Here is a 55,006-nt window from a genome sequence, read left to right as displayed (position 1 = left end):
CTCGATAGCTCTGTTTTGAATGAATACTTGACCCGCTTGGATGATCCGGGTAGGCAGCTCTCGCCGACGCTGCACCTTGGCGAGGTCTGAGGTGGTCAGTCGACCAGCGCGCAGCGGAGCGCACAGGATGTTCGCCGCGGCCACCGCATCGGCAACGGCGAGGTTGATCCCGATGCCGCCGATCGGTGACATCGCGTGAGCGGCATCGCCGATGCATAGCAGTCCCGGACGCCACCACGTCTTGAGCCGGTCCACCCGGACGTCGAGATGGCTCGTGTCGTCCCAGGAGCGTAGGTCGTCGACGTGTTCGCGCAGCTGCGGTCGCGCTGAGACCAGGCGCTGCTTGAACGCCTCCAGCGACCCGTCGCGGGGGTTCGCCCCCTTTGGCACGGGATACGCGATCTGCCAGTAGTCGCCTCGGTAGATCATGGCCATCATCAGGCCCCTACGGATTATCGCGAACAGCTCCTGCGGATCGCCCGGGCGCCACTTCAGACGAAACCACAGCACGTCCATCGGGGAGTGCGCAGCGGCCATCGGTAGCCCGGCCGCGGCCCGCACCGCCGAACTACGCCCGTCCGCGCCGGCGACCAATTCGGCACGCACCTCGAGTTCGGGTGTCCGCACCCCAACCACCCGATCGCCGTCGAAGATGAGATCTTTGACCTCGGCATTGCGGATCAGCGTGAATTCCGGGTAGGCAGAAGATTTTTCAGCAAGGAAGTCGAGGAAGTCCCACTGCGGCATCAACGCGATGTAGGGCTGCCTGAAGCCCAGCCGTTTGAGCGCACCGAAGTTGCCGACGGTACGAATGGCGCCGTCGGGGTCGACGGCGACACGGGTGACCTTGGTGTGCGGTAGGCGCAGAAACTCGTCGATGAGACCCAGCTCGTCGATGACCCGCATAGTGCTCGGATGCACGGTGTCGCCGCGGAAATCGCGCAGGAAGTCGCCGTGCTTCTCCAGGACCACAACCTGGATGCCAGCGCGAGCGAGCAGCAGGGCGTGAACGAGGCCCGCGGGCCCGCCACCGGCAACACACACCTGGGTCTTCAGCACCCGCGTCATGGTTCGACGCTACTAGGGATGGACCCGCCCCCGGTGCACCCCGAACACGCGTCGCAGCGCGACGAATCGCACCGAGGTCGCGACCAGGTTGGCCACCACGAGCACGGACAGTTCGAACTCCTTGCTCACCGTCGAGTCGAAGCGGTGCAGCACGAACAGTGACCCGCTGGTGATGGCCAGCCCGAACGCGAACACCAGCAGCCCGTGCACCTGATGGCGCGTGACCCCGGTTCGCCCACGCACGCCGAACGTGAACGCACGGTTGGCCGTCGTATTGGCGATGGCGGTCAGTAGCAACGCCACCAGGTTTGCGGCCTGCGCCCCCATCGTGGCGTGCAGGACGAGATACAGCAGCGCGTACGCCAGCGTGCTGACGACCCCGACGATCGCGAATCGGACCAGCTGACCCACCATGCCGGGCGGAACGCCGGGCACCAGCGGTTCACGGCCGAGGCTCGCCTGCAGTTCGCGCAGCGGTAGAGCGCCGGTGGCGAGCGCGCGGCCCACCCGCCAACAGCCCCGCAGGTCGTCGATCGCGGTGCCAATGATGTCGACGCGGGAATCGGGATCGTCGATCCAGTCGACGGGTACCTCGTGAATGCGCAGCCCGGCACGCTCGGCGATCACCAACAGCTCGGTGTCGAAGAACCACCCGGTGTCCGCCACGAACGGCAGCAGCTGGCGGGCGACGTCCGCGCGCATCGCCTTGAACCCGCACTGTGCGTCCGAGAACCGGGCCCCGAGCACGCTGCGGAGTATCAAGTTGTAACTGCGCGAGACGAATTCACGTTTGGGCCCCCGCACCACGCGCGACGACGCCGACAACCGGGACCCGATGGCGACGTCGGAGTGACCGGAGATCAGCGGCGCGACGAGGGGCATGAGCGCCGTCAGGTCGGTCGATAGGTCGACATCCATGTACGCGACCACCGTCGCCGGCGACGACGTCCACGCCGCCTGCAGTGCGCCGCCGCGCCCCTTCGCGTCCAGGTGGATGACGGCGACGTCGGGCAGTTCGTCGGCCAGCCGGCGCGCCACCTCCAGGGTGCCGTCGGTACTGGCGTTGTCGGCCACGGTGATTCGCGCGGGATAGGGCACTTCGTCGACGAGGAACTCGTGCAACCGCCGGACGCTGACCGGCAGGTCGCGTTCTTCGTTGTAGACGGGGATGACGATGTCCAGGACGTACTGGCGCGTGGAAATACCGGCCGGGCGGGAGGACGCCAGCTCGGTCATGCGTCCACCGTCGCCGAGCAAGCTGCCACACGTCTGACCCCGCACTGGGAACCTACTGAAAGCGCACGCCACCGCGGCCGCGCGGTCTGGCATGCTCGTCCGCATGGCTTCCGTGTTCACCAGGATCATCAACCGCGAACTGCCAGGGCGCTTCGTCTACGAGGACGACGACGTCGTCGCATTCCTCACCATCGAACCCATGACGCAGGGTCACACGCTGGTAGTGCCCCGCGAGGAGCTCGACAACTGGCAGGACGTCGACCCGTCCGCCTTCAACCGGGTGATGGCGGTGTCGCAGCGGATCGGCAAGGCCGTCTGCAAGGCGTTCGCAACCGAGCGGTCGGGCGTGATCATCGCCGGCCTGGAAGTGCCGCACCTGCACGTGCACGTCTTCCCCGCCCGCAACCTGGCCGACTTCGGCTTCGCCGGCGTCGACCGCAACCCGTCTGCGGAGTCGCTCGACGAGGCGCAGGCGAAGATCAAAGCGGCGCTGTCAGAACTGGATTGAGTGTCAGCCGACCGACACGGGCACGTCGGCGATGCGCGGTAAGTGAACGGAGAACCGGCAGCCCTCCCCCGGCGCCGTCGTGACGCTGACCGTGCCGCCGTGCGCGTACACGAGCGAGTCGACGATCGACAGGCCAAGGCCGGTGCCACCGCTTGCGCGCGCCCGCGACGAGTCCGCGCGGTAGAAGCGTTCGAAGACGCGGTGCGCATCGTCGAGGCTCATCCCGGGTCCCTCGTCGCACACCTCGATGATCGCCTCGTCGTCGTCGGTGCCCACCCGCACCGTGACGCCCGCGCTGTCCGGGGTGTGCTGCAACGCGTTGGCCACCAGGTTTCCCAGCACCTGCCGTAGCCGGGCCTCGTCCCCCAACACCTCCGGGGTTCCCGGCCCGTCGAACACCTCCATGGTGATCGACCGCTTCGGCGCGATGGACTGGGCGTCGTGGACGGCGTCGCTGGCCAGCGCCAGCAGGTCGACCCGGCGCTGCTCGAGCGGGCGCTGCGCGTCGAGTCGGGCCAGTAGCAGCAGGTCTTCGACGAGCAGCCCCATCCGCCTCGACTCGCTCTCGATGCGGCTCATCAGCAACTCGACGTCGCGGGCGGCGCCCTGGCGGTAGAGCTCGGCGAAGCCGCGGATGGTGGTCAGCGGCGTACGCAGTTCGTGACTGGCGTCGGTGATGAACCGCCTCATGCGGTCCTCGGAGGTGCGCGCGTGCTCCGCCGAAGCCTCGGACGAGGCTACCGCGCGCTGAATCTGCGCGAGCATTCCGTTGAGCGCCAACGAAAGTCGGCCGACCTCGGTGCGTGAGTCGCGTTGGGGTATTCGACGGTCGAGCTCGCCCGCGGCGATGGCCGCCGCCGTCTGCTCCACCTCCACGAGTGGCCGCAGGCTGCGGTGCACGACCGCGTAGCCGGCGATGCCGATCACCAACAGCACCACCGTGCCGATGCCCACCTGCGACCAGGTCAGCGCTCGCACCGTCGACGTCACGTCGGACAGGTCGATGGCAACGGTGGTGAGCTCGCCGCGCGGACCGCGCACCGTCATCGCACGCCATTGCACGGCGGAGTGATCGATCGACCCGACCGTGACGGGAACGGGCCCGACGTCGTTGTCGTCGGGCAGTGCGGGCTCGGCCTCGCGGTCGTTGACGGCCATCCAGATGCGCCCGTCCGGATCGATTCCCCGGACGTAGAAGTTCGACGGTGGTCTGGCCGGGTTGGGTCCCTCGATGGGGGTGTCGGGCATGCGTCGCGGCGCCTGGGCCCAGCCGCGCGAGGCGTCGAGCAGGGTCTGGTCAACCCGGTTGACGAGGCTGTGCTGCAGGATCGAGGTGACGGCGATACCCGAGGCCAGCAAGCCGCAGGCCACCAGGACGAGGGTCGCGGCCACCAGCCCGACCCGGAGCGGGACGCCCCGCCCGTGAAGTCTCGCCATGGCCCCTATTGTCTGCGAAAACTACCGCGGTTCGCGCAAAACGTACCCAACACCGCGCAGCGTGTGAAGCAGCCGCTTCTCTCCGGTGTCTACCTTGCGCCGCAGGTACGACACGTAGGACTCGACGACGTTGACGTCACCGCCGAAGTCGTAACGCCACACGTGGTCGAGGATCTTGGGCTTGGACAGCACCGTGCCCGCGTTGATGATGAAGTACCGCAGCAACGTGAACTCGGTGGGTGACAGCGCGACGGGCTCGCCGGCCTTCCACACCTCATGGGTGTCCTCGTCGAGTTCGATGTCGGCGAACGCCAGCCGCGCGTTGCGGGGCTCCTCCACGCCGCGCCCCGTCCGGCGCAGGATGACGCGAAGCCGCGCGACCACCTCTTCGAGGCTGAACGGCTTGGTCACGTAGTCGTCGCCACCGAGCGTGAGCCCGGTTATCTTGTCCTGCAACGTATCACGGGCGGTCAGGAACAACGCAGGAGCGTCGATGCCGTCGGCCCTCAGCCGGCGCAACACCCCGAAACCGTCCATGCCGGGCATCATCACGTCGAGGATGACGGCGTCGGGACGAATTTCGCGCGCCTTGTCCAGCGCGGCAGGGCCGTTCGAGGCGGTATGCACCTCGAAGCCCTGGAACTTCAAACTCACCGACAGGAGTTCGACGATGTTGGTCTCGTCGTCGACGACGAGGACCCTCGCCTCAGGGAGATTCTCGGGCAATGCAGCCATGGCCATGCAGTTAATGTCCTCCCACTCACTTGGAATCACCCTGCAGGGGAACTGTGAGCTTCCTGTGAGTTATTCACAGCCTGGTCTCAGCAACGCTCCAAGTAAATGTGACGGCGGCCATAGGATGTCCGCATGAATCTCGGAAAAGCCCTGGTCGACCTGGCTACCGCCCCGGCCCGCATCGGCCTGGCCGTAGCTGACGCCGGGCTGAACGTGGCCACCGGCGCCTTGGGAGTGGCCCAGCGCTCGCTCGGCGTGGCCGAGTCGAACCCAGGCGCCGGGTCCGTCGCGCAGATGCTGGGCATCGACGACGCGATCGTGCGGGCGAACAGGCTGGCCAAGCTGATGGATGAAGACCAGCCGCTGGGTCGGGCCCTGGCGCCCGACGGACCCGTCGACCGGCTGCTGCAGCCCGGAGGCCTGGTGGACAAGCTGACCATGCCGGGTGGCGTGATCGATCGGCTGACGCAGGAGAACAGCGGCCTGATGCGCGCCATCGAGCCGGGCGGCCTCGTCGACCAACTGCTGGCCGAGGACGGGTTGATCGAGCGGGTGTTGGCCGAGGACGGCGTGGCCGATCGGCTGCTGGCCGAGGGTGGCGTGATCGACACCCTCACCGCGAAGAATGGCCCGCTCGAGCAGCTCGCGACCGTGGCCGACACACTCAACCGACTGACGCCCGGGCTCGAGGCGTTGGAGCCGACGATCGAGGCGTTGCGTGAGGCAGTCATCGTGCTGAGCCAGGTGGTCAACCCGCTGAGCAACATCGCCGACCGGATCCCGTTCCCGGGCCGCCGCCCGAGGAGCCGTCCGCCATCACGGACCGTGACGTCGCAGCGCGTTATCGACGCCGACGAGTGACCCGATAAACTCGGGCCCCGCAGGCCTCCTTAGCTCAGTGGTAGAGCACCTGTCTTGTAAACAGGATGTCATCGGTTCAATCCCGATAGGGGGCTCCAACTTCCGACGCCGGCTGCTTGTCGGTGCCCGGTCGTAGCGTCGTACGCGTGAGACAGTGTCGCGGCTGTGGTTCGGAACTCTCGAAGCGCAGTCAAAAGGTCTACTGCGGCAATGCGTGTCAGGCGTCGCTCCGGCGCGACACCAGTACGAAGCGTTGGCTCGAATCCGGCGAGGCGTGGGTCGACGGCCGCCGCCGTCACTATATTTGCCAGTATCTCGCCGATGCCCAGTCGGGCTGCTGCGCGATCTGTAGCGGAGACAGCACGTGGTTGGGCCTGCCTCTCGCGTTGGTGTTGGACCACATCGATGGGAACCCGACCAACAATCGACGGGAAAACCTGCGGATGATCTGTCCGAATTGCGACTCACAGCTACCGACATATAAGGGTAGGAACCGCGGCAAACGGGCGCGCCTACCGCCGACAGCGATACGCCAACGGGCAGTCGTACTAGGCGACAGCACCGTGCACCTCATCTATCCGCCAGACAAACCCGAGGTCCGGGCAGTGGAACGCCATTTGGCCAACCCGACCCACCACCAGGCTATGGGTCCTTCAACATCGGGTCTCAGTCGTGTCCGACTCTGCTCGATCCGCCAGACAAAGACTGTCCGTAGCCTGGCTCAACGGGTGAGTGACTCCGGCAGGTTCTTGGGCCGGTAGGGATGCGCGGTGTCGCGCAGGCCTTCGATTCGGCGCAGCACGCTCGGGTGCACGACGTCGTCTGGCCGGATCGGGCGCGGGCGCCAGCCTCCCGCGAGCACCCACCACTTCGAGTTGGGTGTGATCACGCCCAGGGCTCGGTCGGGCGGCAGCTCCTCGCCGAGATCCACTCCGATCATTCGCCGGTACTTCGCCTCGTCCACGTCCATTCCAGCGGCGTGAGCTTCGGTCACCAGCCAACTGAACGGAATGTCGGGCAGCCGGTCGTCCGCTCGACTCATGCCGCCGACGTCGCCGTGCACGCCCGCGAACCACACCTCCTGGAAGTCGGGGGTGGCATCGGAGGCAGCATGAATCCGATACTCCGCGAACGGCCGTCGCCGCTCGTCGATCGCCATCCCGTGTCGCGCCGTCTGGACGTTCGCGATGTTGGCGGTGAACGGCCAGCGCGCCATCTCGATGCGCGCCTTGAGGTTCAGCCAGCCGACCGACTTGACCGTGTCCCACAGTCCCAGGAAGCGAATCTGCTTGGTGTGCTGAAAGGGGTTGGGGAAGTCGGGGTTTCCAAACGTCTTGCGGAAGTCCTCGCGAAGCCTCCAAAACTCGCGTTCGGCCTTCTTCGCGTCCACGCCCGGCGCCGTACTCGGATCGTTGGCTGGGCCGCTCTTCACGTAGAGCTTGAGCGCATAGGGAACCAGGTTGTCGGCGTCGGCATGCAACAGCCCGACCGTGCGCAACATCCCGGTGAGCGCCCGGGCGGTGTACGCCCCGCGCGAGAAGCCGAACACGAAAATGCGATCACCGCGGCGGTAGTGCTGGGCAAGCCAGGTGTACGCCTCTTCGATGTTGTCCTTGATCCCGTACCCGGCGATCATGCCGCCCGCCCGGGTCGCGGCACGCCCGAGCTGGGTCACCGCCGCCCGTGAACCCATGGTGCCGACCCCGGGGTCGTAGTACACCAACTGGCCATCGTGCTTCGCCGCAACGTCGAACAACCTCGCGACGTTGGTGACCCCGGATTCGGGCTCATTTGTCGTTCCGTCGAGACAGACGACGAGGTTTCGCCCCCGTGCGTCTGGACTGCCGTCGGTCATTGGCTCCCCCTGCCACGTGAACGGAATCCGTCGATAATCGAGGTTGTCACAACCCGATGCGATTCGCGTGAACGTCGGCCAAAGAGAACCGCCGTGCGGCAACCCGTTCTAGCGGCCCATGAGTTCGGCGATGTCGTCGTCGATGTCGACTTCCAGTGAGTTGAAGACTCGGGCCAACATGTCGTAGGCGCTGACGGTGCCGATCAGGTCGAGCACCTGCTGGGTGTCGAGCTCGGCGGTCAGCGCGTCCCAGGTCGGTCTGCTGATGCATGCGACCTCGATGAGCTCGTCGACGGCGCGCAACATCGCGGCGTCCAACCCACTCCAAAACGGCGCGTCGGGACCGTAGCCGATGCGGCTGATCTCCTCGTCGGTCAGGCCGGCGTCACGCGCCACGAACAGATGCTGCGCCCATTCGTAGCCGGACTTCCGCACCGCGGCCACCCGCATGACGATGAGCTCGCGCTGACGCTCGGACAGCGTGGTCGCCAAAAGGATGTGGCCGTTGAACGTGAAGAAGGCCTGCGCCAGCGCGGGGTGGTGGGCCAACGTGCCCAGCACGTTGAGCCCCTTCGGCCGATTCTCGGTCGGCATGCTTGGGTGGCGTTGATTGGGCGGGCGCAGAGCCGCCATCGCGGCGCGGAACTCCTTGGGCCATTCCTTGGGCGGCAGCGGCGAGATGCGTGGCATCCCTACAGTCTGCTTTCCCGGGTGGCTAACCGGCGATCTGCTCTTCGTCGGCGGTTCTGAACTCGCGACATTCGCATTGCCGGTACGGATGATCTTCGCCCGATCCGCCGCCGACGCCCTCGTCGACGTCTTCGCAGTCGCTACATCCGTGGCACACGTCGAACATCGAATGTTCGGGGTATCGATGGCCGCACAGGCATAGCTCGTCGTTTCCGTGACTCACCCGCACCCGCCCCCGTCAAACCGCATTCAGTCCCCTCACAGCTAATTGCCGCTGATGTCAATAACGAAGAATACACAAGGGTGACGCAGCTCGTTGCTCGTGTAAAGCACTTTGCCCTCGCGTGGCGCAGGCAGGCGCCAAGCTCAATTGGAAGTGGCAGATTTGGCCCGTTCGGTCCAGAGCCAAGCCTGGCGCACCCGATATGTTCGTTCGACGACCGTCCGACCAAGGAGGAAGCCGTGGCCGAAGCTGGGCTCTGGGTGGCATGGGGAATTCCGACCCGCGGACGCGAACGCCAAGCGCTCGAGATGCTCAAGCACACGATCACGGGCTACCTCGACGAGCTAGTGCGGAGCGACAGGATCGAGCGGTTCGACACGGCAATCCTCAAGCCACAGAGCACTGAACTCGGTGGCTTCATCCTGATTCAGGGCACCCGCGATCAACTCGCGTCGTTGCGTGGTGACCACGAGTTCGAGCGCTGGGCGACTCAGGTTCAACTCGTCGCCGACAAGGTCGGACTGGTGGATGCCTGGGTCGGTGACGGGATCTCCGACGCGTTCGAGCTGTACGAGGAAGCCCTGCGCAAGCTGGACTGACGCGCAATGCCGGCGAGACGCGTGTGAAAGTTGAGGCAATTTGCGAGTTTGCTCCCGACCCCTTCGCGGATGCGATTCAATTGCTTATTGACGGGGGAGGAGAACCAGCAGCCTCAACGAGGGGGACACCATGGGAGCCTCTGCATACGTCGGTCGAGTGGGCAGACTAGCCGTCGCCCTTGGGGTCGGCACCGCGATCGTGACGGGTCACGGCATCGCCAACGCCGACGGCACCGACACCACGACCAACACGTCGACGACCTCGGACACCGCGTCCACTACAGACGCGGCGGCCAACCCGAGCCCGGCGCCGTCGACCGCCGCCGAACCCCCCGCCACCGACAACGACGAGACGACGCCGACCAAGGCCACCGAACCCGTTGCGTCGGGCGAAGTGAGTGCGCAGACCAACACCGGGACGTCGCCCGGCGCCGAGCCAACCGAACCGGCCGAACCCACCAAGCCGACTGAACCGGCCGCCGAACCCGCGACGAAGCCCAACAAACCGTCGCGCTCCGCCGAGGACAAGACGTCCCAGGAGACCAAGGCGTCCGTCTCCGCCGTCGCCGCGGCATCCGAACCGGAATCCAAGTCAGCCAAGACACAGGACACAGAACCACCGGTCGCGGCGGCCCGAGCGGCGACTGTAGCCGAGCCGGAGCCTGTGACATCGGTGGCGTCGGTGACCACCTTCGCGTTGTCGTCGGCCACCGTGCAGCGCGTCGCCGTCGACCCGGAACCGGTTGCGGCACCGGCGAATCCGCTGACGATCATGACCAACCTCGTGACGAGCATCGTCGGCATGGTGCTGGGCCCCATCGCGGGCAGCGGGCCTGCGGCGCCTGCCGAACCCCCGATGGCATGGTCGCTACTCGCATTCGCCCGCCGCGAGTTCGAGAACTTCGTGTCCGCCGTCACCGGCGGAACGACGGCAGCCCCGACACCCTCCGTTCAGACCACCAGCCTGACCTATGCCGCCGCGGCCCTCGCCGCAGTACCCGTGTTCCCCAATGCCGGTGCGCAGGTGAGCCCGTCGACCAGCGTCGTTCAATGGCTAAGCGGCAACTACCAGATTCCCGGCAAGCCGTTCATCGCCGACACCCTGGCCCGCTTCGGCGTCTCCGGCACCGACGTCGGCACCATGTGGGACAACGGGATGGTCGACGACCCGACGACGCCGTACGACGAACACCAGGTGCTCATCGCCTTCGGCGACACCTTCGGCCTGCGCACCGTGCCGGGCGAGGACTGGCGGTTCAACGTCCTGATGCGCAGTTCCGACCACGTCCTCGGTGATGGGGTCGACGTTCCGGACGGCGAATTCGGCAACGGGAACTGGTACGGCGGAATGCCCCTGTGGGCCAACCCGCGTCCGGGTGTCTACGAGCAGTACGCGCGACGCATCATCAACCCCGAGGCGCTACCACCCGGTGCGCAGCCGGGCATCACCCTGATCCCGACCGCGGGCATCTCCATCGCGACACCGGGCACGAAGTACGGAGTCACGCAATACCTCAGCTTCATGTCCGTGACGAACTGGGGGTCGGCCGGTCAGTGGACGACCAACTTCTCCGGGATCGCCTACTCCGAGGACAACGGCGAGAACTGGAAGGTCGCACCGACTTCCATTCGGTACAACCAAGCGTGGGGTGGCGGCAACCAGAACTTCCAGCAGGCGGCGTTCGTAAAGCCGGGCGACGGGTACGTCTACGCCTACGGCACGCCGAACGGACGCCAGGGCGCGGCGTATCTGTCCCGCGTCCTCGAGAAGGACATCCTCGACGTCACGAAGTACGACTACTACAGCAAGGGCTCGGCGGGCGGGTGGTTCGGAATCGGCGCGACGCCCGCAGGCTGGTACCGGAACAACCCCGGCGCGGCCACCGCCGTCTTCGGCCAGGATCAGGGCGCCTGCGGTGTCGCCAATCCCGGCAACCAGGTCAGCGAGTTGTCCGTCCAGTACAACAAGCAACTCAACAAGTACGTCACGCTCTACGGCGACCAGTTCAACAACATCGTGATGCGGACGTCGGACACGCCGCAGGGCACGTGGTCGTCGGCGAAGGTGCTGATGGGCCAGCAGTCCGGCGGCATCTACGCGCCGATGATGCATCCGTGGTCACCATCGACCATGGGCACTGGAACCGACCTTTACTGGAACTTGTCGGTGTGGTCGGAGTACAACGTGATGCTCATGAAGACCGACCTCACGAAGGTGTAGGCACTCCGAGATGTGGCGCTGGGCGGCCGCCGTGCTGTGCATTGCCGCGTTGGCTGGCTCGGCGACGGCCGCGGCGGACCCCCCTGTGCCGCAACCGGGTTCGTCTTGCGCGTCGAATCTCGTCGACGCGATGACCTGGCCGCCGGACGCCAAGGCTCCCCTGCTGTGCACCGGCGGAGGTTGGCAGCCGGTCGCGATGCCGTATCCGACCGGCGAACGATGGGTGAGCTACGGACCCGCGATGAGGCTGCACGGCGATGGGCTGCGCAACCCCGTCATCGAATCGGGGAACTGGGCCGCCACTCCCCTGACGCCCGATGACCAGTGCCGCGCCGAGCAACTGGCCGTCGTGCCCGGCGTCGGCGTCGGCCCGCCGCGAATCGACGAGGGTGGGCCCGGCCAGGTCTTGAGGCTGCAGGTCGTTCCCAAGCTGTTCTCGATCGACATGACCGGTAACTGCCTGTGGCAGAAGGTACCTCGCTAGCAGTACGGCCTTCCGTCGACGGCCCGTTGACACATTACGTTATGGCATGTAACGATTCGTCGCGTTCCCAGCGACAGGAGTACGCGTGACCGAAGTTAGTCCCCAATCCGAGCTCTCCGACGCCTTCGGCGGGCTGCTCGACGAGGTAGGCGCGGTCGAAGCCAAGATGCTCGCCGCCGACCCGCCGCTGGCCGAGGCCGACCTGCTCGACGGCTACCGACTGGCGTTCAGCCTGCTGCGGGTGGCGGTCGACGCGTTCGTCTGGAACGACAAGGACCGGCCCCGCATGGTCGACGTGATTGGCCCGTTCCTCAAGTGGGGCGGCGACAACTCCGACGCGTTCTACCAACTTTCACCCATCGACCCCGCCCGCACGTACCGCGTCACGGGGAACCGTGGTGACGCGGTGTACGTCTCGCTGACGGTCTACGGCGGACCCGACGACGGCAGGTACAGCGAGCGCATCGTCGGTACGGTCAACGATCACTCGCTGGAGTTCGACGAGGACGGCAACTTCGAACTCATGCTCAGTCCAACGCCGCAACCGGGAGCCTGGCTCAAGCTGGAACCCGACGCCGTCTTCGCGCTCACTCGGGACTACGTGACGGACCGCAAGACGGCGAGCCGACCCCACTGGACGATCAAGGCCGTCGACGCACCGCAGCGCCGCCAAGAGGATCGTGCCGACATGACTCGACGGCTCCGGACAGCCCGAACCTGGCTGCACGACCAGCTGTCGTTCCTGCCGACGAAGGTCGAGCCGCCCAACGAGATCGCCGAACCCTACCCGGTGCCCACAAAGACATTCGGCTGGGCCGCAGGCGATGCCGCGTACGCGATGGGCGCGTACGAACTCGAGCCGGACCAGGCGCTCGTCGTCACCGGCACGTCGCCCGAATGCGTGTTCTGGAACCTATGCCTATGGAACCCGTTCCTTCATACCTACGACTTCACCGACGAGCGCGTGACCATCAACGGTGCCGAGGTGACCTACGAGCCCGACGGATCGTGGGAGATCGTCGTCAGCGCAACCGATCCCGGACATCCCAACTGGGTGTCCACCGCGGGCCGGGCCAAGGGCCTCATCTGGTTGCGCTGGTTCCTTCCTGAGCAGACGCCGGCACCCATGCAATGCCGCGTCGTCGATGTCGCCGGAGTGACGAGGTGACCCGACCCGCGTCGATTCACCTGACCGACCTGTCCGCTCCGGTCTACCCCGACGCCTCGTTGCCGATGCGCGAAGGCCTGGCGGCGTACGGGGCGACGCTGAAGCTGACGCCGGAGGCGCTTTTGGCAGCGGCGGCGGACCGCACCGGGCTCGACGACTGGGGCGACCCGGCGTTTCGCGAGCGCCTCGACGTATTGTGCGCGGCCCTGACCGGGCAGTCCGGCCTGTCGAACGTCGGCATCGCGATGGCGTTCGAACAGCTGGCGGGCCATCTCGTCAACCGACTCCGGCTGGAGGCGCTCGTCAACGCCCACCCCGAGATCGAAGACGTCGCGATCGAGCGGCCGATCGTCATCTGCGGACTGCCCCGCACGGGAACGACTCACTTGCACAACCTCATCGCCGCCGATCCCGCTATCCGGTACATGCCCTATTGGGAGAGCCTCGAGCCCTTTCCCGCGCCCGGCGAGGACGAACAACCACGCCGGGACCGGTGCGCCGCAGGCCTCGAGATCGTCAACACCTCGATGCCCGAGTTCAAGCGGATGCACGAGATGACGGTCGACCACGCCCACGAAGAGATCCAACTGCTGGCCAACGACATCTCCGGAATGCTCTTCGAGACCATGCACCTGATTCCCGACTATGCCGCCCACTACAAGACTCACGACCAAACACCGTCGTACGCCTACCTCAAGCGCTCGCTGCAGGCGATGCAGTGGCTTCGGGGCGGCCAGCGGTGGGTGCTGAAGTCGCCGCAACACCTCGAGCAGTTCCCCGTGCTGTACGAGACCTTCCCCGACGCAACCTTCGTCGTCACGCACCGGGATCCCGTCGAAGTCACGCAGTCGATGGCGACGATGATCAGCTATGCGTCCCGGATGGGCTGCGACCACCCCGACCCGGCGAGGATCTCCCGCTACTGGCTCGACCGCGCCGACGACCTGCTCAACGGCTGCCTGCGTGATCGCGACGTACTACCCGCAGCGCAGAGCATCGACGTCAGGTTCGATGACTTCATGGCTGACGAAACAGCGACCGTCGCAGCGATTTACGCACTGGCGGGCCAGCCCTACGACGAGCGCGCCCGTGCGGCGATGGCCCAATTCTGCGTCGAACACCCACGCGGCCGCCACGGCGGCGTCATCTACGCATTGGACGATCTCGGCCTCGACGTCTCCGAGGTCGGGAGCAAGTTCAGCGCCTACCGGGAAAGGTTCGTCAGCTGAAGGTGACGACCACCTTGTCGGCCGCGCCGGGCGTCGACGCCAACCGCAGCGCCTCGTCGACGTCGGTGAACGGAATCGTGTGACTGACGATGAGCGCGTACTTCTCCCAGTTGGCGACGAGATCCTTTGTCACCTCGAAGATCTCGTCGGGGTAGCCCATCGACCCGACGATCGTTAGCTCGCCGCTCATGACGCTGACCAGCTCGATCGGGACGGGCTCCTTGTGCACTCCGACGATGCCGATGGTGGCGCCCTGCTTGGCCGCGGCCACTGCGATGTCGATGACGGCCTTGGCTCCAGCAGCGTCGAGGTAGATGTCGGTACCCGCCTTGCCGCCGAACCTCGATTCGCCCTCGCCGTGCAGTTCGATGAGTCGAGCGACGACGTCCTCCTCGGCGGTGTTGACCACCGCGTCGGCACCGATCTCGAGCGCCTTGTCCAGGCGGGCGGGGATGAGGTCGACCACGACGACGTGCGCCACTCCGAGTGATTTGAACGCGAGCACCGCACCGAGTCCGACCGGACCGGCACCGAATACGACGACCTTGTCCGACGCCTTCGGCCGGCACCGGTTGGCCCCGTGGCGGGCCACCGCCATGGGTTCGTTCAGCGCTGCCACTTCGAATGGAATGTGGTCGGGGATCACCTCCAGACTGACTCCCCGCACCGCGTTCTCGATGAGCAGGAAGTTGGCCAATGCGCCTGCGGCGCCGCCGTTTCCGATGATGCCGCTCGGGGCCACCATGGGATTGACGACGACGTGGTCTCCGACCGCGATCCCGGTGACGTCGGCGCCGACGTCGACGACCTCCCCCGCGGGTTCATGTCCCAGCGGAGTGCAACCCTGCCGGGGCGGGATTCCGCCGATGGTGATGTAGAACGCGTCCGAGCCGCAGATCCCACACGCCCGCATTCGGACGAGCACGTCCTTGGGTCCCGCCTCGGGTTGCGCGGCGTCGACGACCTCGGCCGTGCCGGGTCCCGTCACCATCGCGACCTTCATGCCTTCATCATCTCCAAGAACCCCGGCCAGTCGGGGAACAACGCTCGATCGACGAGCTCGATGCGGATGCCCGTCGGGTCGAGGTAATAGGCGAACGTCGTCAGCTCGGCACCGCTCGGGCGGGCCTCCAGTCGGTAACCCGCTGCCTCGAGTCCCCGTGCCGCGGAGCCAAGGTCGTCGACCCAGTACCCGAGGTGGTGCGCCGCTCCTGTTGGTGGCGCGGACCAGACGGTGCCTGGCACCTCCTGGATGACCTCGAGGTGGGGCGCCTCGATCGAGTAGACGAACTTGAACGGCACCTCGACGTCGCCGTTGGCCGTCGTCACCGACAGCACAGCCTCGACCGGTTTCGTCCATGAATACCCGCTTACGGCAGTCAAACTCGCCGTCGCGGCGTCCAGGTCGGGGACAACGAGGCCGACGTGATAGCAGTCGGTGATGACAAGCGGCGGCGCGGTCATGGGGTGCCCTCCAGTTCGATGTCGAAGGTGTCGAGATACTCGGCGAACACCGGCTTCAGTTCATCCACGGAAAGCCCGTACTGATCGAGGCTGTAGGCGTTGACTCCGTAACGGTCCTGAGGGTGTGCGGCGAGCCACTTCTGCATGCGGGCTTCGGTCTCCGGTGTCAGCGGATCGTCCGCCCACTCGTAGATTCGACGCATCATCGCCATTGGGTCACGCATCATGTCCGAGTAGTACATGTGGAAGAAGCGGTCGTCGCCGATGCGATCGCGGGCCCGCAGCGGCCGCTCGACGTGCACCTGCATCTGCGCCTTCGCGGCGCGGCCCATGGCGTGCAGGTCTATCTCCTCGGCGTGCTGCGTCATGCCCTTGGGCAGCTTCCACAGGTTGGCCAGCGATCCGGTGGCCTTGTAGGGGTCCCGGTGCGCCCAGATCAGCCGGGCGTCGGGGAACACCGCCAGCAACGCCTCGATGTGCACCGAGTGTGACGGCATCTTCAAACTCCACGTGCCAGGCGCCGTCGACTGCAGCACTTGCAGATAACGCTTCTGATACTCGTAGGTACTCGACATGTCGGTTTCGTGAAAGAGCCACTCGGTGTAGCGCTGCGTCGCCAGGAACGAGTCCCAGGACAGCCCCTTGAAGTCCTGGTTGTGAATGAACATGTCCTCAGTAGGGCCGTCGGCGTCCTCCCAGTGCGGCAGCGCCATGTTCGCCGCCGACACCATTTCGAGGATCTTCTTCTGTTCCTCCAGCAGAGCCACGCAGCGCGGGTCGGTGCGCAGCGCGTCGGTGGTGGCCGGCGGCACGGGATGCACGCACTGCCAGTGCAGCAGCGTCCGTCGGCTGCGATCCTGGTCGAGCATGTAACTGATGACCGTCGTGCCGGTGCGTGGCATTCCGAGCACGACGAGCGGCCGCTCGACGGGGGTGTCGAGCACCTCGGGATGGCTCTGGATGTAGTCGTGGATCTGCAACCGCCGACCGAGCGCATCGGCGCAGTCGGTGAGGATGCGTTCGCGGCCGAACGGCGTGAAGGCCGGCGACGAGTTCACCTCGTCGATGATGATCGCCAAACCCTCTCGCCACGAGTCGGATTCGATCTCGGTCAGCCCAGTTCGCCCGGCGGCGATCTTCAATATGTCGTCCGGTGTTGCCACGCTGTCGAATTCACTCATGTCGCCCCCTTAGACCGTCAGGTATCCGCCGTCGACGGCGACGGTCGTTCCGGTGATGTAGGACGCAGCGTCGCTGCACAGAAACAGCACTGCAGGCGAGATCTCGTCGGGCATGCCCATGCGCGCCATCGGAGTGTGGCGCATCTCGGGATCGAGCATCTCGGGAATGTCGAGCACGGGATGGGTCATCCGGGTATCGATGAGGCCAGGGGCGACCGCATTGACGCGGATCCCGTCATCGACCCAACGCCGGGACAGGTTCTTGGTGAAGGCGACCATGCCGGCCTTCGACGAGCTGTAGGCGGGTACGGCGATTGCGGAGACGAACGCGGACATCGAGACGGTCGTCACGACGCTGCTGCCGCCCGCGAGGCCGCTGGCCTTGAGGCGGTCGTGACACGCCATGGTCAGTCGCATGTGCGCGAACATGTTTACCGCCACCGAACCTGAGAAGCCTTCGGGGTCCCACTCGTCTTTCTGTGCGGCATAGGGGCCACCCGCATTGTTGACGAGGATGTCGAGGTCACCGAGTGAGTCGGCCAACGCGTCGATCGACGACGAGTCGGCCAGCTGACACTGCCGATAGGTGAACGCGGTCAGGTCGGTTTCGGGGTAGTCGGCGGCCGATGCGCGGGTACCTGACACCGTGACCGTCGCGCCCGCCTTCGCGAAGTCGCTGGCAATGGCGTAGCCGATCCCGCTGGTGCCTCCGGTAACCAGGGCGTTGGCGCCGCTGAAATCGTATGTCACGGAGTTCATTCCGCAGCCCTCAATTCGTTGATGGAGTTGTTCACCCAGGCTTTGACCCAGAAGTTGTCGGTGTCGGCCAGCAGCGCTTCGTGTGCCTCGACAGCCACCTCGCGGGCGGCCGGATAGGCGGGCTCAGCGGCCAGGATCAGGTCGGTCAGATGCAGCGCCTCGACCGGTCGTCCATCGGCCACGTGACCGCGTGCGGCTGCCACGAGTGCGTCGGGGCCCGCGGCGTTGACGACGTCGACCGCGATCGACAGCGGCGCGACGCCGTAAAGCTCGGTGGTGGAACGGTGTTGGAACCAACCGGTGTACATCTCCCAGATGGCGCGCACGTTCCACGACGTCTTGCCGTAACCCTCGCCGACGTCGAGGTGTTCGGGAACCCGAACCTCGCGCATCGCGGTGTATAGGTCCTTGCCGGCGGACATGAACTCGATTGTCTGGTCGTGCACTGCCTGCATGGCGTCGCGCATCGCGGTGACTTCCTCGGCGATGCGGTCGGCGCCCTCGATGGGGTCGAAGTGGCCCGTGATCAGGCGGCGCGGTTCGAGCTCCAGCACCGTGTTGAGTGACTCGATGTACTGGATCGGATCCCGGTACCGGTCCCCGCGGATCGTCATGAGGTTCGGGACGTGCCCGAAAAGCGGCCCGAAGAGGTTGCCGGTGAACAGGACTCGATCCTCGGGCACCCAGACCACCAGCGAGTCGGTGGTCTCACCACCCGGCGTCCAGGTCAGTTCCAGTCGTCGGCCACCGACCGTCAGCTCGTGCTGACGGTCGAACGTCGTGGTGGGCTCGGGGAACGAGAAGTCGATGGTGGCCGGATCGACGTCCTTGAGCGCCTCGACGATCGCGTCGCTGAACTTCTTGAACGCGAAGGCAGTCTTCGGCGCCCGATAGCCGCCGAGGCGGGTGTTGTCGTCTCGCCAGTAGCGGTAGTTGGCATGCATGACGACGTCGGTGTCGGGCTCGCGGAGTGCGTAGACGCCGCCGAAGTGATCGGCATGGCCCTGGGTGACGACGATCGCCCGCGTGGGTCCGGGAACGGCGGCGAAGGCCTTGTGCCGCAGCGTTCCTTCGAAGAACAGCCCGCCGTTGATGATCACGCGGCCGTCGTCGGTGGCCAACGCGTACGCGTTCGACACGCCCGGGGACATCCAGATGTCGTCGCCGAGCGCGACTGCGGGGTCACCGGTGCACGCCCCCAAGTCGGCGGCACCCGGTCGCTCGCGATGAATTCCGGCCATCAAGGCTCCTCTACGGATCTAGAGTTAGTTACTCTAGGACTGTAGAGGTAAAGTGACGTCCTGGGAAGAGGGGAAGGAGCAGCGCATGAGTTTGCGTGGACTGGCGGGCAAGGTGACCGTCGTGGCTGGTGGCGCAACCGGCATCGGCGCGGCGACCGCAGCACGGCTCGGCGCCGAAGGTGCCCTGGTGATCGTCGGCGACGTCGCCGTGGACGCCGCCGAGCGAACCGCTGCAGGAATCACGACCAGTGGCGGAACGGCGACTGCCGTTGCCTTCGATCTCGCCGACCCCGACTCGGTGGCCAACCTCATCGCCACCGCGGCCGCCACCTACGGCGGCGTCGACGCACTGTTCACCGTGGGCGCCGACATGGCCGCGATCCGCGGCGACTCCGACGTCGTCGACATCGACCTCGACCTCTGGGACCGGGTGATGACGGTGAACCTGCGCGGCTACGTCGCGGCCATGAAGTACGCCATCCCGCAGCTGCTCACCCGCGGCGGCGGCGCCATCGTCAACATGTCATCGGCGGCCGCCTTTCAAGGCGAACCCACCCGTCCGGCCTACGCCACCGCGAAGGCCGGAATCGGCGCCCTGACACGACATGTCGCCGCCCGCTGGGGCAAGGAGGGCATCCGCTGCAACGCGGTCGCCCCTGGCTTCACCGCAACCGAGGCCATTCGGTCAGCGCCGCAATGGCCAGAGTTGGAAGCCTCCGCACTCAAGCGAATCCGCGGCCCAAGGGTCGGCGAAACCGACGACGTCGCAGCCCTGGTCGCGTTCCTACTCTCGGAGGAGGGCGCGTGGATCAACGGACAGGTCATCAACATCGACGGCGGAACCGTCCTGCGCTGACCGATAAACTCGGGACCATCCCAACACCACGAAAGCGCGACGGCGAGGAACGCCGACGGGAACTGTGCGACGCCGCCATCCGCGTGCTCGCCGAGCAGGGTTCCCGCGGGCTCACCCACCAGCAGGTCGACCGCACCGCCAGCGTCCCCGACGGCACCACGTCGTACTACTACCGCACCCGGGCTGCCCTGCTGCGCGGCGTGGGCCAGCGCGTCGCCGACATCGACCTCGCGAACATCTCGTCGGTCACGGACGAGACCACTCGGACCGAATCGCCGTTCGGACGGCTCGCGCAGCTCGTCGTCGATCAGGCCGACGGGCAGGGCCTGCTCCTCAACAAGGCGCGGTTCGAGTTGATGCTCGCCGCCGTGCGCGATCCCGAACTGGCCGAAAGGGCTACGGCGTTGGCTGCTCGCGGCGTTGCGCTGACACTCGAGGCCATTGACGCGATTGCGCCGCGGTCGGACGATCCCGAACTGCGGGAAGCGCAAAGCGTGGCCGTGATGACGTTCATCAGCGGTGCCTTCACCAATTTCGCCGTCGGTGACCGAACGCTTGCCGATGCCGAACGCCTCGAACGGCTCTTTCACGCGATCGTCCGGGCGGTCGCGATCGAACGGGCCGACTAGCGTCGATGTCACCTTCGTCACTCGCGCCCACGGGGGCCAGCATCTGGTGCCGCACCGGAGCTAGCCTCAGGGCATGACCAGAACCGTCTGGGATGTCTGCGCAATTCTCGGCGTTCCTGAGCAGGACCGGAACCTGTTCGCGCGCTGGGCGGTCGGCGAGAATCCCGATGCCCTGGACGCCTACGTCGACGTGATGATCGCCGACAGATGCTGCCGGCTCACCGACGACCTGCTATCAGAACTGATCAGGACCGGCGTCGCGGGCGTTGACCTCACCGCCGACGAGATTCGCGTGGCCGTCCGAGCCATGCTGGTGCTGGCACATCGAGCCGAAACGGCTACTCCGCGAACGTGATCGACGTCGCCGAGCACTCGGTGACGGCCTTGCCGGGCGGGAACGCCTTCGGGTGCGCGTCGGCGATCTCGGTGTCCTGGTAGTACGCGTGCACCGAGTCGGTGGTGCACTCGAAGTTCGCGTTGAGCACGGCGAATGTGTCGGGATCCGCGCCGGGGATCGGCTTGCCCATCCAGTAGGCCCGCGCCGCGTCGCGCGCGTACGGGCCGGCAAGCACCTCGAGTGACGGGGCGTCGGCGTCGGGGATCGAATCGGCGAAGTAGTAGACCGCGCGGTCGTCGAGTGAATACGCGCCGCCCAGCACGCGGAAGCTCGCCGGGACGGCCCCGGCGATCGGGACACCGTTGACGTGGACCGTCTCGTTGTCCCTGGTGAACAGGTAGTGATCGAGGTGCGACACGATCACGAAGTGCTCCGGATCGTCGGAAAGCACGCTGCCGTCGGACCAGTAGACGTGTGCGCCGTCCTTCGCGAGGTCTGCATCGAGCAGCTCGAAGTGCGCCGGGTCATCGCTGACCTGCTGGTCGCGCTGGAAGACGTGCTTCGCATCCTTGGCGAAGTTCGGGCGGTCGAGGAGTTCAAAGCTCGCGGAGTCGGCGCCCTCGAGCGGTCGACCGTCGATGTACACCGTCGACTTGTCCCGCGCGTAGGTGCCGTCCAGCACCTCGAAGGACGCGGCGTCGGCGCCCCCGATCTCGAAGGCCTCGCCGGGGAAGGCGTGCAGGTAGTAGACGGTATCGCCACGCACGTGATAGCCGGCGGCATCGAAGAGTGAGTTGGGCTCGCGGTTCTTGCTGCATGCAGGGACGATGGCGACGACCACCAGGCAGATTGCCGCCACGAGCTTGCGCACCTGGTGACGGTAGCGGACATAGACTTCGGCTGTGCGTGACGTGCTCGACGAACTGATTTCGGTCTGGCGCGCCGGCGGAACGGCCGGCGTCGCGACCGTCGTGCGCACGATGCGGTCCGCACCACGTCAGCCAGGAGCCGCCATGGTGGTCGCGCCCGATGGAACCGTGGCCGGGTCGGTCTCGGGCGGGTGCGTCGAGGCCGCCGTCTATGAGCTCGCCACCGAGGTCGTCCGGACCGGACGGCCGCAGCTGCACCGGTACGGCATCAGCGACGAGGACGCGTTCGCCGTCGGGCTCACCTGCGGCGGCATCATCGACGTCTTCGCAGAACCCTTGTCGCAAAGCACTTTTCCGCTACTCGGCGCGGTCGCCGATGACATCACCGCGCACCGCCCAACTGCCGTGGCCACCGTCATAGCCCATCCCGAGCCCGAATGGGTGGGGCGGCGGTTGGTGGTCGGCGAGACCTCCGCCGACGGTTCGCTCGGCTCGGCCCGCTCCGACGACGCCGTCGCCGATGACGCGCGCGGCCTGCTCGCAGCCGGACGCACGGCCGTGCTGACCTACGGGCCCGACGGCCAACGCCAAGGCACCGGCATGGAGGTGTTCGTCGCAAGCCACGCTCCGCGACCCCGCATGATCGTCTTCGGCGCCATCGACTTCGCGGCGGCGCTCACCCGTCAGGCGGCCTTGCTCGGATATCGGGTCACCGTCTGCGACGCCCGTCCGGTGTTCGCCACGGCCGCTCGATTCCCCGCCGCCGACGAGGTCGTCGTCGACTGGCCGCACCGCTATCTCGCGGCGCAGCAGGCGCAGGGCGCCATCGACTCCCGGACGGCGATATGCCTGCTCACCCACGATCCGAAGTTCGACGTCCCGCTGCTCGAAGTGGCGCTGCGGCTGCCGCGAGTCGGATATCTCGGGGCCATGGGCTCCCGTCCAACGCACGAGGACCGGCTCGACCGACTGCGCGAACTCGGGCTGACCGAGGCCGAGCTGAGCCGACTCGCCAGCCCCATCGGGCTCGATCTCGGGGCCCGCACCCCGGAGGAGACGGCGGTCTCGATCGCCGCGGAGATCATCGCGCGCAAGTGGGGCGGCGGTGGCCGTCCGCTGGCCGACGTCGACGGCCGAATCCACCACGACGCGACCGATCACGCCTCGCTTACCGCCGGTGACATGCGGTAATACCACTCTCCCTTTTTGGTACGACGCTTCTCTGTGTACGATAACGAAGCTTCGTCACCGACGTGACGACCATCACTTACACGCGAAAGTGATCGAGGGGAGCGAACGTCAGTGACACCCACTGAAACCGTCACCGCCCGCTACGCGGGTGCGCGGGTCCCGCGGGTCGAGGACACACGCCTGCTCACCGGCAAGGGCACCTTCGTCGACGACGTCACGCGGCCCGGCATGTTGCACGCGTGCTTCGTGCGCAGCCCCTTCGCCCACGCGAGCATCAAGGGCATCGACGCGACCGCAGCGCTCGCGCTGCCCGGCGTCCACGCCGTCTTCACCGCCGACGACATCAACCCCGACGTCAAGGAGGCGTGGCACGCCGTCGCGGGCAAGGACATCCCCGACACCCCGCGCCCGCCGCTGGCCGAAGACGAGGTGAAGTTCGTCGGAGACCCGGTGGCCCTCGTCATCGCCGAGAGCCGCTACCTCGCCGAGGACGCCGTCGACCTCGTCGACGTCGACTACGAACCGCTGCCCGCCATCGCGGACTTCCGCAAGGCGCAGAACTCCGACGTCATCGTGCACGCCGCCTATCCGGACAACGTCGCGGGCGGCATGGGCGGCGCCCCACCCGACGAAGAGCTCTTCGCGACGGCGCCGCACGTCGTGTCCGAACACATCTACCAACAGATGTACGTGCCGGTCCCGATGGAGACGCGCGGCATGGTCGTCGAATGGTCCTCCACCACATCCGAACTCACCGTGTGGGCGTCCACCCAGACGCCGCACGAGCTACGTGCCTTCGCGGCGCGGCTGCTGGGCATTCCCGCCCAAGGCGTCCGGGTCATCATGCGCGACACCGGCGGCGCGTTCGGCCAGAAGGTCGTGCCGATGCGCGAGGACATGTGCATCCTGCTCGCCGCACGCAAGGTGTCCTCGGCGCTGAAGTGGATCGAGGACCGACGCGAGAACCTGATGTCGGCCGGGCAGTCCCGCCACGTCGACGGCACCGTCCGGATGGCCTTCGACGAGGACGGCAAGATCCTGGCCGCCGACATCGACTTCGTCCAGGACGTCGGTAGCTACCCGACGCCCTATCCCGTGCTGACCACCGCCGCCATCGGCATGTTCTTTCCCGGGCCGTACCGGGTGCCCAAGGCGAGCTTCAACTACAAGACGGTGTTCTCCAACACCCCTGGCCTGCACGCCTACCGCGGTCCTTGGCAGTACGAAACCCTCACGCGGGAAATGCTTCTCGACTGTGCTGCGCGCAAGATGGGGATGGATCCCGTCGAGCTGCGCCGCATCAACATCCTGCGCGGCGACGAGATGCCGTTCTTCAACCCCAACGGCATGCCGTATGACAACTGCGCCCCCGCCGACACGTTCGAACAGGCGGTGAAGATCCTCGACCACGAAGGCTTCCGCAAGGAACAGGCCGCCGCGCTGGTCGAGGGCCGGTACCTCGGCCTCGGCTTCTCGGCATACATCGAGCCGACGGGCGCCGCGACGGGGCACCTCGCCACCGAGGGCGCCACCATCCGCGTGGAGCCGACCGGGAAGATCAACGTCTACGTCAACGGCGGCTCTTGCGGCAACAGCGTCGAGACCACGGTCGTGCAGCTCACCGCGGATGCGTTGGGCGCCAACATCGACGACGTGTCCACCATCCAGGGCGACACCGCAGTGACTCCCTACGGCGCGGGTACGCAAGGCAGCCGAAGCGCGCCGATGACGGCGGGCGCGGTCAACGAGGCGGGCACGATCCTGCGCAAGCAGCTCGTCGCGATGGCGGCCAAGATGCTTGGCGTCGAGGACGCCGATATCGAACTCGGGGGCTCGCGGGCCAGCGTCCGCGACGACCCCGAGAAGAGCGTCAGCTTCGCCGACCTCGCCTATCGCTCGCACTACGAACCCGCGCAGCTCGGCGGCCTTTCGCCCACTCTGGAGGCCACCGCCAGATTCAACTCGCAGGCAATGATCCACTGGGCCAACGCAACCCACGTCTGCACCTGCGAGGTCGACGTCGACACCGGCCACGTCACGCTGACCCGCTACATCGTCAGCGAGGACGTCGGTCCGATGATCAACCCGAACGTGGTGGAGGGCCAGGTCGCCGGGGGAACCGCGCAAGGCATCGGCGGCGCGCTGCTGGAGCACCTCGCCTATGACGACGCGGGCAACCCGGTGGCGTCGACGTTCGTGGACTACCTGCTGCCGACCGCAACCGAGGTCCCACCCATCGAGTTCGGGCACATCGAGATCCCCGGCCCCGGTGTCGGCGGCTACAAGGGCGCCGGCGAAGGCGGCGCCATCGGATCCCCGCCTGCGGTCATCAACGCCATCAACGACGCACTGGCCCCGCTCGGCGTGACCGTGACCCAACTGCCCGCCAGCCCCGCCACCATCGTGGCGCTCATCGAAGCGGCACGCGAAGGAAAGGACCACTAGGCGTGGAACTCAACAACGAATTCCGGGTCGCGGTGCCCGCCGCCAAGACCTGGGAGGTGCTCACCGACGTCGAGCGCGTCGCGCCGTGCCTGCCGGGCGCAACGCTGCTGTCCGTCGACGGTGACGACTTCACCGGCGCCGTGAAGGTCAAGGTCGGCCCGATCACCGTGTCCTACCAGGGCATCGCGTCGTTCCAGGAGAAGGACGCGGTGGCCCAGCGGGTCGTGCTCAAGGCCGAGGGCAAGGAGACCAGGGGCAACGGCACTGCCGCGGCCCTGGTGACGGCGCAGATCAAGGACGAGGGCGACTCGACGAGCGTCGTCATCACCACCGACCTGGCGATCTCGGGCAAGGCCGCCCAGTTCGGCCGAGGGGTACTGGCCGACGTCTCGGGCAACCTGATCGCGCAGTTCGCCAAGAGCCTCGAGGCCGAGCTGCTGGGCGGTGCGGCAGCGCCGAGCTCCGCGGCAGCTGCGACTGTCACGCCCGGCGATTCCGGGGACTCCGTCGACCTGCTCAAGGTGGTGGCAATGCCGGTCGCCAAGCGGTTCGGGCCGGTGTTGGCCGCGGCCGCTGCCGCGGGTGTCGTCGGGTTCCTGGTGGGCCGACGGAAACGAAAGCCACCGGCCGCCGCTGCGACCGACGAGGTGTTGCACGCGCTGATGGCCCGGCTGCTCGCGTGAAGGCCGCGTCATGAAGGCTGCGAGTTTCGCCTACCACCGCCCCGACTCCGTCGCCGACGCGGTGGGGTTGCTCGGCGAGTACGGCGATGAGGCGAAGATCCTCGCGGGCGGGCAGAGCCTGGTGCCCATGCTCGCGATGCGGCTGACGCACTTCGAGCACCTCGTCGACATCTCCCGTGTCGACGAGTTGCGCAACATCGAGCTTCGCGGCGACGAGGTGTGGGTCGGCGCGGCCACCCCCCACGCCCTCGTCGGCATGGATGACGAAGTGGCCGAGTCGGTTCCGCTGCTCACGTTGTCGACACCGCACATCGGGCACTTCCAGATCCGTACCCGCGGGACGCTCGGCGGGGCCATCGCGCACGCCGATCCCGCCGCGGAGTACGCCGCGGTGGCGCTCACGCTGGACGCCAGCATCGAGGCGACGTCGCCGCACGGGCGCAGGCAGATTCCGGCGGCCGAATTCTTCACGGGGCTGTGGGAGACGTCGCTCGAGTCCGACGAGGTCCTCACCGGCGTCGGATTCCCAGTGTGGTCGGGACGATGTGGGTACGCCGTGCAGGAGTTCGCCAGGCGGCACGGCGATTTCGCGATCGCTGGCGCGACGGTGGCCGTCGAGCTCGACACCCAGGACCGCGTCACCCGCTGCGGGATCGGATTGCTCGGGCTGGGTTCCACGCCGAAACGCGGTACCCCGGCCGAGGACGCGATCACCGGCCGCCCGGTCACCGACATCAGCGCCGACGAGCTCGGCCGGTTGGCCATGTCGGGGCTCGAGGACGTTCCGACCGATCTGCAGGGCTCGGCGTCCTACCGCACCCGCGTCGGCACCGCGATGGTGTCGCGGGCTTGGACCGAAGCGATCACGGAGGCGCTCGATGCATGAACTACCCACCGGCGTCGCGGTCAACGGCCGCCACTACCAAGCCACCGTCGAGCCACGCCTGACGCTCGCGGACTTCCTGCGGGAGAAGTGCGGGCTGACGGGCACCCACCTCGGCTGCGAACACGGCGCGTGCGGCGCCTGCACGGTGTTGCTGGACGGCCAGGCCGTGCGGTCGTGCCTGATCTTCGCCGTCCAGGTCGATGGCCAGGAGGTGACCACCGTCGAGGGGCTCGCATCGAGCGACGGCGAGCTGTCGCTGGTGCAGTCCGCGATGCGGGAGTGCCACGGACTGCAGTGCGGCTTCTGCACGCCCGGGTTCGTGACCTCGATAACCGCGTTGCTGCGCGACAATCCGCAGCCCACCGACGACGAGATCCGTGAAGGGCTCTCGGGCAACTTCTGCCGCTGCACCGGCTATCAAGGCATCGTCAACGCCGTGCACAAGGCCGCCCAGTCACAGGCGTAACACCGGGCCTGCGCAGACCGATAGTCACCGTGGCGTTTGCTGACGTACTGTGGACGCGGGTTTGCCTTGGACAGGGGTAGTGAATGAGAACGAAGCACATGATGGCCGCTGCAATCGTCGCCGTCGGCGCCGCGACCGCACTCGCCGCGCCCGCGTTTGCCGACCCGGCCGATCCGAATGCCGCACAGCGCGACGAGATGTTCACCAAGGCGGTGCGCGACGGTGGTTTCCGCATCTCGGCCAACGAGGCGATCGAGCTGGGGCATTCGACGTGCGAGCTGCTCAAGCGCACCGATTCCATCCAGGACGCGCTCTACCACATCAAGAACGCGACCGATTGGTCGAACGTGAACGACATCAGCAAGTTCGGCGGCCTGGCGGTGCAGGCCTACTGCCCCACCGCCATGCCAAAGGGGTAGCAGCTGCTGGCGGGATAGTGAGCGGTAGTGATTGATACCGCGCTTGTGAGTGGCGTCGGTGTGCCGATCGCCTGTCGGTGGTGACTGCCAGGATTCGGGGCATGAGGGAGGGGCGGGCGCTGCGCCGGATCGGTGATCCGGTGGTGGCGGCCGGGCCAGCGGGGGTGCGGATCCAGACCCGGATACACCCCACCGCCGGTGAAGCCGAGGCGCTGAGCGCGATCGGGGAACTGTTGGGCTCGGTGTATCGCGGCGAGTTGGCTGAGCGAGTCGGGATGGGGCGGTTGGACCGCCAGGCCCACGGATCGTGGCGCGCGGAGCGTAAGCGGGAGCTGACGGCGGTGTCGTCGTCGCGGTGGGCCGGGGCGATTACCCGGGCGGTGGAGGATCAGTACCAACTGGGGATGCACGGTTTAGTCGCCCAAGTCGCCGAGCTGCGCGCCACGATTGAGGTGCTCGAGGCGCGCTGCGCGCTGCGCCCCGGCGAACTCGCACCGGTCGACGGCGACCAAGTGCACGGCCGGGGTCGGTCGCGGCGCCGCCGTCGTGGGTATCGCAGCGCCGCGGAACGGTTCGTCAAGACCCGTCGCCTGGCCGTGCTGCGGACCCGGTTGGTAGCTGCTGAGCAGGAGTTGGCGGCGGGTCGGCCGTCGATCACGGTGGGCGGGAAACGGTTGTGGCGCAACCGCAACCACCTTGAGGTCACCGCCATGACCGAACCACAGTGGCGGGACAAGTGGGATGCCGCGCGAATGTTTCTCACCGCCGACGGTGAGTCGGGTAAGACCGGTGGCAATGAAACCATCCGCGTGGACGAGGCGGGTCGGCTGCGGATCAAGGTTCCTGCGGCACTGGTCGATCAGTTCGGCACCCACTTGGTGATCACCGCGCCGGTGGGTTTCGCGCACCGCGGGCACGAATGGGCGGCGCGGGTGAGTGCGCGGGCCGCGGTGCGCTACGACATCAGCTTCGACCCGGATCGGGGCCGCTGGTATCTGGACGCCTCGTGGAAGATCTCCGGCGAACCGACGCCCGAGATCGACGACTTGCGGGCCGGCCCAGTGCTGGGTGTGGACCTCAATGCCGATCATCTGGCGGCGTGTGTGCTCGACGTCTCGGGTAACCCGATCGGTGAGCCGGCCACCATCGCCGTAGCCACCGCGGGATTGGCGGCGTCGCGGCGCGACGGGCGGGTGCGCGCGGCCATCACCGCGTTGCTGGACCTGGCCCAACGGCAGAACTGTGCGGCGATCGTGGTGGAAAACCTGGACTTCGCCGACGCCCGCGCCACCGGGCGGGAAACCCTGGGCCGCGGCCGGCGCGGGAAACGGTTGCGCCGCACCATCGCCGCCATCCCCACCCGAAAGTTCCGCACCCGACTGACCGGCATGGCCGCGCGCCGTGGGATCGCGATCATCGGGGTGGACCCGGCCTACACCAGTAAGTGGGGTGCCCAGCACTGGCGCACCCCGCTACAACAACAGACTTCCGAACCGGTCACTCGGCATCACGCCGCGGCGGTCGCGATCGGCAGACGTGGACTCGGCGTGGCGATCAGGCGACGGCCGGCAGGACCCCGCACGCGACAGCGGACGCGTGTGGGCACACCACCGGCTAGACCTGATCATCAGCCGGGCACCACACGACGGTGCCGTAGTTCCGGCCCACCCACCCCCCACGAGGAGCGCGGGTCCACCGGAGAACACCCACCGCCAGCGGCCAACACCGTTCGGGCCGCACAGGAGGATTCACTCCTGCTCAGTAACCAGGAACGGTAGCAGTCAGCCGCCGAGTTTCGCGACCACCGCGCTGATCCTGCGGGCCCGCGTCTCGGCTGCCTTCGCCCCTGTCACTGAGGTGACGTGTGCCTTCTGGTGGCTATACGACAGCTTCGCCCACGCGGCCAGCGCCGCAGGCGCTGCGGCCAACGCCGCCTCGAGGTCGTCCGGCACCTCCACGACGCGAGGGGCGGTGTCCACGGCCACCTCGACCTCGATGGCGTCACCTCCCGCGATGCCGGATTCGTTGCGGCGCTCCGCGCTGAACGGCACCAGGAATCGTCCGCCCATCGGCGCGATGGTCGAGCGGTACTCGTAGCCGTTGACGTTGACCACGACGGGCGGCCGCTTGCCCGCCCCGAGCGCATCGACGACGTCCGCGGGCACCTCGATGCCCGTGTTGTTGCCGTCCTGGAACATCGTCGTCGAGAACTTCATGGGTTCATTGTGCGGAAGCGTAGAAGTGGACGCACCCCCTATCTGTAAGTCTATACTTACCGTTAGTGGTTACTTACGAAGCGGTGGATCCGTGGGCGGCTCTCGCCGATGGCACACGGCGGGCGATATTCAAGCGCCTCGCCGGTGGGCCTTTGGCGGTCGGTGAGCTCGCTCATGGGCTACCCGTGAGCAGGCCGGCCGTGTCGCAGCATCTCAAGGTCCTCAAATGCGCGGGGCTTGTGGCCGATCGCGCCGTCGGCACACGACGGGTTTATCAGTTGAACCCGAAAGGCATTCAGGAACTTAGGGCGGAGCTAGACGTCTTCTGGGCCACGGCTCTAGACGCATACAAGTTGATCGCTGACGAAGGAGGGCAAGACGGATGAGGTCGGAAGAGGTAGAGCCAGTACGGAAGAGCGTGGTTGTCCGTACCGGTGTTGAGCGTGCGTTCGCGGTGTTCACCACCAAGTTCGATGCCATCAAGCCACGCGAGCACAACCTGCTGTCTGTTCCGATTGCCGAGACAGTCTTCGAGCCGCGAGTCGGCGGACACATCTACGACGTCGGGGTTGACGGGAGCCTCTGCAAATGGGCGCGGGTCCTTGCCTATGAGCCGCCAACCCGTGTCGTGTTCTCATGGGACATCGGCCCGACCTGGCAGCTGGAAACCGATCCAGCCAAGACGAGTGAGGTCGAGGTGCGCTTCATCGCCGAGTCCGACTATCGGACTCGCGTGGAGTTGGAGCATCGCCATCTCGATCGCCACGGCCCCGCCTGGCGCGCCGTCGCCGACGGAGTCGACGGCGATGCAGGTTGGCCGCTATACCTCAGCCGCTACGTCGAGATAGCGACAGCGGAGGCGGTGCGATGAGCACCACTGAGAAGCCTTTAATGGACATGGCCTACGACGAGCGATCCGACCTTGCCGCGTTCCTTGAAACGCTGACACCACAGGAATGGACGGCGCCGAGCCTTTGCGACAGGTGGACGGTGAAAGACGTTGTCGCACACGTGGTCAGCTATGAAGAGTTGAGCCCCTTCGGCTTGGTGAAGCGATTCGCGAAGGGTCGGGTCGTGCGTGCCAACGAAGTTGGCGTCAGGGAGTTCGCACCAATGTCCCCCGAGGATCTGCTGGAGTTCCTCCGCCGGCACCTCCGCCCGAAGGGGCTCACCTCTGGGTTCGGGGGCATGATTGCGCTTGTCGACGGAACCGTCCACCATCAGGACATCCGGCGAGCACTCGGCCATCCGCGCACCGTGCCCGTTGAGCGGCTAGAACGAATTTTGCCGCTGGTGCCGACGAACCCACGACTGGGGGCAGGGCGGCGCATACGGGGATTGCGACTAACCGCGACCGACGTTGCCTGGCAGCACGGCGACGGACCGGAAGTCAGTGGCACCGGAGAAGCACTCCTGATGGCGATGACGGGCCGTCCAGATGCCGTGAACGAGCTTGATGGACCGGGACAAGCGACACTCGCGGGACGCATATAGGCGCCCGGCGCTGCGTTCATCTCAACTCAGTCCGTGTCTGCGGCCCACAGCCAGTGCGGTGTCCACCCAGGCTTGGATGAACCGCTCGTCGTCGACCCCGCCTGGGACTTGACCGAACACCCGGTCGAGTTCCCGGTATGCCGCCATCGACTCAACAAGGATCAGCGCGAGCGGATCCAAGTCGGGAGCATCGAGATCCGCCTCCTGGAAGCGGGACCCGAGCCAGGCCACGATCTCGGCGTACGGCCTCGCGACGAGCCGGTCATAAAGCTTGGCCCGCTGGCGTTCGGGGAGCAGGTCGGCCTCACGCCGAACAAAGCGGGTCAGGGACGCCCGCCGATCTAACGAAGCGAGATTCCACCGAGCGAGCAGGGTCAGCTCAGCGCGCAGGTCCCCCAACGGGAACATCTCCATCGCGTGGGCAAGCTCGTCCATCCCGGCCAGCTCGCGATCAAGCATGGCTTCGAGCAGCTGTTGTTTGCCCTTGAAGTGTTGGTAGAGCGCCCCAGACCGCGGCGCCAGGCCAGCCGCCGTCTCGATTGCGCCGATCGTCGTCGCCTTGTAACCGCCGTCGGCGAACAGTTTCAGCGCGGCATCCATGAGCCGATCAGGCGTTGAGCCAGACGTCATTATTCAATCATACGTTATCTAGAGTCATAACGGTTGATATGATACGTTCGACGAGACCTGAGGAGGTTCCGTGAACGTGATGAAGGCTCTGCTCTCGAAGCTCGCCGCGCGGCTGCCCTGGCGGCGCTCGTGCCCGCTACCCAACCCCCCGACGCAGCGGCCATGAGCCGCTCGAGCACGGTCAGCCATCCGCTGTGTGCGCGCCTCTATGCCAAACAGGCAGAGGCCGCCGAGTCGCGGGGGCTCGCTGATCAGAGACAACGGATGCTGGCAGGACTTGCTGGGCACGTCGTCGAGATCGGCGCCGGCAACGGGCTCAACTTCGCGCACTACCCCGACTCGGTGACGATGGTGCACGCCTTCGAGCCCGACCCCTATCTCCGCGCGCTGGCCATCCACGCCGCCGAAAACGCAGCGGTGTCGGTATCGGTGGGTGAGGCGATCGCCGAACGCCTGCCGCTAGAGGACGGTAGCGTCGACGCCGCCGTCGCGTCGCTGGTCCTGTGCTCGGTCAAGGATGTCGATCAAGCCGTCGCCGAACTACACCGCGTTGTCCGCCCGGGCGGCGAACTTCGATTCAATGAACACGTTGCCTCGGCTCAATCGCTTCGCAGAGCCCTGCAACGGACGGCCGATGCGACCGTGTGGCCGTTGCTCTCCGGCGGCTGCCATCTCGGACGCGATACCGGAAAAGCATTCGAGGACGGCGGTTTTCGCGTCGAACACGTCGACCGATTCGTGTTCAGCGTGTCAGCGTTCGATCCGCCAAAGAGTCACATTCTCGGGACAGCCCGCCGGATCTGAGCTAAACGGAAGCCTGTTCGGCGGCCGTCTTGATTCGGTTCAAGGTCTCTTGAATGCCCCGACGGAGTTGCTTGTTGCGCGGGATGGGCACTTCGGCGATGCGGTTCGCAATCGGGCACCACAGAAAACGGTACGACTCGATCACCTCCGCACTGGCCCCGACTTCCCGAATTTGGTAGCGCCACAACGTTTCTTCGCGGCCGTTCTTGTGCAGGATCGTGAACGCGAACTCCCGTCCCGGATCGGCGACCGTGACGATCGCATCGGTGTGCCAGCGGACTTTGCCCAGCCTGTTGTGGCCGCGGAAGCGGGCGCCGACCTCGGCGGCGGTGGCGCCGTCGAGCCATTCGCAGCGGTAACACTCCGGGCTCCAGTCGCCCATGCGGGTGATGTCGCTGATGAGTTCGTAGACCGTCAGCGGTGCGGCGACGATCTCGATTCGTGCCTCACCGGTAGTCGCGGTTGCCAAGGCCTCCTCCTTCGTTGCGGGCGCGGCGATCTGCGATGCTCGCCTGCCCGTGCTGAGCGGTCGGCACGGGCCGAGTCTTCCACAGCGTTGGGGTTGTGAACAGCATATTCACGTATTACGTTGAATAGGTGATTATCGAGGCAGGGGCCAAGCGGGACTTCAAAGACAGGCTCTACGGAGAGTTCGCCCGCATCGGCAAGGCGCTGGCCAACCCTCACCGCCTAGAGATCCTCGAAGTCCTTGCGCAGGGTGAGCGCACAGTCGAATCGCTGGCCTCGCAGACCGGCCTCTCGATCGCCAACGCATCGCGGCATCTGCAACAACTGCGGCAGGCCCAACTCGTGCTGGCGCGGCGCGAGGGCCTATTCGTGCACTACCGACTGGCCGGGCCAGAGGTCATCACTCTGGTACTGGCCCTTCGCCATACCGCCGAGCAACACCTGGCCGAGGTCGACCGGGTCGTGGACGACTTTTTCGGTGATCGCGGTGGCTTCGAACCGGTCACACCCGACGAACTGTCGCGTCGCATGACCACTGGCGAGGTCATAGTCCTGGACGTGCGACCCGAGCAGGAATACGCGGCCGGACATATCGCCGGTGCGCGTTCCCTACCCGTGGCGGACCTATCAGCTCGCCTAGCCGAACTTCCCCGCGAGAAGGAATACGTGGCGTACTGCCGCGGGCCCTACTGCGTGTACGCCGACGAAGCCGTCACGGCGCTGCGCGCAAACGGACTCAAGGCGCAACGCCTCACCGAGGGTTACCCGGAGTGGTGGCTCGCGGGGCGGCCAGTGCGCACGGGCAAGTAACGGGTCACGACACCAGGAGACCCGACCGATAGGGGCATGAAATGACTGTGAATCCAACCGTCCGCCGTCGCCTCGAAGCTCAAGGCTTCTGTGGACTCGACGACAAGACACTCACCGAACTGGCGCCGTGGATGCGCTGGACGTACACGCTTGGCACGCTGGTCACGCTGATCGGTGTGGTGTTGACGTCACCCGTTGTGCTGTGGGTGCTTGCGGCAATCACATCCGTTGGCATCTTCCTCCCGTTTCACCCGTTTGATCTTCTCTACAACTACGGAATGCGCTATCTGACCCGCACGGGGCCTTTCCCCAACTCGGGCCCGCAGCGACACATTGTTTTCGTTGTCGCGACAGTGTGGCTGATCGCGGCGGGCTGGGCCTTCTACGTCGGCGCAGACATCGTGGGGATCACGCTCGGCGTCCTGCTGATTTTGGTTGGCGGACTTGCCAGCACCACGAACTTCTGCATTCCGTCGTTCATCTACAACACCGTCGTCGGTCGACGGAGTGCACCAGCGGAACGGAGGGCGTAGTGGTGGCCAAGGTTGATTTGGTACCACTGGTAGACGAAGGACTGGGGAATTCGGCCTACCTAGTCGATCTGGGTGACGGGCGAGCGCTGGTCGTTGACGTCAGCCGCGACCTACGCGCTGTTCGTGAGGCCGCGGCCAAGCGGGGTTTGACGGTAGCGTTCGCCGCCGATACCCACCTGCACGCCGATTTCCTCTCCGGTGCAAACCAACTCGCGGCAACCGCTGGAGCGAAGGTGCTCGCGTCGGCGGCAGGTCACCGCGAGTTCGCGCACGCGGGCCTGCACGATGGTGACGAGGTTGACCTGGGAGGGTTGCGTCTGCGCGCTCTGCTGACACCTGGACACACCCACGAGCACGTGGCTTTTCTCCTGCTCGATGGCGACCGAGAAGTCGGAGTGTTTACCGGCGGGTCACTCATCGTGGGCTCGGCCGCCCGAACCGATTTGATCTCGGAGGAGCGCACCGACGAATTCACCCGCGCCCAATACGCGTCACTGCACCGACTGGCCGCCCTGCCCGGTGAGGTCCAGGTGTGGCCCACCCACGGTGCCGGATCATTTTGTTCGGCGCCGCCGGGCACCGAACGCACCAGCACCATCGCCCGCGAGCTGGCTACCAACCCGCTGCTACAAGCCACCGACGAAAACGCCTTCGTGGCACAGCTTCTCGGCTCACTGGGTAGCCATCCACCCTACTTCCGCCGGCTCGGGGAGATCAACCGCATCGGCCCGCCGCATCTCGACGGTGACCCGAAACTGACATCACTCAGTGTGGACGCGGTGCGGGCGCACCTTGCCGAGGGCGCAGTCCTCATCGATGCCCGCCCGTTGGACCGCTTCGCCGCGAGCCATGTGCGCGGGGCGATCTCGATCCCGTTGCGGCCGGTGTTCGCATCCTGGCTGGGCTGGCTCGCGCCGGCCGATCGACCGCTGATCATCGTGGCGGACGCCGATCAAGACTCCGCCGACATCGCTTGGCAGGCCGCCAAGATCGGATACGACAACATCATCGGCGAACTCGACGGGGGAATGTCGACGTGGACCGCAGCTGGCCACGATACCGCCCGCATCCCGCTGACGCGGGCCGAGAATATCGACGAGCGCCGCGTTCTGGATATCCGGCAGCGTTCCGAATACCTCGATGGACATCTGCCTGGCGCGATGCATGTCGAACTCGGCGATATCCCGCACCGGGCCGCCGAAGTTCCTGATGAACCGACCGTGGTGATGTGCGGGCATGGTGAACGCGCGATGGGCGCAGCCAGCCTGCTCGAAGCGGCCGGCCACCGCGACCTCGTCGTGCTCGACGGCGGACCCCAGGACTGGGCCGCGGCTACTGGCCGTCGCTTGGACACCGGCGGGTGAGCACCACAGCTCGCCAACCGCGGCTCGGACTGCGTGCCAACCTTTCCCAGTTCTGTCTGCTGGTAGCCGTCAACGCTCTCGTCGGCGGCATGGTTGGCCAGGAACAAACCGTGCTGCCCCTGCTCGCCAAGCAAGAATTCCACCTGACTGGCTACACATTCCTGCTCACCTACGTGTTCGCCTTCGGCATCACGAAGGCCGCCACCAACTACCTCGCCGGCACCTGGTCAGACCGCTTCGGACGCAAACCCGTGCTGCTCGCAGGCTGGCTGCTCGCCATTCCCGTTCCGCTGCTGCTGATTTGGGCGCCGTCCTGGGGATGGGTGATCGCGGCCAACGTGCTGTTGGGCATCAACCAAGGCCTGACCTGGTCGACCACTGTGGTCATGAAGATCGACCTCGTCGGGCCCCGACAGCGCGGCCTGGCCATGGGTTTCAATGAAGCCGCCGGTTACGGCGCCGTCGCCATCACTGCGGTGCTGGCGGGCTACCTCGCCGCTCACTATGGTCTGCGGCCCGCGCCATTCCTGCTCGGCCTGTCCTACGCGCTGATAGCCCTAGGCGTGTGCGCGATGTTCGTCCGCGAAACCCGCGGCCACGCCCAGCTGGAAGCCAGCCGCCACCACAACACCCACCACGACGCCGCGCCGAGCAACCGCCAGATCTTCCTGCGCACCAGCTTCACCGAACCGGCGCTGTCCTCGGCCAGCCAGGCCGGCCTGGTCAACAACCTCAACTTCGGCCTGTCCTGGGGCCTGTTCCCGATCCTGTTCGCCACCACCGGAATGGCCGTCGACCGCATCGGCATCCTGATCGCGGTCTACCCGGCCGTATGGGGCGCGGGCCAACTGGGCACCGGCGCCTTGTCGGACCGGTGGGGCCGCAAGCACCTCATCACCGCCGGCATGCTCACTCAAGCCGCCGGGCTGGCGCTGATCGCCACGGGCACCACGTTCATGTGGTGGCTCGCGGCCACCGCCCTCCTTGGTGCGGGTACCGCGATGGTCTACCCGACCCTGCTGGCCGCCGTCGGCGACGTCGCTCACCCGCTGTGGCGGGCCCGCGCGGTGGGCGTCTACCGATTCTGGCGCGACAGCGGATACGCCGCCGGCGCCATCGTAGGCGGCCTCACCGCCGACCTGTGGGGGCTGCGCGCCGCGATCTGGGCCGCCGCCGCCATCACCGTCGCCTCCGGGCTCGCCGTCGCGATGCGCATGTACGAGACCCATCCCACCAGCGCAAGAACCGACACCGGCAAGTGACCAGAAACGGTCGGCAGTCACAGAGCCGGTGGAGATCGCGCTTCCCCGCCGCAGGCCTATGGCGGATCCGCCGCCTTCCGCCATTTCAGATGAGAACTCGCGACGCGACCCGCGAACCTACAGCTTCACGAGTTCATTGTGCGGAAGCGTAGAAGTGGACGCATGGACATCGGATTCATCGGACTGGGAAACATGGGCTCCGCGATGGCGGCCAATCTGGTCCGCGCCGGCCACTCCGTCACCGTGTACAACCGCTCGCCTGACAAGGTCGGCCCCCTCGAAGCGCTCGGGGCCCAGGCCGCAGCCAGCGTCGCCCAGGCCTGTCGGGGCGACGTCGTCGTCACCATGCTCGCCAACGACGATGCGGTCGAGGCGGTGTCGTTCGGGCCCGACGGCATTCTTGCGACGCTCGGCGCATCGGCGACGCACGTGTCGTGCTCGACGGTCAGCGTGGCGTTGGCCGAGCGCCTGACCGATGCGCACGCCAAGCGCAGCCAGCGGTTCGTCGCGGCACCGGTTTTCGGGCGCCCCGAAGCCGCGGAGGCGGCGAAACTGTTCGTGGTCGCGGCGGCCGAACCCGCTGCACTCCATGCCGTTTCACCGATCTTCGACGCCATCGGCCAGCGCACCTTCGTGGTCGCCGAACAGCCTTGGGCAGCGAGCCTGGTGAAGCTCAGCGGCAACTTCCTCATCGCGTCGGTGATCGAGTCGCTTGGCGAGGCGATGGCGCTGGTCGGCAAGGCCGGCGTCGACAAGGAGCAGTACCTCGACATCCTCACGTCGACGTTGTTCGGCGCACCGGTCTACGACACGTACGGCGGGCTCATCGCCCGCCGCGAGTTCGAACCCGCCGGGTTCGCGGCGACGCTGGGACTCAAAGACGTGCGACTCGTCTTGGCCGCAGGCGAGGAGCTCGGCGTCCCGCTGCCGATCGCAAGCCTGCTGCGGGACCGCTTCCTGGCGCTGCTGGCCCGCGGAGGCGGGGCGTTGGACTGGTCGGCGGTGGGGGCGCTGGCCGACTGGGAGGCCGGCGGCGCACATCCAGCCGGCTAGTTCACCACGCCGCGAAGACCATCGGCACCAAAGACGGGTTCGAGCATCGACGAGTAGTCGGGCCCGCGGCGCAGCATCTGGCCACCGTCGACGTTGATGACCTGTCCGGTGATCCACGATGCGGCATCGCTGAGCAGGAACACCGCCGCATTGGCGATGTCGGAGACCTCGCCGACTCGCGGCAGGGGCGTGTTGATCCGGTAATCCTCACTGAGCTCGGGTGAATCGATCACTAGCGCAACGAGTTCGGTGCGAATCAGGCCCGGCCTGATCGAGTTGACTCGCACCCCGGACGCCCCAAGCTCGTCAGCACCCAATTGCATGAGATGGTCGATCGCGGACTTGCTCACCCCGTAGGCGCCGAACCATCGGTGCGTGTTGCTCGCCGCGATCGACGAGATGCCGATGAACGATCCGCCCCCGCCGCGCACCAATTCCCGGGCGCTGTGCTTGAGCATGTACATGCTTCCGTTGACGTTGAGATCGACGGTGCGTCGCCACAGTTCGGAGTCGACCTGGGTGATCGGCCCGATGGTCTCGGACCCACCCGCGCAGTGCACGACGCCGTGCAGCCGTCCCGTCCAGGCGGTGGCCGCGTCGACGAACCGTGCGACCTCGTCCTCGTTGGTGACGTCGGCGGGCTCGTAGCGGGCCGACCCGCTGCCCGCTCCCGCCTGCCCGTTGAGCTCGTCGGTGGCCGCCGCCAACCGGTCGGCGTTGCGGCCGACGAGCATCGCGTTGCCGCCCGCGGCGACCACGGCAGCCGCCACGCCCTTGCCGATTCCGCTGCCACCGCCGGTGACGATGAAGGTTCTATCCGCCAACGAAAGCTGCACCGCTGTCCTCCGATTCGAGACGTCCACAAGTGTCAAAACTGAAACACGTTCTCGTCATCGAACCATGCGCCGTCACGCGGCCGACGGGGTACCGCCGCAGCCGCTCGCCAGCAATGACACAGCTCGCGCACAGTCAGTTGTCAGAAACGGCACGGCCGCACCAGTTTTCGGCTCGATCAGCCGCTCAAGTCGACCTGCTGCGCGTATTCTGAGCTAAGCAGCGTGCCTGCGAAATCGATGACACCACTACCGAAAGCGAGCCATGGCGACCCCAGAGTTCTCAGTTCGACGCCTCATCCTCACCGGAGGATTCGCGGTCGCGGTCGCCGCGGCTCCGGCGGTCGCCGCCCTTGCCGTGCCGTCCGCTCCGGCCCCATCCGTCGCGGCGTGCCCCAACGGCGAGATCGAGGACACCTTCACCACCACGTGCACGCCGGAACTGGTGCCGAACTCGCCCGAGTTCGGCTCGACGTCGCAGGGCGGGCTGCCCTCGGTCGACGGCATTCCGTGCACCGGAGCCAACTCAGGTCAGTGCATCGGCCTCTCCGAGGATGCGCCGTCCTACGTGCCGCCGTCCTCCAGCGTCGGCAGCAGCCCGACCGTGCACGGCGTCGCCTAAGCGCTATCCCAGCGCCGATACGGCCGCAACCTGTCGCGACACGTTCTCAGGGAACTGGTGGAACCTGTGCAGATTTCCTGCAGCTTCCATAGACTTCATCCCGACGACACGGTCAATAACGACAGAAAGCGTGACGATGGGGACCTTCGAGAGCTCAGCACGACGACTACTACTTGCCGGCGGTTTCGCGCTCGCTGTCGCAGCGGCTCCTGCCGTCGCCGCGTTTACGGCGCCGTCGGTCGGGCCCGCATCTCACGTCGCCGCGTGCCCGACCGGTGAAGAGGAAGACAACTTCACCGGCGTTTGCCTTCCGCACACGGTGCCGAACTCGCCCGCTTCCCCGTTCGGCAGCATCCCCGGGAACCCCGACATCCCCGAGATCGACGGCATTCCCTGCACCGGACACAACTCGGGTCAGTGCATCGGTCTTGCCGAGGACGCACCGGCCTACGTGCCGCCCACGTCCAGCGTCGGCAGCTCCCCCACGGTCCACGGAATGGAGTAGTCAGCCGACCATTCCCTGGCTGCTGGACGAATCGCCTAGAGTGGTTTCATGGCAGCCAAGACTGATCACGCCGAGATCGACGACGTCGAACCCGTCGCCGACGACACCGCGAGCCAGGCCCGACGCGTAGTCGCCGCGTACGCCACCGACGCCGACGAGTGCCGGGTATTCCTGTCCATGCTCGGCATCGGACACGCGAAGCTCGACGCGTAGTGACGCCTGGGGGAGGCACCGACGCCGCCTCCGGGACCTCCGACTTCGTCGTGGTCGCCAACCGGCTGCCCATCGACGTGGAGCGGCTGCCGGATGGCACCACCACGTTCAAGCGCAGCCCTGGCGGTCTGGTGACCGCGCTCGAGCCGCTGCTGCGCAAGCGCCGCGGAGCCTGGATCGGCTGGCCCGGCATCACCGACGGCGACGAGGATCCCCTCGTCGAGGACGACCTCGAGATGCGTCCGGTGCGGCTGTCCGCAGCCGACGTCGCCGACTACTACGAGGGCTTCTCCAACGCCACGCTGTGGCCGCTGTACCACGACGTCATCGTCAAGCCGATCTACCACCGCGAGTGGTGGGACTCCTACGTCGACGTGAACCGCCGTTTCGCCGAGGCTACGGCCAAGGCCGCGGCACCCGGTGCGACGGTGTGGGTGCAGGACTACCAGCTGCAGCTGGTGCCCAAGATGCTGCGCATGCTGCGACCCGACCTGACGATCGGGTTCTTCCTGCACATCCCGTTTCCGCCGATCGAGCTCTTCATGCAGATGCCGTGGCGGACCGAGATCATCGAGGGGCTGCTTGGCGCCGACCTCGTCGGGTTCCATCTGCCGGGTGGCGCGCAGAACTTCCTCATCCTGGCCCGACGGCTCATCGGCGCGAACACCTCGCGCGCGACGGTAGGGGTTCGGTCGCGGTACGGCGAGATCCAGGTCGGCTTCCGCACGGTGAAGGTCGGCGCCTTCCCGATCTCCATCGACTCCACAGCTCTCGACACCACGGCCCGCAACCGCAGCGTCCGGCAACGGGCCCAGGAGATTCGCGCCGAGCTCGGCAACCCACGCAAGATCATGCTCGGCGTCGACAGGCTCGACTACACCAAGGGCATCAACGTTCGGCTGGAGGCGTTTTCGGAGCTGCTCGAGGAGCACCGCGCCGATCCTGAGGACACCGTGTTGGTGCAACTGGCCACCCCGAGCCGCGAACGCGTCGAGAGCTACATCGCGATGCGCGAGGACATCGAGCGTCAGGTCGGCCACATCAACGGCGAGTACGGCAAGGTCGGGCATCCGGTCGTGCACTACCTGCACCAGGCGGTGCCGCGCGACGAACTGATCGCGTTCTTCGTCGCCGCGGACGTCATGCTGGTCACCCCGCTGCGCGACGGCATGAACCTGGTGGCCAAGGAATACGTGGCGTGCCGCAGCGATCTCGGCGGGGCGCTGGTGCTCAGTGAGTTCACCGGTGCCGCGGCGGAACTGCGCCAGGCCTACCTGACCAACCCGAATCACCTTGACGGCGTGAAGGACTCGATCGAAGAGGCCCTGAACCAGTCACCCGAGGAGGGGCGGCGCCGGATGCGTGCGATGCGCCGTCAGGTACTCGCGCACGACGTCGATCGCTGGGCTCGGTCGTTCCTCGACGCGCTGGCGTCGACGCGCGACGCGGAGTCAGCTAGATCGGAGTGATGTACTTGATCTTCCATTCGCCGCTTTGCTTCTCGTAGTCCACGCGGAGTCGACTGCCGTCATAGATCGGCTGCTTGGACTTGTCGGTCACGGTCCGGTTCATGAACACCATCACCGACCCTGAATCGCGATGGGCGTCAAGCATTCCCGCGCCGACGACGTTCGCCTGGCTGACGAGTTGGCGTTCGCGCGCCTGCGGGATGATGTCCTTGGCGGCGCGGTCCTTGAACTCCCGCTCGTAGTCCGTGGTGAGCAGCCGGGCGGCGTCGTCGAGGCTGCGTTCGACGGTCTGGTAGTCGTAGCCGAAGATCAGCGGAATCTGTTCGGTCGCCAAGGCGGGCAACGTGTCCGACGTCTGCTTCGCCTCCCGGGTCTCGACCCGCTCCCAGTACAGATACCCGCCGAGCCCGGCCAGAGCGACGACCCCGACGGCCACCAGCACGCCGACGAAGGCCACCAACCTGGCGGCAACGCGGCCCATCAGTTGCCCCCGTCCGGGTACTTGAGGTCGTAGCCGGTCATGTGGCCGTTGTCGTCCTCGTGCACGATCACGCGTAGCCGGTAGGGCTTCGACGGCGAGTTCACCCCGTCGATGTCGGTGACGGTGACGCGTACCGCCACGAGCACCGACGCGTTCTTGGCGATGTCGTCGATCTTCTCCAGCGCCGCGCCGTTGACGACGGCCTCGGAGTTCGCCTGGGTGTCGCGGAAGATCGCCTTGAGGTTGTCGACGTTGTTGCCCTGACTCATCATGTCGCGCAACGGCCCAGAGATCCCGCCGACGAAGCGGTTCACGCTCTCGTCGATGGTGTTCTGGGTGTAGCTGAACATGTTGACGACGGTCTGCGACGCGGTGTCGACGAAGCGCTGATTGCGCGCGTCCCTGGCATCCGCGTTGCGCTGCGAGTCGGCGGCGAAGGCCGTTGCCAAGCCGAGCACGAGCACGAGCACCGCGAGCACCCCGAACGCGGCGACGACGACCTTCCCCCGGCTCGGCTGGCGGCGTGGCGGCCGGCCGAAGGCGTTGGTCGTGGCGCGCGGTCTCTCGGTCGCGGGCTTCGCGACGGTGATGGCAACCGGTGCTGGGCCGACGTCGTCGGTCGCTGGCCCGGCCGCGCGCGACGCACGGCGCCGCGTGACCGCCCGCGAGGTGGTCGTCTCGGACGTCGCCTCGTTCGTGTCCTTCGGGCCCATCACACCTTCCGTGGATCCAACATCAGGTCTACCCACGTCTCCGCGGGGGCCAGCTTGTCTGTGCCAGCGGCGTAGACGCCGGTCCCCCCGGCGGGGTCGACGAAGACACCCGTCCTGGAATCGTACGTGGCCGTGGCGGGGGCACTGGCCTGCGGTGGGCCTCCCTCGGCGGGCAGCGGGGCTGGCGCTGGAGCCTCGGCAGGCAACGGGTCAGGGGCCGGCGCCGCGGGTGCCTCACGAGCGTAGGGCGGCAGCACCTGATCCGGCGGGGCGAAGAACGGCCAGGGCGGCGGCGGCACCCCGGGGTCGCTCGGCGGCACCGGAAGCGGGAACGGCGCCTGCGGCGCGGGACCGGGGCCCGGTTGCACACCCGGCGGCAGCTGCACGGACGGAGGGCCCGGGTCGTAGTCCGCGGCAGGCGGAATGTAGGGGAACTTGTTGGGCGGCGTGATGTTCCGCGGGTTGGTGACCGGGTAGTCGTACGGCACCGGCGGTCCACGCCACGGGTTGGTCCCGATCGGGACGTAGCCCACCGGATCCCGGCACAGCTGGACGGTCGGGGCCCGCTTGCCGGGGAACTCCTGGCACGGGTAGTTGCGCGCGCCGCGGACCACCGCAGCATCGTTCTGCGCCGTCTTGCAGTAGAGGTCGGTCGGCAGGTCGCGCAGCGTGGTGTCGGCAGGCGTTCGGATCAGCGGAGGCGGGATGAATCCGGTCGAACAGGGCGGTGGGTCGCCGAGGTCGACCTTGAAGTCGAGCTTTCCGCCCTCGTCCGCGGGCAGTCCGCCGCCGACGGTGATGAGCGCGGCCATCAGGGCGGGGAAGATCACCAGCGCCTGTTCGATCGACTTGTGGTAGATCACGCCGATGCGGCCGAAGTTGGCCAGGTTCGCGGCCAACATCGGGAACGTCGGACGGATGCCGTCGAACGTGGTGTTCGCCGCCTCCGTCGCGCCGGGCACGGTCTGCAGCACGGAACGCAGCTGCGGATCGGCGTTGGCGAGTTCGGTGGTGAAGCGGGCCAGCCCCTCGGCCGCCGACTTGATGTCGTCGCCCGCGGCGATCTGAGAGTCGAGGAAGGGTCCGGCCTGGTCGATCAGCTGGGTGGTCTGGCCGTAGTTCGAGTTGGCCTCGTCGATCAGCAGCCGCGACGACTGGATCAGCCGCGCCAGCTCGGGCCCGGATCCGTTGAACGCCTTGAACGTTTCGCGAAGCAAGTCCTGGATTCGGCTGTCGCCGACGCTGTTGACGAGCTTTTCGGCCTGGGTGAGCAACCCGGCGATGTCCTGGCCGATGGCGGTGTTCTCGACGCCGATGCTCGACCCGTCGCGCAGCGTCGACGAGGACGCGTCATCCGGGGGCACCAGGTCGACGTACTGCTCGCCGATGGCCGACACGCTCTTGACCGTGGCCTTGACGTTCTCGGGGACGGGCGTGTCCTTGTTCAGCCGCATGCTGGCGACGACACCGTCGGCGGTGAGCCCGACGGACTCGACCCGGCCGATGGTGACGCCGCGGTAGGTGACGTTTGCGTTCTGGTACAGCCCGCCAGCGGCGACGAAGTCGGCGGTCACGTCGTAGCTGCCGATGCCGACCGCGGACGGGAGGTGGAGGTAGAACGCCGAGATGGCGCCGACGCAGAGCACCGTGACGATCGCGAAGATCGTCAACTGCAGACGGGTTAGCCGGTCGAGCATCAGGGCACCGCCTCGGTGTGTTGAGTCGCGCTACCGGGCGGGATCTTGAACGGATCCGCGGCCTGACCCGAGAGGTTCGACATCGCGCCGGTCAGGAAGTCCGGCGGGTTGATGACCTCGTCGAGATGCTTCATGTTGGGGTCGAAGCCCTTCGAGGTGGTGAACACGGACTCACCGGTGCGCCGCACTGTCAGGTCGAACGTGACGAACACGTTGAGGTAGTCGCCACGTACGGCGTTGCGCAGATACTTGTACTGGAACGGGAACGTGGGCAGCAGCTCGAGGTCCGAGATGAAGTCGTCGGCATTGTCGTTGAACGCCTTGATCACCGGGTAGAGGTCCTTGAAGTCGGCGGCGAAGTCGGACTTGGTCTCCGACAGCACGTGAGAAGCCACGCCGGCGAACTCACGCAACGCAGTGAATGCGTCGACGAGGTTGGATCGATTGTCGTTCAACACCTTCAGCGCGCCGGGCAGCGAGTCAAGGGCTCGGCCGAGATTGTCCTTGCTTCGGGCCAAGATGCCCGCGAAGCGGTTCAGCCCCTCGGCCGCGGTGATGATGTCGGCGGTCTGCGCATCCAGTGAGCTGGTCAGCTCCGCCAGCCGCGGGATCAGCTCGGCGAAACTGCCCGCCCGGCCCGCCACCGCGGCGAAGGCCTCGTCGGTGATGTCCTGCAGCGCACCGAGATTGCCCTTGTTCACCACGACGCCGAGCGACGACAGCACCTCTTCGGTGGTCGGGTAGCGGCCGGTGCGCTCCAACGGGATGTTGGAGCCCTCCTTCAGCCTGCCCTGCCCGGACCCGTCCACGGGCCGAATGAGCTCGACGTGCTGAGAACCCAGCAGCGAGGTCTGCGCGACCGTCGCGCTCGAGTTGTCGGGCAGGTCGACGCTGGAGTCGAGCGACAGCGTCACCGCCGCGAAGAACGTGCCGTCGGGCCGCTGCACCGCGTCGATGCCGGACACGCTGCCGACGGTGACGTCGTCGACCATCACCGGTGAGTTCTGCGGGAGCGTCGCCACGTCGGGCAGCTCGACGGTGATGTTGTACGAGCCGGAGCCGTGGCCCGCGGTGCCCGGCATGTCGAGCGAGTTCAGCCCACCGAACGAGCAGCCGGCGAGCAGAACCGTGCCGGAGCCGAGCGCCACCGCCCTCCGGCCGGAGCGCAATACCTTGCCACGCAACGTCTTACGCACTACCCACCTCCCTGTTCAGCGGGAAGCGGCTCGACGGGCGGTGGGCCGGGTAGCGGGCCTGCCCCCATCGGCGGGGGTTCCGGCACTGGGCCTGCCTGCGAGACCTGACCGACCACGGGGGGTGGCGGCAGGATGAGGTCACTCAACGTGCCGTCGGGGTTCATCATCGGCGGCGTCACGCCAGGCGCCGGATTCCATTGCAGATACGGCACCGGGGTCTGAGCCTTGGCCTCGGTCTCCGGGGTGTCGTAGATGATCTGGCCCTTGTACGCCGTGATGCTGTTGATCGGGTGGAACAGGATCGGCGGATAGTTCACCGCCAGCCGTTTGAACACCGGTCCCATGCGCTGGCGGCAGATCTCCGCGCGCTTGTAGTTGTCGGGTGAGGCGCCGACGTCGAACGTACCGCCGCAGATGAACTGGACCGGGTTGGAGAAGTTCGGCAGCGACAGCAGCCCGCCGACCGTGCCCTGTGCCGGGTTGTAGATGTTGTAGAAGTTCGCCAGGCCGTTCGGCGTGATGTGCAGCACCTGCTCGATGTCGTCACTGTGCTCGGTCAGCATCGTCGTGAATTCGGTGAGCTTGCTGATCTGGCCGATCAGCGCCGTGTTGTTCTCGTTGAGGAAGCCCTTGACGTCAGCAAGGGCCTGGTTCAGCGTGCCGAGGGTGGCGTCGAGGTCGACCGAGCTGTCGGCCAGCACCTGCGACACCGAGGCGACGTGGTTGGAGAACTGAACGATCTGCTCATTGCTGTTCGACAGCGCGTTGACGAGCACCTGGAGGTTGCGCACGGTACCGAACAGGTCGGTGCGCGAGTCCCCCAATCGGCCAGCAGTTTGCGATAGTTCGCGCAACGCGTTGCGGAACGAGTCGCCGTTGCCGTCGAAGGTGTCGGCGGCCTGGTTCACGAACTCGCTCAGCGGCCCCTGCATCGAACCCTGCTGCGGTCCGAGTTGCGTGCTCAGCGCAGTGAGCTGTTCCTTGACCTCGTCCCACTCCACCGGAACGCCCGTGCGGTCGAGGCCCACCTCGGCGCCGTCGGCCATCGCGGGGCCGCTCTTATAGGCCGGCGCAAACTGAATGAACCTGGCGGACACCAGGTTCGGGGCGATCACGATCGCCTTGGCATCGGCGGGCAGCTTGACGTCGTCACGCACCTTCATGGTGACCTTGACGTCGGTGGCGCGCGGCTGAATCGACTCGATGGTGCCCACCGGCACCCCGACCACCCGCACGTCGTCACCGGGGTAGAGCCCGACGGCGTTGGTGAAGTACGCCACCACCTTGTGGCCCTGGCGCGCCGGCCAAACCAGGTAGACGCCACCGACCAAGGCGGCCACCAGCATGCCCACCACCGCCAGCCGCAGCCAGCGTGAGCGCGAGGTCGTCGAATTCTCCTGTGTCATGGGGACTTCGGCCTAATGATCATGCGCTCGGAGATGTATCCGCGCAGGTAGTCGGCGAGGCTGTCGGGCAGCTTGCCCGGCTGGAAGTAGGTGTCGAGCAACACCTCGGAGAGGCTGGCGGGCGGCAGGCCGTACAGGTTGATCTGGAAGCCAGGTCCAGAGCCGACCACTTCGCCAAGCGCTGTCGCGTATGGCGGGAGCCTGCGCAACGCCTCGCCGATGTGTTCCTTGCGCTCGAGCAGGTTGTCCATCACGGCGTTGAGCTTGTCCAGGGCGGGCTTGAACTCGCGGCGGTTGTCGGCGACGAAACCTGAAAGCTGTTGAGAGACATCGTCGATGCCTGAGATCAGGTTGCTCAGCGCCTGCCGTCGCTCATCGAGTGCGGCGAACAGCAGATTGCCATCGGTGACCAGTTGGTTCACCTGGCCCGAGCGCTGCGCGAGCGTGTCGGACACCCGCTTGGCGTGCACCAGCAGCTGTTGCAGCGCCTCGTCGCGCTGGTTCAGGCTGCGCGAAAGGTTGGCCACCCCGTCCAGCGCGCCGCGGAGTTGCGGCGTGGCGTCCTTCAACGTGGCGGTCAGGGTCTGCAGCGCCTGCTCGAACTTGGGCTTGTCGAGCTCGCTGGCGGTCTCGCCCAGGTCCTGAAGCGCGGTGTTCAGCGTGTACGGAGTCGTGGTGCGGCCCAACGGGATCACGGTGGCGTTGCCCGTGCCCTGTGGCGACACCCCCAGCGACTTCTCGCCAAGCACCGTGTCCGTCTTGATTGCGACGAGCGACTGGTCGCCCACCCTGATGTGGCGGTCGACGGTGAACGTGACCTTCGCCGTATCGCCCGCCAGTTCCACGTTCGACACCTTGCCGACCTTGATGCCGGAGACGTTCACGTCGTTGCCGGGCACGATGCCGCCCGCGTCGGTGAAGAAGGCCGCATAGTTCTTGCCCTGCGGCCAGAATGGCAAGCCGGTGTAGCCGAACGACACCAGTACCAGGCACGCCACCACTGCGATGCCGAAGATGCCTGTGCGGATGGCATTTCCGCCGTCGGGCCTAGCCATTCTCCGAGCACCTGCCCTTCGAGGGATCGGGTGGACCGCCGAACGGGATGAGGATGTCGCTGCCGGCAGGCCCGTTGATCTTCATCCGGATCGAGCAGTAGTAGATGTTGAAGAACGATCCGTACGCGCCGAGCGCGTTGAGTCGCAGGTAGTTCTCCGCGAGCGGTTCGATGACCTTGTTGACGTCACCCTTGCGTTCGTCCAACCGCTGCGCGAACGGGCGGAGGTTTTCGATGACGCCCTGAATGGGACGGCGGCTCGTCTGCAATAGCTCGGTGAGGTCGTTGCTGGCGGAGGCGAGCGGTGGGATGGCGCCGGCGACCGGGTCGCGGTGCTCCGCGAGGCCAGTGATGAGCTGCTGGAGCTGGTCGACGCTGGCGTCGAACTGCGCGCCCTTGTCGTCGACGGTGGCCAGCACGGTGTTGAGGTTGTTGATCACGTCGCCGATGAGCTGGTCCCGCGCGGCGAGGTCCTGGGTGAAGGAGCTGGTGTTCGCAAGCATGTTGGACAGCGCCCCGCCCTGACCCTGCAGCAGTTCGATGACGGCATTGCTGACTTCGTTGACCTTCGTACCGTCGAGTCCCTTGAGCACCGGGCGCAATCCGCCGAGCAGCGCGTCGAGGTCAAGCGCGGGCTGGGTGTTCTCCTTGGGGATGGTGGCCCCGGCCGGCAACTTGCGCAGTTCGCCTGGGCCCGAGGTGATCTCGAGGTAGCGGTCGCCGACGAGGTTCTGGTACCGCACCGCTGCCCTGGTGGAGGTGTACAGCTGATAGCGATCGTTCACGTCGAACGCGACGTCGACGGTGTTGTCGGGGTTGAGCTTGATCTTCTTGACCGAGCCGACCAGCACGCCTGCGATGCGGACGTCCTGGCCCGACTTCAGCCGCGATGCCTCAGTGAAGGTCGCGTGATAGGTACCGCCGCCCGCGAAGCGGAACTGCCCGAACACGACCACGAGCCCCGCCGCAACCAACAGCATCACGATGGTGAAGATGCTGACCTTGATCAGATTGCTGTTCTTGTTGGGCATCAGTAGTCGTCCCGTTCCGCGTACGCCCCGTGGAACAGGAACTGCAGCGTCGAGGGTGCGTCGAACTGCAACTCGGTGTTGGGCTGGAACGGAATGTAGGCGTTGTCGGTGACCAGGAACGGCGTGTGGTACCACGACCCGCCGAACTGCTTGGTCGGTACGTCGGGAAGACCGCGGCAGTTGGGGCCGCCGGAGGCGTTGACCATCGGCAGGCTCTCCGGGTAGGTGTACGCCGGTGCGCCAGGCAGGAAGTTCGACGCCACGAACAAGCCGGGTCGGACGCCGCCGATGACGGGTGCGAACGTGTCGAGCGCCTTCTTGGTGCCCTTCAAGATGCAGCCAAGCTCTGGCGAGTAGTCCCCCACCACTTTCAACGGCGCGCGGAAGCGCTGGATGGCGGCGATGAAGTCCTCGGCCGCGGGGGCAAGCGTCGCGGTGCCGTTGTTGGCCAGCCCCGTGGCGGCCAGCAGCGTGGCGTTGAGGTTGTCCTGCTGGTCGATGATCGTGTTGCTGATCGTGGGCGCGGCGTCGAAGACCTTGGCCAGGTCGGGCGCTGCGTCGCCGTAGACGTTCGCGACCACTGCCGTCTTCTGGAAGTCCTCTTGCAGCGTGGGCAACTTCGGATTGAGTTGCTGCAGATAGTAATTCAGCCCTGAAATCGTTGCGCCGAGGTCGTCACCGTTGCCGCGTAGGCCCTCCCCCAAGGCCGTGATGGTGGCGTTGAGGTTGATCGGGTCGACCTTCTTGAGCACGTCGGTCAGCGTCTGGAAGAGCGTGTTCACCTCGAGCTGCACCGAGGACGCCTGCACCTGCGCGCCGGGCCGCAGCGTGTTGCCCGACGGGTTGTCCGGCGGCACGAACTCCACCGCCTTGGCCCCGAAGACCGTCGTGCCGCCGATGCGTACGTTCGCGTTGGACGGGATGTAGGGCAGCTGGCTGCTGTCGATCGCCAGGGTCAGCTTGGCCTGATCCCCTGCGTACTCGATGTCCTTGACCTTGCCGATCTGGATGCCGCGGTACTTGACCTTGGCGTCCCGCTCCATCACAAGGCCGGCCCGTGGCGACAGCACCGTCACGGTGTCGACGCTCGTAAAGACGGCGGTGTACGAGAGGTAGGTGAAGACGACGGCGGCCACGACGGCCGCCGCGAGGATCGCCGCAGCGATCCGGACGTGGCTGCGCTTCGCATCTTCTCCTGCCATCGGTGCCCTACCCGGAGAGGTTGAAGTTGCCGGACGCGCCGTAGACGGCGAGTGAGATGAACAGGACGATGGTGACGACCACGATCAGCGACGTGCGGACGGCCTGGCCGACCGCGATGCCGACGCCGACGGGGCCACCGGACGCGTTGTACCCGTAGTAGGTATGGACCAACATCACCGCGACGGACATGACGATGGCCTGGAGGAACGACCACAACAGGTCTGTCGGCACCAGGAAGGTGTTGAAGTAGTGGTCGTACAGGCCCGCGGACTGGCCGTTGATGAACACGGTGGTGAACCGCGCGGCGAAGAACGCGGCCAGTACCGACAATGCGTACAGCGGCACGATCGCGATCAACCCGGCGATGATGCGCGTCGACACCAGGTAGGACACCGAGTGCACCGCCATCGCCTCGACGGCGTCGATCTCCTCGGCGACGCGCATCGCGCCCAACTGTGCCGTGGTGCCCGCCCCGATGGTGGCCGCCAACGCGATGCCCGCAATCACCGGCGCCACGATGCGGACGTTGAGGAACGCCGACAGGAAGCCGGTCAGCGCCTCGATGCCGATGTCCCCCAACGACGAATAACCCTGTACCGCGATGACGCCGCCAGACGCCAGCGTCATGAACGCCGCGACGCCGACCGTTCCGCCGATCATCACCAGCGCTCCGGTGCCCATCGTCATCTCGGCGATGAGTCGGACGGTCTCCTTGCGGTAGCGCGTCAGCGCGTTCGGGATGTAGCGGATCGACTCGCCATAGAACAGCGCCTGTTCGCCGACCGTGTCGACCGCCCTCGGGAAGCTACGGAAGAAGCGGCGCATGCGCACCGTCGCGTCGTAGCTCACTTCGTCAACACCCGGACGCCGATCGCGGTCATGATGACGTTGATCACGAACAGGCAGATGAATGCGTAGACCACGGTTTCGTTGACCGCGATGCCAACGCCCTTGGGGCCACCCTGCACGGTCAGCCCGCGGTAACACCCGACGAGCCCGGCCACCACGCCGAACAGCAGGGCCTTGACCTCGGCAAGCAGGAGCTCCGGCAGCCCGGTCAACACCGTCAGGCCATCGATGAACGCCCCCGGGTTGACGCCCTGAAGGAAGACCGAGAAGGCGTACCCGCCCGAAAGGCCGATCGCACACACCAGGCCGTTGAGCAGGAGCGCGACGAAGGTCGACGCCAGCACGCGCGGCACCACCAGCCGCTGGATCGGGTCGATGCCGAGCACCCGCATGGCGTCGATCTCCTCGCGGATGGTCCGCGCACCCAGGTCGGCACAGATGGCCGTCGCGCCTGCGCCCGCGACCACCAGCACGGTCACCACGGGCCCCAATTGGGTGATGGTGCCGAAGGCGGTGCCGGCGCCCGATAGGTCGGCGGCGCCGATCTCGCGAAGCAGGATGTTGAGCGTGAAGGCGACGAGCACGGTGAACGGGATGGCAACCAGCAGTGTCGGCACCAGCGACACCCGCGCGATCATCCACGTCTGATCGAGGAACTCGCGGAACTGAAACGGCCGCCGGAAGATCTTGACGAAGGTGTCGATGGACATCTCGACGAACCCGCCAACGGCCCGGGCCGGAACCGCAAGCTGTTCGATCAAGCTCGGCTCCGTTCTTCGGGGCGGGGACGATCGGGCGTCATGGCGAAGGGTCCGTTATTGACGCTCGCGCTAGCCCCATCGCCCGTGGTTAAGCGTTGCTCTTAGTGAGCCGGCTCATATTAACTAGAACGTGTTCGCAGTGTCAAAGAACCGCAAGATCCGCCGCAATAAGCCTATCTATGCTGTTCAGGGCAAGTGTGACGCGGATCATTCTGGAACGTGTTCTACCGTTATCGCGGGGTTGACAACGTGGCACTTCAGTCTCGCGACTCCATCAGTCCAGTAGCGGAGAAACCACGTTCCGGATCACGGTCAGCAAAGTATTCGCGCAACGTCTCGTCGAGGTCTGCCGCAGCCCACGCGTCGGCTGGCGCGGTGAAGTGCTGCTCCGCGATGGGCGCCGCAACCAACGTCACGGTCGGACCGTAAACGATGAACAGCTGTCCGTTGACCCCTTCGGAGGCCGGCGACGACAGGAACCGGACCAGGTTGACCACGTGCTCGGGTGACAGCGCGTCGACCTTGCCCTCGGCCAATTCCGGTGCGTCTCCGAACACGTCGGCGGTCATCGCGGTCCTGGCCCGCGGCGCGATCGCATTGGCCCGAACGCCGTAGCGTCCCAGCGCGCGCGCGGCCGTCAGCGTCAACGCCGTGATGCCCGCCTTCGCCGCGCCGTAGTTGGCCTGACCGACTGGACCGGCGAGCCCGGCCTCCGACGACGTGTTGACGATGCGCCCATAGACGGTGCCGCCGTTGGACTTTGCCTTGTCCCGCCAGTAGGTGGCCGCGTTGCGCGTCAGGAGGAAGTGACCGCGCAGGTGCACGGCGATGACGGCATCCCAGTCTTCGTCGGTCATGTTGAACAACATGCGGTCACGCGTGATCCCCGCGTTGTTGACCACGATGGCCAGGCCGCCGAGGCCGTCGGCGGTCGCGACCAGCTCGTCGGCGGTGCTGCGCTCGCTGATGTCGCCGGGCACCGCAACGCCCTTGCTGCCCACCGCAGCAATCTCGGCGAGCACGTCGGAGGAGTCCAGTGCGGGGGCGATGTCGTTGACCACCACCGTGGCGCCCGCACGCGCCAGCCCGATGGCCTCGGCCCGTCCGAGCCCCGCTGCCGCACCTGTGACCACCGCGACCAGGCCAGACAGGTCCGTCGCGTCAGATTGTGTCGTCAATTTATGAATACCTCTAGTCTCTGCGGATCAAGGCGGCTCTTGGGCATTCCTGGATGGCCTGCTCCGCGAGCTCCTCCTGGTCGTCGGGTACGGGATCGAGCTTGACGACGGCGTAGTCCTCGTCGTCGAGATCGAACAGGTCCGGGGCAATTCCAAGGCATACCGCGTTGCCTTCGCAGCGGTCGCGATCGACTTCAACTCGCACGACAAACCTCCCTGCAGTACTCGCACCAACCGTGTGCGGGCCAGAATACGACCTCACTCGACGGATGCCAGTGTGACACCGGCCTGGACCCCAAGACTAGAACGTGTTACAACCGGGAAAGGCAGTGCCCCTGTTTGGGCCCAAGGTTCACGGACGAAAGAGGAAGTCGCCATGCGCATCGGATACACGCCCGAGCAGGAGGAGTTGCGCCGCGAACTGCGCGCGTACTTCACCAAGCTGATGACCCCCGAGCGAGCCGAGGCGCTGTCCAGCAGTGAGGGCGAGATGGGCCGGGGCAACGTCTATCGCGACACCGTCCAGCAGATGGGCAAGGACGGCTGGCTGACGCTGTCCTGGCCCAAGGAGTTCGGCGGCCAGGCGCGGCCGCCGATGGACGGCCTGATCTTCAACGACGAGGCTTCGATCGCCAACGTGCCCGTGCCGTTCCTGACGATCAACAGCGTCGCGCCGACGATCATGCACTTCGGCACCGAGGAGCAGAAGAAGTTCTTCCTACCCAAGATCGCCGCCGGCGAGCTGCACTTCGCCATCGGCTACTCCGAGCCGGGCGCGGGCACCGACCTCGCCGCGCTGCGCACCGCCGCGGTGCACGACGGCGACGACTACGTCATCAACGGCCAGAAGATGTGGACCAGCCTCATCGCCTACGCCGACTACGTGTGGCTGGCCGTCCGCACCAATCCCGAGGCCAAGAAGCACCGCGGCATCTCGATGCTCATCGTGCCGACGACGGCCGACGGCTTCTCCTGGACGCCGGTGCACACCATGTCCGGCGTCGACACCAGCGCCACCTACTACCAGGACGTCCGTGTCCCGAAGTCAGCGCTCGTCGGCGAGGAGAACGGCGGCTGGAAGCTCGTCACCAACCAGCTCAACCACGAACGCGTCGCCCTGGTTTCGGCGCAGCCGATCTTCTCGGCGCTCGACGGCGTCCGCGAATGGGCGCAGAACACCAAGGACGCACACGGCCGACGTCTGATCGACTCGGAATGGGTGCAACTCAACCTCGCTCGCGTACACGCCAAGGCCGAGGTGCTCAAGCTCATCAACTGGGAACTGGCCTCGACCGAGGCCGCCCCTTCGCCCGCCGACGCATCGGCGGCCAAGGTGTACGGCACCGAGCTGGCCACCGAGGCCTACCGGCTGCTCATGGAGGTGCTCGGCACGGCGGCGACGCTCCGCAAGGACACCCCCG

The 55,006-nt window shown here is 66.6% G+C and carries 59 protein-coding genes, 1 tRNA gene and 1 pseudogene (2 of these 61 running past the window's edge); 33 read left to right on the top strand and 28 right to left on the bottom strand.

Translation table 11 applies throughout. The features are described from left to right. Both SLQ33_RS17125 and SLQ33_RS17120 read right to left on the bottom strand, forming a co-directional pair. On the bottom strand, positions 1-1,068 hold the 5' portion of the coding sequence (locus SLQ33_RS17125) for an FAD-dependent oxidoreductase (RefSeq protein WP_319455052.1). Its footprint begins 141 nt before the window's first position; only the first 1,068 of its 1,209 coding nucleotides appear in the window; the start codon lies at positions 1,066-1,068; the stop codon falls past the left edge of the window. Between the two features lie 12 nt (positions 1,069-1,080). Then, positions 1,081-2,304: a bifunctional glycosyltransferase family 2/GtrA family protein gene (locus tag SLQ33_RS17120; RefSeq protein ID WP_319455051.1), complete on the bottom strand. Its 1,224-nt coding sequence runs from the start codon at positions 2,302-2,304 to the stop codon at positions 1,081-1,083. Positions 2,305-2,407: 103 nt separating this feature from the next. Between SLQ33_RS17120 and SLQ33_RS17115 the strand changes: the two genes are divergently transcribed. Then, positions 2,408-2,812 carry an HIT family protein gene (locus SLQ33_RS17115; protein WP_319455050.1) on the top strand — a complete coding sequence of 135 codons (405 nt, stop codon included), beginning with the start codon at positions 2,408-2,410 and terminating at the stop codon, positions 2,810-2,812. A gap of 3 nt (positions 2,813-2,815) precedes the next feature. Here the strand turns inward: SLQ33_RS17115 and SLQ33_RS17110 are convergent, their stop codons facing one another. Both SLQ33_RS17110 and SLQ33_RS17105 read right to left on the bottom strand, forming a co-directional pair. After that, complete coding sequence (locus SLQ33_RS17110) at positions 2,816-4,249, bottom strand: HAMP domain-containing sensor histidine kinase (RefSeq protein ID WP_319455049.1); 1,434 nt, start codon at positions 4,247-4,249, stop codon at positions 2,816-2,818. 21 nt (positions 4,250-4,270) lie between these two features. Further along, positions 4,271-4,990: a response regulator transcription factor gene (locus SLQ33_RS17105; RefSeq protein ID WP_319455048.1), complete on the bottom strand. Its 720-nt coding sequence runs from the start codon at positions 4,988-4,990 to the stop codon at positions 4,271-4,273. A gap of 126 nt (positions 4,991-5,116) precedes the next feature. Between SLQ33_RS17105 and SLQ33_RS17100 the strand changes: the two genes are divergently transcribed. From SLQ33_RS17100 to SLQ33_RS17090, 3 genes and pseudogenes are all read left to right on the top strand, one after another. Continuing rightward, positions 5,117-5,845 (top strand): hypothetical protein, encoded by a 729-nt coding sequence (locus tag SLQ33_RS17100; RefSeq protein WP_319455047.1) that lies wholly within the window; start codon positions 5,117-5,119, stop codon positions 5,843-5,845. 23 nt (positions 5,846-5,868) lie between these two features. Continuing rightward, positions 5,869-5,943: transfer RNA gene (locus tag SLQ33_RS17095), tRNA-Thr, on the top strand. Between the two features lie 48 nt (positions 5,944-5,991). After that, a pseudogene (locus tag SLQ33_RS17090) lies at positions 5,992-6,397 on the top strand (HNH endonuclease). A gap of 169 nt (positions 6,398-6,566) precedes the next feature. Here SLQ33_RS17090 and SLQ33_RS17085 read toward each other — a convergent pair. After that, positions 6,567-7,700, bottom strand: coding sequence for a DUF2235 domain-containing protein (locus SLQ33_RS17085; RefSeq protein WP_319455046.1), 1,134 nt, complete (start codon positions 7,698-7,700; stop codon positions 6,567-6,569). Between the two features lie 108 nt (positions 7,701-7,808). After that, positions 7,809-8,390: a carboxymuconolactone decarboxylase family protein gene (locus tag SLQ33_RS17080; protein ID WP_319455045.1), complete on the bottom strand. Its 582-nt coding sequence runs from the start codon at positions 8,388-8,390 to the stop codon at positions 7,809-7,811. Positions 8,391-8,852: 462 nt separating this feature from the next. Between SLQ33_RS17080 and SLQ33_RS17075 the strand changes: the two genes are divergently transcribed. The 5 genes from SLQ33_RS17075 to SLQ33_RS17055 all read left to right on the top strand — a co-directional run bounded on the left by SLQ33_RS17075 (position 8,853) and on the right by SLQ33_RS17055 (position 14,314). Beyond that, positions 8,853-9,212 (top strand): hypothetical protein, encoded by a 360-nt coding sequence (locus SLQ33_RS17075; RefSeq protein ID WP_319455044.1) that lies wholly within the window; start codon positions 8,853-8,855, stop codon positions 9,210-9,212. 130 nt (positions 9,213-9,342) lie between these two features. Continuing rightward, positions 9,343-11,433, top strand: coding sequence for a DUF4185 domain-containing protein (locus SLQ33_RS17070; RefSeq protein WP_319455043.1), 2,091 nt, complete (start codon positions 9,343-9,345; stop codon positions 11,431-11,433). Positions 11,434-11,443: 10 nt separating this feature from the next. After that, positions 11,444-11,917 (top strand): hypothetical protein, encoded by a 474-nt coding sequence (locus SLQ33_RS17065; protein ID WP_319455042.1) that lies wholly within the window; start codon positions 11,444-11,446, stop codon positions 11,915-11,917. Between the two features lie 85 nt (positions 11,918-12,002). Next, positions 12,003-13,085 carry a DUF1214 domain-containing protein gene (locus SLQ33_RS17060; protein ID WP_319455041.1) on the top strand — a complete coding sequence of 361 codons (1,083 nt, stop codon included), beginning with the start codon at positions 12,003-12,005 and terminating at the stop codon, positions 13,083-13,085. Next, complete coding sequence (locus tag SLQ33_RS17055) at positions 13,082-14,314, top strand: sulfotransferase (protein ID WP_319455040.1); 1,233 nt, start codon at positions 13,082-13,084, stop codon at positions 14,312-14,314. Before SLQ33_RS17060 ends, SLQ33_RS17055 begins: the two co-directional genes overlap by 4 nt. Here SLQ33_RS17055 and SLQ33_RS17050 read toward each other — a convergent pair. From SLQ33_RS17050 to SLQ33_RS17030, 5 genes are read right to left on the bottom strand one after another with little or no spacing between them, the layout of a single operon-like run. Continuing rightward, positions 14,307-15,317 carry a zinc-dependent alcohol dehydrogenase gene (locus SLQ33_RS17050; protein ID WP_319455039.1) on the bottom strand — a complete coding sequence of 337 codons (1,011 nt, stop codon included), beginning with the start codon at positions 15,315-15,317 and terminating at the stop codon, positions 14,307-14,309. The genes SLQ33_RS17055 and SLQ33_RS17050 overlap by 8 nt on opposite strands. Continuing rightward, positions 15,314-15,778, bottom strand: a complete 465-nt coding sequence (locus SLQ33_RS17045; RefSeq protein WP_319455038.1) for a VOC family protein — start codon at positions 15,776-15,778, stop codon at positions 15,314-15,316. The genes SLQ33_RS17050 and SLQ33_RS17045 overlap by 4 nt, the downstream gene beginning before the upstream one ends. Continuing rightward, entirely contained in the window at positions 15,775-16,959 is a 1,185-nt protein-coding gene (locus SLQ33_RS17040; RefSeq protein WP_319455037.1) for a sulfotransferase, read from the bottom strand. Before SLQ33_RS17040 ends, SLQ33_RS17045 begins: the two co-directional genes overlap by 4 nt. A gap of 9 nt (positions 16,960-16,968) precedes the next feature. After that, positions 16,969-17,718: an SDR family oxidoreductase gene (locus tag SLQ33_RS17035; protein WP_319455036.1), complete on the bottom strand. Its 750-nt coding sequence runs from the start codon at positions 17,716-17,718 to the stop codon at positions 16,969-16,971. Then, positions 17,715-18,959, bottom strand: a complete 1,245-nt coding sequence (locus SLQ33_RS17030; protein WP_319455035.1) for an alkyl sulfatase dimerization domain-containing protein — start codon at positions 18,957-18,959, stop codon at positions 17,715-17,717. Before SLQ33_RS17030 ends, SLQ33_RS17035 begins: the two co-directional genes overlap by 4 nt. A gap of 85 nt (positions 18,960-19,044) precedes the next feature. Between SLQ33_RS17030 and SLQ33_RS17025 the strand changes: the two genes are divergently transcribed. From SLQ33_RS17025 to SLQ33_RS17015, 3 genes are all read left to right on the top strand, one after another. After that, on the top strand, positions 19,045-19,815 hold the full coding sequence (locus SLQ33_RS17025) for an SDR family NAD(P)-dependent oxidoreductase (RefSeq protein ID WP_319455034.1): 771 nt from the start codon (positions 19,045-19,047) through the stop codon (positions 19,813-19,815). A gap of 17 nt (positions 19,816-19,832) precedes the next feature. After that, on the top strand, positions 19,833-20,444 hold the full coding sequence (locus SLQ33_RS17020; RefSeq protein WP_319455176.1) for a TetR/AcrR family transcriptional regulator: 612 nt from the start codon (positions 19,833-19,835) through the stop codon (positions 20,442-20,444). Positions 20,445-20,517: 73 nt separating this feature from the next. Beyond that, positions 20,518-20,799 carry a hypothetical protein gene (locus SLQ33_RS17015; RefSeq protein WP_319455033.1) on the top strand — a complete coding sequence of 94 codons (282 nt, stop codon included), beginning with the start codon at positions 20,518-20,520 and terminating at the stop codon, positions 20,797-20,799. Here SLQ33_RS17015 and SLQ33_RS17010 read toward each other — a convergent pair. Continuing rightward, positions 20,783-21,652, bottom strand: a complete 870-nt coding sequence (locus tag SLQ33_RS17010) for a DKNYY domain-containing protein (RefSeq protein WP_319455032.1) — start codon at positions 21,650-21,652, stop codon at positions 20,783-20,785. The two genes, SLQ33_RS17015 and SLQ33_RS17010, sit on opposite strands and share 17 nt — an antisense overlap. Before the next feature lie 31 nt (positions 21,653-21,683). On the opposite strand from SLQ33_RS17010, the gene SLQ33_RS17005 reads away from it, so the two are divergent. The 7 genes from SLQ33_RS17005 to SLQ33_RS16975 all read left to right on the top strand — a co-directional run bounded on the left by SLQ33_RS17005 (position 21,684) and on the right by SLQ33_RS16975 (position 29,518). Further along, the gene (locus SLQ33_RS17005; protein ID WP_319455031.1) at positions 21,684-22,841 is read left to right on the top strand and encodes an XdhC/CoxI family protein; all 1,158 of its coding nucleotides are present in this window, start codon (positions 21,684-21,686) and stop codon (positions 22,839-22,841) included. Positions 22,842-22,952: 111 nt separating this feature from the next. Then, on the top strand, positions 22,953-25,286 hold the full coding sequence (locus SLQ33_RS17000; protein ID WP_319455030.1) for a xanthine dehydrogenase family protein molybdopterin-binding subunit: 2,334 nt from the start codon (positions 22,953-22,955) through the stop codon (positions 25,284-25,286). Positions 25,287-25,288: 2 nt separating this feature from the next. Beyond that, positions 25,289-25,969, top strand: coding sequence for an SRPBCC family protein (locus SLQ33_RS16995; protein ID WP_319455029.1), 681 nt, complete (start codon positions 25,289-25,291; stop codon positions 25,967-25,969). A gap of 10 nt (positions 25,970-25,979) precedes the next feature. After that, positions 25,980-26,855: a xanthine dehydrogenase family protein subunit M gene (locus SLQ33_RS16990; protein ID WP_319455028.1), complete on the top strand. Its 876-nt coding sequence runs from the start codon at positions 25,980-25,982 to the stop codon at positions 26,853-26,855. Continuing rightward, positions 26,848-27,321 carry a (2Fe-2S)-binding protein gene (locus SLQ33_RS16985; protein ID WP_319455027.1) on the top strand — a complete coding sequence of 158 codons (474 nt, stop codon included), beginning with the start codon at positions 26,848-26,850 and terminating at the stop codon, positions 27,319-27,321. Before SLQ33_RS16990 ends, SLQ33_RS16985 begins: the two co-directional genes overlap by 8 nt. A gap of 83 nt (positions 27,322-27,404) precedes the next feature. Continuing rightward, the gene (locus SLQ33_RS16980) at positions 27,405-27,740 is read left to right on the top strand and encodes a DUF732 domain-containing protein (RefSeq protein WP_319455026.1); all 336 of its coding nucleotides are present in this window, start codon (positions 27,405-27,407) and stop codon (positions 27,738-27,740) included. A 101-nt stretch (positions 27,741-27,841) separates the two neighbouring features. Continuing rightward, positions 27,842-29,518, top strand: a complete 1,677-nt coding sequence (locus SLQ33_RS16975) for a hypothetical protein (RefSeq protein ID WP_319455025.1) — start codon at positions 27,842-27,844, stop codon at positions 29,516-29,518. Positions 29,519-29,521: 3 nt separating this feature from the next. Here the strand turns inward: SLQ33_RS16975 and SLQ33_RS16970 are convergent, their stop codons facing one another. After that, positions 29,522-29,956, bottom strand: a complete 435-nt coding sequence (locus SLQ33_RS16970; RefSeq protein WP_319455024.1) for a YdeI/OmpD-associated family protein — start codon at positions 29,954-29,956, stop codon at positions 29,522-29,524. A gap of 65 nt (positions 29,957-30,021) precedes the next feature. Here SLQ33_RS16970 and SLQ33_RS16965 point away from each other — a divergent pair, with 65 nt between their 5' ends. The 3 genes from SLQ33_RS16965 to SLQ33_RS16955 are packed head-to-tail and all read left to right on the top strand — an operon-like array spanning position 30,022 to position 31,450. After that, positions 30,022-30,342: a metalloregulator ArsR/SmtB family transcription factor gene (locus SLQ33_RS16965; RefSeq protein ID WP_319455023.1), complete on the top strand. Its 321-nt coding sequence runs from the start codon at positions 30,022-30,024 to the stop codon at positions 30,340-30,342. Continuing rightward, positions 30,339-30,827, top strand: a complete 489-nt coding sequence (locus SLQ33_RS16960) for an SRPBCC family protein (RefSeq protein ID WP_319455022.1) — start codon at positions 30,339-30,341, stop codon at positions 30,825-30,827. The genes SLQ33_RS16965 and SLQ33_RS16960 overlap by 4 nt, the downstream gene beginning before the upstream one ends. Continuing rightward, positions 30,824-31,450, top strand: coding sequence for a maleylpyruvate isomerase family mycothiol-dependent enzyme (locus tag SLQ33_RS16955; protein ID WP_319455021.1), 627 nt, complete (start codon positions 30,824-30,826; stop codon positions 31,448-31,450). Before SLQ33_RS16960 ends, SLQ33_RS16955 begins: the two co-directional genes overlap by 4 nt. A gap of 21 nt (positions 31,451-31,471) precedes the next feature. Here the strand turns inward: SLQ33_RS16955 and SLQ33_RS16950 are convergent, their stop codons facing one another. Then, positions 31,472-32,080 carry a helix-turn-helix domain-containing protein gene (locus SLQ33_RS16950; protein WP_319455020.1) on the bottom strand — a complete coding sequence of 203 codons (609 nt, stop codon included), beginning with the start codon at positions 32,078-32,080 and terminating at the stop codon, positions 31,472-31,474. Positions 32,081-32,242: 162 nt separating this feature from the next. On the opposite strand from SLQ33_RS16950, the gene SLQ33_RS16945 reads away from it, so the two are divergent. After that, positions 32,243-32,884, top strand: coding sequence for a class I SAM-dependent methyltransferase (locus SLQ33_RS16945; RefSeq protein ID WP_319455019.1), 642 nt, complete (start codon positions 32,243-32,245; stop codon positions 32,882-32,884). Position 32,885: 1 nt separating this feature from the next. Here the strand turns inward: SLQ33_RS16945 and SLQ33_RS16940 are convergent, their stop codons facing one another. Beyond that, entirely contained in the window at positions 32,886-33,353 is a 468-nt protein-coding gene (locus tag SLQ33_RS16940; protein WP_319455018.1) for an SRPBCC family protein, read from the bottom strand. Positions 33,354-33,481: 128 nt separating this feature from the next. Between SLQ33_RS16940 and SLQ33_RS16935 the strand changes: the two genes are divergently transcribed. From SLQ33_RS16935 to SLQ33_RS16915, 5 genes are all read left to right on the top strand, one after another. Next, on the top strand, positions 33,482-34,162 hold the full coding sequence (locus tag SLQ33_RS16935; protein WP_319455017.1) for a metalloregulator ArsR/SmtB family transcription factor: 681 nt from the start codon (positions 33,482-33,484) through the stop codon (positions 34,160-34,162). Positions 34,163-34,203: 41 nt separating this feature from the next. Beyond that, positions 34,204-34,695, top strand: coding sequence for a DUF4395 family protein (locus SLQ33_RS16930; protein ID WP_319455016.1), 492 nt, complete (start codon positions 34,204-34,206; stop codon positions 34,693-34,695). A 2-nt stretch (positions 34,696-34,697) separates the two neighbouring features. Then, complete coding sequence (locus SLQ33_RS16925; RefSeq protein ID WP_319455015.1) at positions 34,698-36,059, top strand: rhodanese-like domain-containing protein; 1,362 nt, start codon at positions 34,698-34,700, stop codon at positions 36,057-36,059. Then, a complete protein-coding gene (locus SLQ33_RS16920; RefSeq protein WP_319455014.1) occupies positions 36,056-37,321 on the top strand; it encodes an MFS transporter in 1,266 nt (421 codons plus the stop codon). Before SLQ33_RS16925 ends, SLQ33_RS16920 begins: the two co-directional genes overlap by 4 nt. A 162-nt stretch (positions 37,322-37,483) precedes the next feature. Then, the gene (locus SLQ33_RS16915; RefSeq protein ID WP_319455013.1) at positions 37,484-38,374 is read left to right on the top strand and encodes an NAD(P)-dependent oxidoreductase; all 891 of its coding nucleotides are present in this window, start codon (positions 37,484-37,486) and stop codon (positions 38,372-38,374) included. Here SLQ33_RS16915 and SLQ33_RS16910 read toward each other — a convergent pair. Beyond that, positions 38,371-39,210 carry an SDR family oxidoreductase gene (locus SLQ33_RS16910; RefSeq protein ID WP_319455012.1) on the bottom strand — a complete coding sequence of 280 codons (840 nt, stop codon included), beginning with the start codon at positions 39,208-39,210 and terminating at the stop codon, positions 38,371-38,373. The two genes, SLQ33_RS16915 and SLQ33_RS16910, sit on opposite strands and share 4 nt — an antisense overlap. A gap of 262 nt (positions 39,211-39,472) precedes the next feature. Between SLQ33_RS16910 and SLQ33_RS16905 the strand changes: the two genes are divergently transcribed. The 4 genes from SLQ33_RS16905 (at position 39,473) to SLQ33_RS16890 (ending at position 42,016) form a co-directional block, all read left to right on the top strand. Continuing rightward, positions 39,473-39,829: an intersectin-EH binding protein Ibp1 gene (locus tag SLQ33_RS16905; protein ID WP_319455011.1), complete on the top strand. Its 357-nt coding sequence runs from the start codon at positions 39,473-39,475 to the stop codon at positions 39,827-39,829. Positions 39,830-39,965: 136 nt separating this feature from the next. Then, complete coding sequence (locus SLQ33_RS16900) at positions 39,966-40,334, top strand: intersectin-EH binding protein Ibp1 (RefSeq protein WP_319455175.1); 369 nt, start codon at positions 39,966-39,968, stop codon at positions 40,332-40,334. 48 nt (positions 40,335-40,382) lie between these two features. Then, positions 40,383-40,547, top strand: coding sequence for a hypothetical protein (locus SLQ33_RS16895; protein WP_319455010.1), 165 nt, complete (start codon positions 40,383-40,385; stop codon positions 40,545-40,547). After that, the gene (locus SLQ33_RS16890; protein ID WP_319455009.1) at positions 40,547-42,016 is read left to right on the top strand and encodes a trehalose-6-phosphate synthase; all 1,470 of its coding nucleotides are present in this window, start codon (positions 40,547-40,549) and stop codon (positions 42,014-42,016) included. The genes SLQ33_RS16895 and SLQ33_RS16890 overlap by 1 nt, the downstream gene beginning before the upstream one ends. Here the strand turns inward: SLQ33_RS16890 and SLQ33_RS16885 are convergent. The 12 genes from SLQ33_RS16885 to SLQ33_RS16830 all read right to left on the bottom strand — a co-directional run bounded on the left by SLQ33_RS16885 (position 42,003) and on the right by SLQ33_RS16830 (position 53,790). After that, the gene (locus SLQ33_RS16885) at positions 42,003-42,497 is read right to left on the bottom strand and encodes a mammalian cell entry protein (protein WP_319455008.1); all 495 of its coding nucleotides are present in this window, start codon (positions 42,495-42,497) and stop codon (positions 42,003-42,005) included. The two genes, SLQ33_RS16890 and SLQ33_RS16885, sit on opposite strands and share 14 nt — an antisense overlap. Beyond that, positions 42,497-43,210 carry a mammalian cell entry protein gene (locus tag SLQ33_RS16880; protein WP_319455007.1) on the bottom strand — a complete coding sequence of 238 codons (714 nt, stop codon included), beginning with the start codon at positions 43,208-43,210 and terminating at the stop codon, positions 42,497-42,499. Before SLQ33_RS16880 ends, SLQ33_RS16885 begins: the two co-directional genes overlap by 1 nt. After that, positions 43,210-44,907: an MCE family protein gene (locus SLQ33_RS16875; RefSeq protein WP_319455006.1), complete on the bottom strand. Its 1,698-nt coding sequence runs from the start codon at positions 44,905-44,907 to the stop codon at positions 43,210-43,212. Before SLQ33_RS16875 ends, SLQ33_RS16880 begins: the two co-directional genes overlap by 1 nt. Further along, entirely contained in the window at positions 44,907-46,103 is a 1,197-nt protein-coding gene (locus SLQ33_RS16870) for an MCE family protein (protein ID WP_413467715.1), read from the bottom strand. Before SLQ33_RS16870 ends, SLQ33_RS16875 begins: the two co-directional genes overlap by 1 nt. After that, on the bottom strand, positions 46,103-47,509 hold the full coding sequence (locus SLQ33_RS16865; RefSeq protein ID WP_319455005.1) for an MCE family protein: 1,407 nt from the start codon (positions 47,507-47,509) through the stop codon (positions 46,103-46,105). Before SLQ33_RS16865 ends, SLQ33_RS16870 begins: the two co-directional genes overlap by 1 nt. Continuing rightward, complete coding sequence (locus SLQ33_RS16860; protein ID WP_319455004.1) at positions 47,506-48,564, bottom strand: MCE family protein; 1,059 nt, start codon at positions 48,562-48,564, stop codon at positions 47,506-47,508. The genes SLQ33_RS16865 and SLQ33_RS16860 overlap by 4 nt, the downstream gene beginning before the upstream one ends. Continuing rightward, positions 48,557-49,594, bottom strand: coding sequence for an MCE family protein (locus tag SLQ33_RS16855; RefSeq protein WP_319455003.1), 1,038 nt, complete (start codon positions 49,592-49,594; stop codon positions 48,557-48,559). Before SLQ33_RS16855 ends, SLQ33_RS16860 begins: the two co-directional genes overlap by 8 nt. Next, positions 49,594-50,796 carry an MCE family protein gene (locus tag SLQ33_RS16850; RefSeq protein WP_319455002.1) on the bottom strand — a complete coding sequence of 401 codons (1,203 nt, stop codon included), beginning with the start codon at positions 50,794-50,796 and terminating at the stop codon, positions 49,594-49,596. The genes SLQ33_RS16855 and SLQ33_RS16850 overlap by 1 nt, the downstream gene beginning before the upstream one ends. A 7-nt stretch (positions 50,797-50,803) precedes the next feature. After that, the gene (locus SLQ33_RS16845; protein WP_319455001.1) at positions 50,804-51,646 is read right to left on the bottom strand and encodes an ABC transporter permease; all 843 of its coding nucleotides are present in this window, start codon (positions 51,644-51,646) and stop codon (positions 50,804-50,806) included. After that, positions 51,643-52,407 carry an ABC transporter permease gene (locus SLQ33_RS16840; protein WP_319455000.1) on the bottom strand — a complete coding sequence of 255 codons (765 nt, stop codon included), beginning with the start codon at positions 52,405-52,407 and terminating at the stop codon, positions 51,643-51,645. Before SLQ33_RS16840 ends, SLQ33_RS16845 begins: the two co-directional genes overlap by 4 nt. A gap of 257 nt (positions 52,408-52,664) precedes the next feature. Next, on the bottom strand, positions 52,665-53,585 hold the full coding sequence (locus SLQ33_RS16835; RefSeq protein WP_319454999.1) for a 3-oxoacyl-ACP reductase: 921 nt from the start codon (positions 53,583-53,585) through the stop codon (positions 52,665-52,667). A gap of 13 nt (positions 53,586-53,598) precedes the next feature. Further along, positions 53,599-53,790 carry a ferredoxin gene (locus SLQ33_RS16830; protein ID WP_319454998.1) on the bottom strand — a complete coding sequence of 64 codons (192 nt, stop codon included), beginning with the start codon at positions 53,788-53,790 and terminating at the stop codon, positions 53,599-53,601. 171 nt (positions 53,791-53,961) lie between these two features. Between SLQ33_RS16830 and SLQ33_RS16825 the strand changes: the two genes are divergently transcribed. Next, positions 53,962-55,006 carry the 5' portion of an acyl-CoA dehydrogenase family protein gene (locus tag SLQ33_RS16825; RefSeq protein WP_319454997.1) on the top strand. 134 nt of this gene lie beyond the right edge of the window, so 1,045 of the gene's 1,179 nt are visible here — the first part of the coding sequence; its start codon is at positions 53,962-53,964; the stop codon falls past the right edge of the window.

The organism is Mycobacterium sp. RTGN6, assembly GCF_033804605.1.
GTDB lineage: Bacteria > Actinomycetota > Actinomycetes > Mycobacteriales > Mycobacteriaceae > Mycobacterium.
This window is presented reverse-complemented; position numbering and strand designations above follow the sequence as displayed.

What these genes read in the sequence shown, in the direction of transcription:
- SLQ33_RS17120 (WP_319455051.1), bottom strand. Translation starts at nt 2,304, where the DNA reads ATGACCGAGCTGGCGTCCTCCCGCCCGGCCGGTATTTCCACGCGCCAG.
- SLQ33_RS17115 (WP_319455050.1), top strand. Translation starts at nt 2,408, where the DNA reads ATGGCTTCCGTGTTCACCAGGATCATCAACCGCGAACTGCCAGGGCGC.
- SLQ33_RS17110 (WP_319455049.1), bottom strand. Translation starts at nt 4,249, where the DNA reads ATGGCGAGACTTCACGGGCGGGGCGTCCCGCTCCGGGTCGGGCTGGTG.
- SLQ33_RS17105 (WP_319455048.1), bottom strand. Translation starts at nt 4,990, where the DNA reads ATGGCCATGGCTGCATTGCCCGAGAATCTCCCTGAGGCGAGGGTCCTC.
- SLQ33_RS17100 (WP_319455047.1), top strand. Translation starts at nt 5,117, where the DNA reads ATGAATCTCGGAAAAGCCCTGGTCGACCTGGCTACCGCCCCGGCCCGC.
- SLQ33_RS17085 (WP_319455046.1), bottom strand. Translation starts at nt 7,700, where the DNA reads ATGACCGACGGCAGTCCAGACGCACGGGGGCGAAACCTCGTCGTCTGT.
- SLQ33_RS17080 (WP_319455045.1), bottom strand. Translation starts at nt 8,390, where the DNA reads ATGCCACGCATCTCGCCGCTGCCGCCCAAGGAATGGCCCAAGGAGTTC.
- SLQ33_RS17070 (WP_319455043.1), top strand. Translation starts at nt 9,343, where the DNA reads ATGGGAGCCTCTGCATACGTCGGTCGAGTGGGCAGACTAGCCGTCGCC.
- SLQ33_RS17065 (WP_319455042.1), top strand. Translation starts at nt 11,444, where the DNA reads ATGTGGCGCTGGGCGGCCGCCGTGCTGTGCATTGCCGCGTTGGCTGGC.
- SLQ33_RS17050 (WP_319455039.1), bottom strand. Translation starts at nt 15,317, where the DNA reads ATGAAGGTCGCGATGGTGACGGGACCCGGCACGGCCGAGGTCGTCGAC.
- SLQ33_RS17045 (WP_319455038.1), bottom strand. Translation starts at nt 15,778, where the DNA reads ATGACCGCGCCGCCGCTTGTCATCACCGACTGCTATCACGTCGGCCTC.
- SLQ33_RS17040 (WP_319455037.1), bottom strand. Translation starts at nt 16,959, where the DNA reads ATGAGTGAATTCGACAGCGTGGCAACACCGGACGACATATTGAAGATC.
- SLQ33_RS17035 (WP_319455036.1), bottom strand. Translation starts at nt 17,718, where the DNA reads ATGAACTCCGTGACATACGATTTCAGCGGCGCCAACGCCCTGGTTACC.
- SLQ33_RS17030 (WP_319455035.1), bottom strand. Translation starts at nt 18,959, where the DNA reads ATGGCCGGAATTCATCGCGAGCGACCGGGTGCCGCCGACTTGGGGGCG.
- SLQ33_RS17025 (WP_319455034.1), top strand. Translation starts at nt 19,045, where the DNA reads ATGAGTTTGCGTGGACTGGCGGGCAAGGTGACCGTCGTGGCTGGTGGC.
- SLQ33_RS17015 (WP_319455033.1), top strand. Translation starts at nt 20,518, where the DNA reads ATGACCAGAACCGTCTGGGATGTCTGCGCAATTCTCGGCGTTCCTGAG.
- SLQ33_RS16990 (WP_319455028.1), top strand. Translation starts at nt 25,980, where the DNA reads ATGAAGGCTGCGAGTTTCGCCTACCACCGCCCCGACTCCGTCGCCGAC.
- SLQ33_RS16985 (WP_319455027.1), top strand. Translation starts at nt 26,848, where the DNA reads ATGCATGAACTACCCACCGGCGTCGCGGTCAACGGCCGCCACTACCAA.
- SLQ33_RS16980 (WP_319455026.1), top strand. Translation starts at nt 27,405, where the DNA reads ATGAGAACGAAGCACATGATGGCCGCTGCAATCGTCGCCGTCGGCGCC.
- SLQ33_RS16975 (WP_319455025.1), top strand. Translation starts at nt 27,842, where the DNA reads ATGAGGGAGGGGCGGGCGCTGCGCCGGATCGGTGATCCGGTGGTGGCG.
- SLQ33_RS16970 (WP_319455024.1), bottom strand. Translation starts at nt 29,956, where the DNA reads ATGAAGTTCTCGACGACGATGTTCCAGGACGGCAACAACACGGGCATC.
- SLQ33_RS16960 (WP_319455022.1), top strand. Translation starts at nt 30,339, where the DNA reads ATGAGGTCGGAAGAGGTAGAGCCAGTACGGAAGAGCGTGGTTGTCCGT.
- SLQ33_RS16955 (WP_319455021.1), top strand. Translation starts at nt 30,824, where the DNA reads ATGAGCACCACTGAGAAGCCTTTAATGGACATGGCCTACGACGAGCGA.
- SLQ33_RS16950 (WP_319455020.1), bottom strand. Translation starts at nt 32,080, where the DNA reads ATGACGTCTGGCTCAACGCCTGATCGGCTCATGGATGCCGCGCTGAAA.
- SLQ33_RS16945 (WP_319455019.1), top strand. Translation starts at nt 32,243, where the DNA reads ATGAGCCGCTCGAGCACGGTCAGCCATCCGCTGTGTGCGCGCCTCTAT.
- SLQ33_RS16930 (WP_319455016.1), top strand. Translation starts at nt 34,204, where the DNA reads ATGACTGTGAATCCAACCGTCCGCCGTCGCCTCGAAGCTCAAGGCTTC.
- SLQ33_RS16915 (WP_319455013.1), top strand. Translation starts at nt 37,484, where the DNA reads ATGGACATCGGATTCATCGGACTGGGAAACATGGGCTCCGCGATGGCG.
- SLQ33_RS16905 (WP_319455011.1), top strand. Translation starts at nt 39,473, where the DNA reads ATGGCGACCCCAGAGTTCTCAGTTCGACGCCTCATCCTCACCGGAGGA.
- SLQ33_RS16900 (WP_319455175.1), top strand. Translation starts at nt 39,966, where the DNA reads ATGGGGACCTTCGAGAGCTCAGCACGACGACTACTACTTGCCGGCGGT.
- SLQ33_RS16895 (WP_319455010.1), top strand. Translation starts at nt 40,383, where the DNA reads ATGGCAGCCAAGACTGATCACGCCGAGATCGACGACGTCGAACCCGTC.
- SLQ33_RS16885 (WP_319455008.1), bottom strand. Translation starts at nt 42,497, where the DNA reads ATGGGCCGCGTTGCCGCCAGGTTGGTGGCCTTCGTCGGCGTGCTGGTG.
- SLQ33_RS16880 (WP_319455007.1), bottom strand. Translation starts at nt 43,210, where the DNA reads ATGGGCCCGAAGGACACGAACGAGGCGACGTCCGAGACGACCACCTCG.
- SLQ33_RS16875 (WP_319455006.1), bottom strand. Translation starts at nt 44,907, where the DNA reads ATGCTCGACCGGCTAACCCGTCTGCAGTTGACGATCTTCGCGATCGTC.
- SLQ33_RS16865 (WP_319455005.1), bottom strand. Translation starts at nt 47,509, where the DNA reads ATGACACAGGAGAATTCGACGACCTCGCGCTCACGCTGGCTGCGGCTG.
- SLQ33_RS16860 (WP_319455004.1), bottom strand. Translation starts at nt 48,564, where the DNA reads ATGGCTAGGCCCGACGGCGGAAATGCCATCCGCACAGGCATCTTCGGC.
- SLQ33_RS16855 (WP_319455003.1), bottom strand. Translation starts at nt 49,594, where the DNA reads ATGCCCAACAAGAACAGCAATCTGATCAAGGTCAGCATCTTCACCATC.
- SLQ33_RS16850 (WP_319455002.1), bottom strand. Translation starts at nt 50,796, where the DNA reads ATGGCAGGAGAAGATGCGAAGCGCAGCCACGTCCGGATCGCTGCGGCG.